Source organism: Geomonas sp. Red32, assembly GCF_023652955.1.
Taxonomy (GTDB): domain Bacteria; phylum Desulfobacterota; class Desulfuromonadia; order Geobacterales; family Geobacteraceae; genus Geomonas.
Genome location: NZ_JAKLOY010000004.1, coordinates 1 through 56,463 on the forward strand (window position 1 = coordinate 1; position 56,463 = coordinate 56,463).

Here is a 56,463-nt window from a genome sequence, read left to right on the forward strand (position 1 = left end):
CTTCATCCTTGAACTGCGGAGAGTAACGGTTGCGAGTCTTCTTTTGTGCTTCTGCTTTCTTCACGGATCACCTCTGTCGCGAACTTTACTCGCTTAACAAGGCGTCCGTCAATGGCGGGCAAGATCAATACTCGTAAAAAGTGTATTCGCCGAATTTGTTAGCGGTAAAGCATTGACAGCTATCGTTAAGAGACTTAATCATGAAAACGTTAAAGGGAGGAATAAACCGGAGAAAGGGTGGTCCTCTTCCATCATTCACCGCATGCTTAAAAATGAGAAATACATAGGGGTGTGGAAATGGGGGAAGACTCAGACAAAACGGAACCCTATGACAGGATCAACGAAGACGATTCCTAGAAGTGAGGGCCCTCTCCACGAGGCATTCCATGAAGAACTTGTGATAGTCCCCAAAGAAGTCTGGGATAAAGCCCAAGAAATCTTCACAGCGAGAGCCGGTCTCTGGCCTGGAGGTAAAGGGAATAAAGGTTTTCAAAATCAGCAAGGGAGCAGTGTAACGTTATATCCTCATGAGCTTCTGTCAGGAGCAATGTTCTGCGACATCTGCGGAGCGACTATCGGAAAGGTCAGTGGCAAGAAGGGTGGGTATTATGGCTGCATGCGCGCAGCAAGAGGAAGCTGCGAAAACAAAATGTTGGTTCAAAAAAAGGTCGTAGAAAACAAGATATTAAGTCAGGTAAAAGAAATGATATCTGACAAAGAAAGCATCATGTCTATATTCAAAAAAATTGAGGATATTTGTTCTAAGGTGTTGGCTACTGTCCCTGGAGAAATTGATATTACCAAAAAAGCTTTACAAGCTAATGAGAGAGAGGCATCAAATTATGTAAAGTTTATAGCAAGTGGTAACGTGAGTAAATTAGTATCCGAAATGCTTGCTGCAACAGAGAAAAAAATCGAAGAATTACGTGCAGAATTAACAGCGTTGGAGGAAAGTGCAAAGGGGATTTTTAAAGCTCCCCCCATCGAGTGGGTTGAATCGTCAGTTGAGCACATGCAAGAAGTTCTGGAGATGCGGGCAGAGCAATCAGCACTCGCTCTTCGGAAACTACTCGGGAAAATCACTCTAGTTCCAGTCATTCCAGACATCGGTAAACCATATTATAAGGCGGTCTCAAACCTTCAACCACTCGTGCTTCTTGAAGAGAAAAGGCCCCAAAAGGGGCCTTCCACATCCGAACCCGACAACGGTTCGAATGCTTTGCAATGGTGGAGGTGGCGGGAATCGAACCCGCGTCCGAAAGTCGTACACAAAAGGCGTCTACATGCTTGTACCTGAATTTAATTTAACCACCCACGACTCCACAGGCCGAGATTCGTGAGCAGCGGTTCCGCTTAGTTTCGCCTCAGGACCGCAGACACTCCCTGAAACTATCCCACTTAAATGACGATCTATCCTCACCCGTGGGAGAGGCTCGGTAGATCGTTAGCAGTTATTAAGCTGCTAAGGCGTATTCGTAGTTGTCGGCGCTTAAAGCGTCCCGGATTGTTTAACGAGCCACCCGGACCTCGGCATGCAACCTTTGCTTCTTACCCCCGTCGAAACCTTTACACCCCCATAAACTGTTATAACTGCGCTTCTAGTACTTGTTGCGATCCTTCAGCGCTACCTGGACGTCGCGCTTCATGTCTTTTTCTTTCATGGTCTCGCGCTTGTCGTAGTTCTTCTTCCCTTTCGCTAAACCTAGCTCGGTCTTCACCTTGCCGTCTTTGAAATACACCCTCAAAGGTATGATGGTGTACCCCTGCTCGCGGATCTTGGCGAAGAGCTTGACGATCTCTTTCTTGTGCAACAACAGCTTCCGCATCCGGTCGGGGTCGTGGTTCTCACGGTTACCGAAATCGTACGGGTTGATGTGGAAGTTGTGCAGAAAGGCTTCGCCGTTCTTCACCATCGCAAAGGAGTCGTTCAGGTTGGCTTTGCCACACCGCAGGGACTTCACTTCGGTCCCCTGCAACACCATCCCTGCTTCGAATCGCTCTTCGATGAAATAGTCGTGGAAGGCTTTCTTGTTGTTGCAGATCAGCTTTTCACCCATAGATTTAAATGATAACAGATCGACGGTTGAAATGACAGGGGAAAGTCGAGGGGGAGGTCGGCGGGACAGCGGATGAAATCGCCGCTAGCCCCTTTTACGCTGACGGATCAAGAGGCAAATCCCCCTAAATCCCCCTTTGACAAGGGGTACTTTTAATTCTCCCCGGTACTTGGCGTTGGCCCTTCGCAAAGGGGGGAACCTAAGGGCCGGACGGGATGCCGGGGGATCAGTTGGTGGGGGGGTAGGTTTCGCCGGCGACGTAGACGTGGTCGAGTTTGCCGTGCTTCAGGAGGACCTCGGCGGGATCGGCCAGGGTGGCGTGGCCGCTGGAGAAAACCAGGAAGTCGCCACGTTTGCCGGATTCCAGGGAGCCGGCGATCTGCTCGATTCCCAACGCTTTGGCTCCTCCCAGCGTGCCCATCGCCAAGAGCTCGTCGGCGGTGAATTGCCCCGGGGCGATCTGCCGCAGGTAACGAAGCTCGTCCAAAATCGACAACGAATCGTTGCTGGCCAGGGAGTCGGTACCGATGGCGAGCGGCACTCCCACCTTCTTGAAAAGGTGATGGGGAGCGGTGCCGACGAAGAGGCGGTCGTTGCTGCGGGGACAGAGCACTACGGTGACGCCACGCTCCTTCAGGATGGCGACGTCGTCGGGGGTCACGTGGACGGCGTGGATCGCCAGGGTGGCCGCATCGAGAAAGCCGAGGGAGTCAAGGTAGCGGGTCGAGGTGGTGCGACGGGGATGGGGAAGATACTCCTCCCAGTGCGCCATCGGATAGAGGGTCTCGGCAAAGGGGCCGGTGGTGTCGTGCATGAAGAGAACTTCTTCCCGCGGCTCGGAGAGGTGGACGGCCTTCCGCATGCCGTGGCGCCCCGACAGCTCCTGGGCGCCCTTGAAGAGGCAAGCGGAGGCGGTATAGGGGGTGTGGGGGGAGACGCCGGGAAGGAGTTCTCCATCCATCTCCAACGCGCTCTTTTCCACCCGCTCGATCACCGCATCGCACTGGTGCAGGTCGTGGCCGAGGACCTCGAAGAAGATACGCCCGGCCAGCGGCGAGATGCTATACAGGGGGGCCAGGGTGAAATCGGTCAGGATCTCCCCCACGGCGGTGGTGCCGGACTCCAGCGACAGCCGCAGCCCCTCCCGCACGGAGAGCTCGACTTCCCCCGGCTGCAGGGCCCGCCTGATCTTCACCACCTGCTGGATCCACTCGACGTAGGTTTTCGGGAGGTAGTCGAGATCCTTGCGTACTTTCCAGGCGGAGAAGTGGGTAAGCTCAAGGTGGGTGTGGGCGTTCACCAGGCCGGGGATGATGGTGCAGCCGGTGAATTCGGTGACCGGGGCATCGAAGGCTGCCCGCAGCTCCTTGAGCGGTCCGACGGCACGGATCAGTCCGTTGTCGACTACAATCGCGCCCCCGGCGATGGGCGGGGAGGAGATCGGCAACAGGTATGAGGCGGCGTAGATCTTCATGCGGATGAGAGGCCTCTGGACTGCGTTTTAATTGGTAATGGGGGAAGACACCGACATTATACCACATCGGGATACTTCCCCCATTATTTGGTATTCGGGGAATGGCAGCGAAAGAGCCGGAACCCTTTCGTATGACAGAGGGGGTCCGGCAACTTTACCGCGGGCCGGCGTCCCCCACCCCCTCGCCCCCTCCCTCGAGGGGAGGGGGAAGTTGGGAAGGGTTTACCAGCTGACGCTTTTCAGGTTGCCTTGGCCGGCGACTTCTTTGCGGGTCTGGAGCATGCGGTTTTTCTCGTCGACGAAGACGAGCTTCGGCTCGTGGGCCAGTGCCTCGGCGTTGGACATGTTCACGAAGCTCGCGATGATGACCAGGTCGCGGGGGGCTACCATGCGGGCGGCGGCGCCGTTGATGCAGATGACGCCGGAGCCGGGCTCGCCTTCGATGGCGTAGGTCTCGAAACGGCTGCCGTTGTTGACGTCCCAGACGCAAACGGCTTCGTACGGGATGATATCGGCGGCTTCCATCAGCTCCTTGTCGATGGTGATGCTCCCCTCGTAGTGAAGGTCCGCGCCGGTTACGGTTGCCCTGTGAATCTTGCTCTTAAGCATCTTCCTGTCCATTGTTTATTCCTCCCCAAGTATGCAGTTATCGATCAATCGTACTGAGCCAATTCTTACCGCTAACGCTAGCAGCGTTCTTTCATCTGCCTGTTCCAGTTCCAATAGGGTATCGGGATCCCTGAATTCGAGGTAATCGATCTCGGCCATGGGCTCGGCTTCAATGACTTCCGCGACCGCTTTTTTCAGTGCCGCGACGCTTTGCTCGCCGCCCCGGAGGGCTTCTTTGGCAACCCGAAGGGAACGGGAGAGCGAAAGGGCGCTGCGGCGCTGGGTGGTGTCCAGCCTCACGTTACGGGAGCTCAGGGCCAGGCCGTCATGCTCGCGCACGATCGGCATCCCCACGATCTCCACGTCCATGTTGAGATCCTTCGCCATCCGCTTGATTACGGCGAGCTGCTGGAAATCCTTCTTGCCGAAGATCGCCACCCGCGGCATCACGATGTTGAAGAGTTTGGAGACCACGGTGGTCACCCCGCGGAAGTGGCCGGGACGGCTCGCGCCGCAGAGGTGGGTGGTGAGCTCTTCGACGTTGACGTAGGTCTGGTAGCCGGAGGGATACATTTCGGCGGCGGTGGGGGCGAAGATGATGTCGACGCCCGCCTCCGAGGCCACGCGCGTGTCGCGCTCGAGGTCGCGAGGATAGCTGTCCAGATCTTCGTTGACGCCGAACTGGGTGGGATTGACGAAGATGCTGGCGACCACAATCCTGGCCCGCTTGCGGGCCTCTACCATCAGCGACGCGTGCCCTTCGTGCAGGTATCCCATGGTGGGAACCAGGGCGATCTCGCCGCGGTGCTCGCGGGCGAACTGCTGCATCTCTGCCACGCTGTTAATCACTTTCATTTGAAGGAGTGCCTTTCTTCCGGGAATGCGCCGCCCTTGACGTCGGCGATGTAGCTGGTCACCGCCTCGCCGATCACGGGGGAGAGCTCGGCGTAGCGCTTGACGAATTTAGGGGAGTACTTGCTGCAAAGCCCCAGGATGTCGTGGATCACCAGCACCTGCCCGTCGCAATGGGGTCCGGCGCCGATGCCGATGGTGGGGATGGAGAGCTCGGCGGTAATCCGCTCGGCGAGCCCCATCGGGATCCCTTCCAGCACGACCGCGAAGGCGCCGGCGCGCTCGACGGCGCGGGCATCTTCCATCAGCCTCTCGGCCTGCTCGGCACCTTTGCCCTGGACCTTGAAGCCGCCCATCCGGTGCAGCGACTGGGGAGTGAGGCCGATGTGCCCCACCACCGGGATGTCCATGGCGGTGATGGCGGCGATGGTCTCTTCGACGTTGACGCCCCCTTCGATCTTGACCGCGGCAGCGCCGCCGTCCTTGACGAGCCGTCCGGCATTGAGCCTCGCGCTGGCGAGATCGACCTGGTAGGAGAGGAACGGGAGATCGGCCACCACCAGGGCGTTGGGGCGGGCCCGCATCACGGCCCGGGTGTGGTAGATCATCTCTTCCATGGTGACCGGGAGAGTGTTGTCGTAGCCAGCCACTACGACGCCGACGGAATCCCCGATGAGGATCATGTCGATTCCGCAGCCGTCCATGATGGCGGCGGTGGGATAGTCGTAGCAGGTGAGGACCGCGATCCGCTCTCCGTCGGCTTTCATCTTCTGGATGTCGAGAACGGTTTTCTTCTTCTGCATGGCTGCTCCGTCGTGATCGAAAATGGTGCAACTTCCTACGGCAAATCCCCCCTACCCCCCCTTTGTCAAAGGGGAGAAAGAGGGAAGGTGAAAACGGTAGAGGCAGTGTTTAAACAAAAAAAGCGCCTCCGGGGAAGGAGACGCTGTTATATGAGCAACCGCACACGGATTCCCGCGCGGATGTTCGTCAGCTATCGCTTCCCGTACCGGTTCTCAAGGAATCCAGGCGGTATGTGCTTTTTGTCGTTATCCAATGGGCTCCACTTAGGTATAGCGGGCCGGAAACGGTTATTACCACAAGGGTGACGGATAGTCCAATGTTTTTTTAACAGAAGGGGGGAGTAAGCCGAGGCCGACGGCGGGGGCGGCGTTATTCTGCATCAAAAATCCCCCCTGTCCCCCCTTCCCAAAGGGGGGGACGCTGGGGCAGCGGAGTGCCTAAAAAAAAATCCCCTCACGGCCTTGAAGGGGACGAGAGGGGATTGGTGTGGCGGTGGGTAGGGAGGTGGTTTCAGCGGCTAGGCTGCGGCGGCTACGCTTCGGCGCTGGCCATCATCTGTTCGAGCTCTTTGACGACCTGGCCGCTCTCTTCCTGGCGCATTTCCATGTCGTTGAAGATATTGTCGGCCATCCGGGTGACCGATTCGACGGCGCCCTTGATTTCTTCCGTGTCGAAGGTCTGACGGTTGGCGCTGGCGGCCACGTCGTGGCTCATCGACTTCACTTCTTCGAGGGCCCGCGCAACACTCTTGGTCGCCTGGGCCTGCTCTTTGGAAGCCTTGAAGATCTGGCTGGTCATGGAGCCGACGTCTTCGATGGACTGGGTCACCATCTGTACGCTGGCCGCCTGCTCTTCGGTTGCGAGCTTGATCTGCTGGGTCATGTCCATCGCGGTCTGGGCGCTCTCGAGGATGCTTTCCAGGGCGGCACCGGTCTGGCTCCCCAGCTGCACGCCGCGCTTGACCAGTTCCTTGGTGACGGTCACGCTGTCGGAGGCGAGCTTCGACTCGTTCATGATCTCTTCGATGATCCCGGTGATCTCGCCGGTGGAGAGGCCGGTCTGCAGGGAGAGATTGCGGATCTCGTCGGCGACCACGCCGAAGCTCTTGCCATACTCGCCCGCCTGGGCGGCGATGATGGAGGCGTTGAGGGCCAGGAGGTTCGTCCGCTTGGTGATGTCGTTGATCACGCTCACGAAGCCTTCGATCCGGCCGCTGTTCTCGCTCAGGCGCTTGATCCCCTCGTAGGAGAGATCGACCGAGCGCTGGATCTCGGCCAGAGCATCGACGGTCTCCCTGACCACTTCGCCGCTTCTCTCGGCCTGCTCCTTGACCTTGCTGGAGAGGTCGTGGGAGTGGACGGTATTCCGCTCCACCTGGCGAAGCGAGGAGGTCACCTCCTCCATGGCGGAGATGGACTTGTAGACTGAGTCGGAGAGGGCGTCCATGTTGCGGGTGATCTGGTCGGTGGCGATGGAGATCTCGGCGGCGGAGACGCTCGCGCCGTCCACCGACTCCATGACGCCGTGGGCGGAGCTGTCGATGTTGAGGGCGTTGGAGGAGAGCGAGTCGGCTGCGTTCTTGAGACGGTAGAGGTTCCTGGAGTAGGTGTCCCGGTTTTTCAGCAGCTCCGAGAAGGTCTTCCCGAGCTCCAGGGTCAGCCGGTCGATGGACTGCAAGAGCCCGATCCGCATCATGGCGGCGGCGGCCTGATCGGCGAAGAGCCGGATGGTGTCGACGTCGGTGTCGTTGAGCGCCCGGTGGCTCTTCTTGTTGTCCAGGCCGAAGACGCCGATGGACTCACCCTTCAAAACGATCGGGCAGAGGATGAAGGTGGTGGAGCGGAGCGCCTCGATGGTGTCGTAGGGGGGCTGCAGGAGGTAGTCCTTCGGGTACTTCGAGATGTTCTCGATGAAGAAGACCTGCTTCTCCTTGAAGCTTTTGTAGATGACGCCGGAGCGGCGGTCGAGCGGGAGGGTGACCTCGGGGCCGATGGGGCTGTCGTTGCCGGCGTGGGCGGCGAAGTAGAGCTCGTTGGTCTCGGGGCGGGCCATCAGCACGTTGACGCGCTCGTACCCCAGCACCTCGTGGAGCCCCTCGACGCACAGGGCCAGCACGTCCTCGCTGCGCACGGCGGTCTGGATCCGGCTGCCGATCTTGTGGAAGTTCTTGATGTTGTTGTCGAGGACCTTGTACCGGTTCTCGAAGAGTTTCTTCTGGGCGTCCACTTCCTGGACCAGGAGGTCGAGCTCTCCCCCCTTGACCTGGAGCTCGTCTACCGCGCGCCCGATGAAGAAGCCGAAGAGGCTCAGACAGATGGCGGTGCCGCCTCCCATGTAGCAGTAGAGAGCGATCCCTTGGGCATGGGTGAGTTCGGAAAAGAGCTGGGTGCCGAGCGGAACCCCGGCTTCACTGAAGAGGGCCACGCGCAGCAGCATCCACCCGATGGGGGCCGAGATGCCGAGAAAGAAGCCGATAATCGCGAAAAGATGACTGCGATTGATCTCGGCGATCCGTTTTTTCATATAAAAGCCACCTCTTAGCATCCCTTATGACCGGCACCATCGCCAGATTAAGAGAATTTTCCGCAGTCTAATTCAGACATTAGCCAAAGTCAACAATATCCTTCATGAATAAGAGTGCCGGTTCCTTTTAACGTCCGAGCATGATGCCGAGCGCTTCAGCCTGCCGGACCATCTCCCCTTGCGGGTCGACCACGTTGAGCCTGCCGACCGCGTCCTCGATCGGGAAGGAGGCAATTTCCCGCCCTCTCAGGCACGCCATCTGCCCGAAGGCCCCCTCGGCGAGCAGTTCGACCGCCTTCACGCCGAAACGGCTCCCGAGGACGCGGTCGAAGGTGGTCGGGGTGCCTCCCCGCTGAAGGTGGCCGAGCACGGTGACCCGGACATCCATCTCCAGGAAGCGCCCGAGCTCCCGCGAGATCAACTCCCCTACCCCGCCCAGCCGCTCCACCACCGACCTGCCGCCGGCGGCCTCCTTGACCACGCGGTCGCCCCCCTTGGGGAAAGCACCCTCGGCGGTCACGATGACGCTGAAGCGCCGGCCGGCCTTGCCCCGTTTGACGATGGCGCCGCAGACCTTCTCGATGTCGTAAGGGATCTCGGGAATGAGGATGACGTCCGCGCCGCCGGCGATCCCGGACTCGAGGGCGATCCACCCGGCGTAGCGTCCCATGACCTCGAGGATCATGACGCGGTGGTGGCTCTCCGCGGTGGAATGAAGGCGGTCGAGGGCGTCGGTGGCGGTCTGGACGGCGGTGTTATAGCCGAAGGTGACGTCGGTGCCGCAGAGGTCGTTGTCGATGGTCTTGGGGACGCCGACGATGGGGACGCCGCGGCGCATCAGGTCGAGGGCGATCTTGAGGGATCCGTCGCCCCCGATGACCACCAGGGCGGAGATGCCGAGCTGGCGGATCCGGGAGACGACTTCGCCGGAGACGTCGACCAGCTCGACTTTCCCGTCCCTCATGAGGGGATAGGAGAAGGGGTTCCCGCGGTTGGTGGTCCCCAGGATGGTGCCGCCGCGGGGAAGGATGCCGCGCACGTCTTCGAGCGTGAGGGGACGGCATTTTTCGGGATGGAGAAGGCCGTCGAAACCGTCTTCGATGCCGCAAACCTCCCAGCCGCGCTGCAGGGATGCCTTGACGACACCCCGGATCACTGCGTTGAGACCGGGGCAGTCGCCGCCACCGGTAAGGACACCTATCTTCATGAATTACCCCCGATAAAAACGGATCATCAAATCATTGGAACACGGATGACGGACACCCAAAATCAAAACCGGAACGCGGATGACGCGGATTGGGCGGATGAACGCGGATCAAACCAAGGCAAAGACAGAAGCTTTTTTTCATTTACTCAAAGGCTTTTTGCTTTGTCCGGCTAGCGCAGAATCCGGGTCACCAGTGTTCTATCATGGTTGTTTTTGGTTATCAATGACGGAACGACGGACCATCCTCACCCCTGCCCTCTCCTTGAAGGAGAGGGGGAGTTGGTTCCTGCGGAGGATTGGTTCCAATCAGGAAGAGCCTGTGTTTACTCAAAGGTCTTTTGCCGTATCCGCGTAAATCCGTTCAATCCGCGTCATCCGCGTTCAATGGTTTATCGCTTTTCCAGCGCGTTTAGAATTTCGGCGGGTTCTAAGAGATTGGTGATGTCGGTATCGGCATGGGAGAGGAGGACGGTTCCGTCCGGCGCAATGACGAAGGTCCCGGGAAGCGGAAGCTCCCACGAGCTGTCGGCATTGAAGGCGGGGAGGTTGCTCCCCCACGAGATGTAGAGGGAGCGGATCCACTCGGGGACCTGGAAGACGAGCCCGTACTGGCGGGCCACCTTGTTGCCGAGGTCGCTCAGCACCTGGTACTCGAGGAAATTCTTCAAAAGGGTCGCCTGCGACTTGTCCGGGGTCTGCGGAGAGACGGCAATCATCGAGGCTCCAAGCTCTTCTATCTGGGGAAGGATCTTCTGGTAAGCCCTCAACTGAAGGCTGCAGTACGGTCACCAAAGCCCCCGGTAGAAGGTCAATACCACCGGTCCCCTGGCCAGCATCACTCCCAGATTGACGGGAGTGCCAACCGGGTTTGGGAGGGTGAATTCGGGGGCGGTCTCGCCCGCCTTGAGCACCCGGCCGGCTATCCCGGACATGGCGAGCTCCCGGGAGGCACGTTCGAAAAGTTCGGCCTGCTCCGGCGGAAGCGGCCGAAGCGATTTCTCCAACTCCATAATCTGCGCACGCAAGTCCTGCATGGTGCCCTCCTCTAAATGCCACGAATGCCTAAAGTTTTACCGTGATTCCACCGTTGGTCAACCCTGCCAGGTCCACGCCGTCCCAAGAAAATCGAGCCAATCGGCAAAAATTTCAATTCTTGACTCAGGTCATGAACAAAAAAGGTTGCAACGGCTATTGTCAGATCATCGAACGACGCGAACGGCACCGGCCAACGGGTTGCCTTACCAGGGAGGACGGGATGAACTTCAAAGACGGATTGGGTGAGATGGCGATTCAGGATGCGATGAAACTTTATCCCGGGATCGGCGAGATACTGAACAACTACGATATCGGCTGCGTGACCTGCAAAGTCGGGATCTGCCTTCTGAAGGACGTGGTATCCATCCACGGGCTTTCTCCGGAACAGGAAGTATCCATCGAAAAAGAGATCAACGAGTACCTGGACGGCCTGGTGGCCGCCTGACATAGAAACCGGCAACGACTCATACAGAAAAATTCAAAGGAGATACGAAAATGGCACATACCGCATGTGGCTGCCCGGGCAGCATGGCACGAGTGATCGAGAAAACCGACAACAACGAGAACACCAGCACCCAGAAGGCTCCCTCCGAGCTCCGTCAGTGGCCGGTCCAGCTGCACCTGGTCCCCCCCACCGCCCCGTGGTTCCAGAACGCCGACATCCTGATCGCCGCCGACTGCGTGGCCTTCGCACTGGGTAGCTTCCACGGCGATCTGCTGAAAGGGAAAGCGCTGGCCATCGCCTGCCCGAAGCTGGACGACACCACCCCCTACGTGGAGAAGCTGGCCGCCATCATCAAGATGAACGAGGTGAAGAGCGTCACGGTGGCGATCATGGAAGTTCCCTGCTGCCGCGGCCTCGACATGATGGTCCGCCAGGCGCTGGCTCAGTCGGGCAAGGAAATCGCACTGGAAACCATCGTGATCGGTATCAACGGCGAAAGGAGAAACTAGCCATGAAACAGGACATCACCCTCGCACTCAAGCACGAGCACCAGCTGATCCTCAGGATGCTTTCGCTTCTGGAGAAAAATGCGAACCTGACGGAAGCGGGCAAGTTCAACGATTACCAGTTCTACCTGGACGGCGTCGACTTCATCCGTAACTACGCCGACCGGTTCCATCACGCGAAGGAGGAGGATGTCCTCTTCGAGGCGCTGATCGAGAACGGCATGCCGCGGGCCAACAGCCCGGTGGCGGCGATGCTGACCGAGCATGACATGGGAAGGGCCTTCGTGAGGGAGATGGAGGAGGCCGCCACCCGCGCCCTTGACGGGGAACGGGGGCTGGAGCAGACCATCGTGGACGCCGCCCGGGGTTACCTCGAGCTGCTCAGGGAGCACATCTACAAGGAGGATAACATCCTCTATCCGCTGGCCGAGCGGCTGATGCCTGATGCACTCCGGGAGAGGATCGTCGCCGGGTACCGCGCCGCCGAGAAGAGGGCGGAAGCGGATCTCGAGGATCACTACCGGGAGGTGGTGGAAGGGTACGAGCAGAAGGCGGCAGCATAATCAGAACGGCAAATCCCCCCCTGTCCCCCCTTTAACAAGGGGGGGACCGCTGCGCCGGCGGACGGTTGAGGGGCGCGACGGGGGCTGAAATCCCCCCTGTCCCCCCTTCGCAAAGGGGGGGACCCGTGGCGGACGGCATCGGTTAGGCACTCGAAATGGGTTGGGGATGGAAAAGAAAAAAGGTAGCCTGACGGGCTACCTTTTCTTGTTTGGGTAACTGGGGGACTGGCTCCGTGAGGTGGCTGTCCCCTTTATCATATTAAGTGCACTGCAGGGTACGAGCAGAAGGCGGCAGCGTAACTAGTACGGCAAATCCCCCCTGTCCCCCCTTTAACAAGGGGGGGACGCACTGCGGCCGGTCCCTTTTCGTTACTCGAGGTTGTCTTCGATCCTGATGAAGTTGCTCTTGGCGCGGATGACGTCGAAGGAGTCGATCTCGGTCAGGGCGTGACGGATGTCTTCTTCGCGCGCCTCGTGGGTCATGATGACGATGGGAACGGTATCGCTGGAACGGGCGCTCTGCACCATGGATGCGATGCTGATGTTCCTCGCGCCGAGGGCGCCGGCGATCCGGGAAAGGACGCCGGGACGGTCAAGAGCCTGGAACCGGATGTAGTACTTGCTGACGATGTCCCCCATCGGTTTGATCGGGAGCTGGGCGACTTTTTCGTCGAGGTAGCCGAGCGGCGCGCAGCGGCGGGTGATCCCGGCGCTCAGGTTCCGGCAGAGATCGACGACGTCACCCACTACGGCACTGGCGGTGGCGTCCATTCCGGCGCCGCGGCCGTAGAACATCACCGGGCCGACGAAATCGCCGGTCAGGCGGATGGCGTTGAAGACTCCGTGGACGTCGGCCAGCGGGTAGTCGCTGGGGACCATGGTCGGATGGACGCGGGCCTCGATCTGGCCGCCGTCCCGCTTGCCGATGGCGAGGAGCTTGATCCGGTAGCCGAAGGTCTTGGCGAAATCGACGTCCTCGGAGGAGATGGAGGTGATCCCTTCGGAGTAGACGTCCTTCAGGTCGATCTTGGTGCCGAAGCAGAGCGACAAAAGGAGGCAAAGCTTATGGGCGGTGTCGACCCCTTCGATGTCGAAGGTGGGATCGGCTTCGGCATAGCCGAGCGCCTGGGCGGATTTCAGCACTTCGGCGAAGTCGGCGCCTTCCTGGGTCATGCGGGTCAGGATGTAGTTGCAGGTACCGTTCACGATGCCGAGCACGGTGGAGAAGCGGTTGGCGGCCATGTTCCCCTTGATGGCGGAGAGGACGGGAATCCCGCCACCGACCGCCGCCTCGAAGAGGACCTCGACGCCGTTGGCCTTGGCGGCCTGGTAAATCTCGTCGCCGTGGACGGCCAAAAGGGCCTTGTTGGCGGTGACCACGTGCTTGCCATGGGCGATGGCCTTGAGGGCGAAGGTACGGGCCGGCTCGTAGCCGCCGATCAGCTCGATGACCACGGAGATCTCGGGATCGGTGAGGATCTCGTCGGCGTTGCGGGTCAGGTGGATCCCCTCGGTGCTCACGCCACGGTTGGTGGTGATATCGAGGTCGGCGATGCTCTTCAGCAAGATGCGAGCCCCGGTCTTATCCTCGATGAGGGGGGCATTTTCCTTGAGAAGCTTGACGACTCCGGCGCCGATGGTGCCGAAGCCCAGCAGTCCTATCTTGATCTCTTTCATATTCCCTCTTCCCTCATAGCTTCATCTTAAGTATTTGAGAGTATCAGCCGTCCACACGGCATCCCCCCTCCCCTCGAGGGAGGGGGTGAGGGGGTGGGGGCGGGAACCTCTGGGCTACTCCTTGCCGGTGACGGTGGAGGCGATCTCGTCGAGGATGCCGTTCACGAAGGAGGCGGAATCCTCGGCGCCGAACTTCTTGGCCACCTCGATGGCCTCGTTCATGGTCACGTTCTTCGGGATGTCCGGGCGGTACAGGAGCTCGAAGACGGCCAGCCGGAGGATGTTGAGATCCACCCGGGCCATGCGCGTCATGCTCCAGTTCTTGGACTTCTCCGAGATGCGGGAGTCGATCTCCGGGAGGTGCGCCATCACGCCGTTGACCAGTTCGGAGGCGAAGGCGTACGCCTTGGAGTTGACCTCCAGGGTCGGCTCGTCACCCTCACTGAAGCTCTCGATGATCCTTTTCAGTGCCGAGGTGGCGTCGTGCAGCACCAGGTCCTTGGAATAGAGGGCCTGCAGCGCCAGCTCCCTTCCTTCTCTGCGGGTAGTCAATTTATTTCATCTCCCTGAACAAGCTGGCGGTCTCGATGACGGTCACCGCGGCGTCGAACCCTTTGTTGCCCGCCTTGGTGCCGGCCCTTTCGATGGCCTGCTCGATGGTGTCGGTGGTCAGCACGCCGAAGGCGACCGGGATGCCGGCGTCGAGCGAGACGTGGGCGATCCCCTTGGAGACCTCGGAGGCGACGTAGTCGAAGTGCGGCGTGGAGCCGCGGATGACGGCGCCCAGGCAGATCACGCCGTCGAACTCGCCCTTGGCGGCGAGCTTCTTGGCGGCCAGCGGGATCTCGAAGGCACCCGGAACGCGGACGACGGTGATGTCGGCATCGTTGGCGCCGTGGCGGATCAAGGCATCCAGGGCCCCTTCCAAAAGGCGCTCGCCGATGAAGCTGTTGAAGCGGCCGACGACGATGCCGAACTTGAGACCTTCGGCGTTAAGTTTTCCCTCGATGTACTTTGGCATGGTTAACCCCTGTCTCAGATGTTTTCCAGCAGATGCCCCATCTTATCGCGCTTGGTCTTCAGGTACTTCTCGTTGGCCTTGGAGGGAGGAATCTCGATGGGAACCCTCTCGACGATGTTGATCCCGTACCCCTGCAGGCCGACCAGCTTCTTCGGATTGTTGGTCATCAGGCGGATCTTCTTGACCCCCAGGTTGACCAGGATCTGGGCCCCGATCCCGTAATCGCGGAGGTCAGGCTTGAAGCCGAGGGCGATGTTGGCCTCGACGGTATCTTTCCCCTGGTCCTGGAGCGCGTAGGCTTTGAGCTTGTTGGTCAGGCCGATGCCGCGCCCTTCCTGCCTCATGTAGAGGATGACGCCGGTCCCCTCGTGCTCGATGGCCTTCATGGCGGCGTGGAGCTGGTCGGCGCAGTCGCAGCGGACGCTTCCGAAGACGTCGCCGGTCAGGCACTCGGAATGGACCCGGACCAGCACCGGCTGGTCTCCCTTGATGTCGCCCTTGACGAGCGCAAGGTGCTCCAGCTTGTCGATATCGTTCTCGAAGGCGACGGCGCGGAAGGATCCGTAGTGGCTCGGGAGGGCGACGTCGACGGAGCGGCGCACGAGCGATTCGTGCTTCATCCGGTAGGCGACCAGGTCCGCGATGGTGCAGACCTTGATGCCGTGCTCCTTGGCGAACTTCTTCAATTCCGGCATGCGGGACATGGTCCCGTCTTCGTTCATGATCTCGCAGATGACGCCGGAGGGCTCGAGGCCGGCCAGGCGGGCGAGATCGACCGATCCCTCGGTCTGGCCGGAGCGCACCAGGACGCCGCCGTTTTTTGCCCGGAGCGGGAAGATATGGCCGGGACGGGCGAGGTCTTCGGCCTTGGCGTCGGGGGCCACGGCGGTCAGGATGGTTTGGGCGCGGTCGGCCGCGGAAATGCCGGTGGTGACGCCGCTCTTGGCCTCGATGGAAACGGTGAAGGCGGTGCCGAAAGACGACGTGTTGGTCTGCACCATGGGCGGGAGGTCGAGGCGGTCGCAACGCTCCGTGGTCATGGTGAGACAGATAAGGCCGCGTCCGAAACGGGCCATGAAGTTGATGGCTTCGGGGGTGACGCACTGGGCCGCCATGGTCAGGTCGCCTTCGTTCTCGCGATCCTCATCGTCGACCAGGATGACCATCCTGCCGGCCCTGATCTCCTCGATGGCCTCCTCAATAGTTGCTACTGACATCTTTTAAACCCCTTTTACGGCTGGATCAAAAGAGAAATTTATCTCATAGGTAGCCGTTTTTTGCAAGCAGTTCGAGTGTGACTCCGCCCGGCTTCTCATCGCGAGCCGAGAGCAATCTCTCAAGATAGCGGCAGATAAGATCGGTCTCTATGTTGACCTGATCCCCCACCCTTTTGCCGAGGAGCGTTGTCTTGGCGGCGGTGTGGGGAATGATGTTGACGCTGAAGCTGTCGGAGGTAACCGTGTTGATCGTAAGGCTGATGCCGTCGATGGCGACCGACCCCTTGGGGGCGAGGTAGCGGCCGAACTCGGCGGGGAAGCGGAAGGTGAAGACGATGTTGCCGGCGACCTCGCGGCGCCCGGCGACGGTGGCCAGGCAGTCGACGTGGCCGGAGACCAGGTGGCCGTCCAGGCGGTCGGAGAGGCGCATGGCCCGCTCCAGGTTGAGCGGTGAGCCAGAGCCGAGGTCCTTGAAGGAAGTGCGGTCGATGGTCTCGGGGGAGACGTCGAAGGTGAGCGTGCCGCCACCCTTGCGGACCACGGTGAGGCAGGCGCCGTTGACGGCCACCGAGTCGCCGAGCTTGATCTCCTCCAGGGGGAGTCCGGTTTTGACGGTCAGGCTGCCGGAGGCGCCTTTACGCTCGATGGATACCAGCTCGCCTACATTTTCTATGAGACCTGTGAACATTTTCTACCTCAAAGCAAGTTAGCCACGGAGACACGGAGAAAATCGGAGAAGGCTTTTTAACTTCTAACTCTTGGGGGAAACCAAAGACAGATCTTACCTCACAATGTTCGGCTCCTCTGCCTTTGTACCTGTCTAACTCTCGTTTATCGAAGTTGCTTTCTCAGAAGCTCTCCGTGTCTCCGTGGCAAACGTTTCTCTTAGATTTACTCCGTATCTCCGCGGCTGACCGGTTTCCCTTCCACGACGAGATCGGCGCCGATCTTCCGGACGGTCATCTCTTCCAGCTTGATGGCGTCGCCCATGTGGGTCACTCCCTCGCCGGCGAAGAGGCCGTAACCGGCGCCGCCGACCAGCTTGGGGGCTACAAAGAGCATGCAGTGGTCGATCAGCCCCGCCCGCAGGGCGGCTCCGGCCAGATGGCTCCCCCCTTCCAGCAGAACCGACTGCACTCCCCGCTCGCCCAGCCTGACGAAGAGGTCGTCCAGATCCACCTGCCCTCCCTTTTCCCGGCAGTGCAGGATCTCGGCGCCCCGATCCTTAAGCGCCTTCAGTTTATCGAGGTCGCGGCTGCAGGTGGCGATAAGGGTCCCGGCTTTTGAGTCCAGCGCGAAAAGGGCGGCGTGCAGCGGTGTCCTCAGCCAGGAATCGACCACCACACGCAGGGGATCTTTCCCCCCGGGCACCCGGCAGGTAAGCTGCGGGTCGTCCTTGATGACGGTCCCCACCCCGACCATGATGGCATCCATCTTCCCGCGCAGCCGGTGCACCTCGCGGCGCGCGGCATCGGAGGTGATCCACTTGGAATCGCCGCTCGCGGTCGCGGTCTTGCCGTCCAGGGTCATGGCGCTTTTCAGCACCACGTACGGGCGCCTGGTCTGGATCCACTTCACGAAAGGGAGATTGATCTTGCGGCAGGCGTCTTCGAGGATCCCGGTCTCCACCTCGATCCCCGCCTCTTTGAGCATGGCGATGCCGCGCCCGGATACGAGCGGGTTGGGATCGACCATCCCCACGAAGACGCGGGCGACGTTGGCCTCGATCAGTGCTTTGGCGCAGGGAGGGGTCTTGCCGAAATGGGAGCAGGGCTCCAGGGTGACGTAGGCGTCGGCCCCGGCCGCCCGTTCGCCCGCTTCGCGGAGGGCGTGGACCTCGGCGTGGGGGGTGCCGGCCTTGCGGTGCCAGCCGGTTCCCACCACCTCGCCGCCGCGCACGATCACGCAGCCGACCGCGGGATTGGGAGAGGTCTTCCCCACCCCCTTCTTGGCCAGGGCCAAGGCGCGCCGCATCATGTTGTGGTGAAAGGTGGACATGGGCCGGATTATTTCTTCAGAAGATCCTGGAGCTCGTTCATGAACTCGTTGATGTCTTTAAAGGAGCGGTAGACGGAGGCGAAGCGGACGTAGGCCACCTGGTCGACCTTGTGCAGCTCGGACATCACCCACTCGCCCAGCTGGGTGCTCGGGATTTCCTTCTCCCCGCTCTCCTGAAGGGTGGTCTCCAGACGGTCCACCAGGCGCTCGATGGTCTCCACCGAGACCGGACGCTTCTCGCACGCCTTCTGGATCCCGGAGACGAGCTTCATCCGGTCGAACGCCTCGCGCCGTCCGTCGCGCTTGGTGACCAGCGGGAGAATCTCCTCCACCCTCTCGTGGGTGGTGAAGCGTTTGCCGCAGGACTCGCACTCGCGCCGGCGCCTGATGGTGGCGCCCCCCTTGTCGGGACGGGAATCGACGACTTTACTGTCGGCGAAGCCGCAGAACGGGCATTTCATTTCTCGGCCTCCTCGTACTTCTCAACCAGCACGCCGGACTGCTGGATCATCTGTTCGGCCAGCTGGTCGGGGTACCCGGTGAGGTAGACCACCCGTTTGATCCCGGCGTTGATGATCATCTTCGAACAGATGATGCAGGGCATGGTATTGCAGTAGAGGGTCGCCCCCTCGATGGAGGTGCCGTGCTTGGCGGCCTGGATGATGGCATTCTGCTCGGCGTGCAGGCCGCGGCAGAGCTCGTGACGCTCACCGGAGGGGATCCCGAGCTGCTCGCGGAGGCAGCCGACATCCAGGCAGTGGGCGGTCCCGGAGGGGGCGCCGTTGTATCCGGTGGCGAGGATATTCTTGTCTTTGACGATTACTGCGCCGACGTGACGCCTGAGGCAGGTGGATCGCTTGGACACCAGGCGAGTGATCTCGATGAAGTACTCATCCCAGGTAGGACGGGTCATAAAAGGCCCCTTTTGGTGTGAAATTTGCTCACTGTAGCCGATTCACGCGGGCCGGTCAAGCAGCGTCAGGCGCCGTTCCAAAAATGCTTGCCCCAGGAGTCGAAAGTAGTGTAGGAAGGATACCCCCCGGAGTCTTTGCCACGGAGAAAATCTGAGTAAAATCTGAGAAAGCTCAACTCCTGGCCACGGAGAAAATCTCTTGAGGGAAAGGCTAAGTCACAATTCCAGAAGCCTTTACACTTAAAAAGAATCTGTTTTCTCCGCTTTACTCCGTGTCTCCGTGGCTGAATTTCAGTTTTCTGTATTTCTCGGATGTTCCCTGTGTCTCCGTGGTTGATGATTTGCCTTTCTCAGATTTTCTCCGTGCCTCCGTGGCAGGAATTTTCCCCCAAGGAGTATAGAAGTTGATAACTGATCACCCGAACATTCTTTCTACCATCGTCGAAGAGAGCGGGCTTCCCCGGCAGGGGGTCCAGCAGACCATCGCGCTTTTGAACGAAGGGGGGACCGTCCCTTTCATCGCCCGCTACCGGAAGGAGCAGACCGGCGAACTGGACGAGGTGCAGATCCGCCTGATCGAGGACCTGCTTGCCTACCACCGCGAGCTCGAGGAGCGCAAGGTCACGGTGCTGAAAAGCATCGAGGAGCAGGGAAAACTGACCGGCGAGCTCAAGGCCCGTATCGTTTCCTGCCGTAAGAAGACGGAGCTCGAAGACCTCTACCTTCCCTACAAGCCGAAGCGCCGCACCAAGGCGACCATCGCGCGCGAGCGCGGGCTCGAGCCTTTGGCCGACCTGATCGCCGCCCAGGAGCCGGGCGCGGGCTCCCCCCGCGACCTCGCCCTCCCCTTCGTCAACGAGGAGCTCGGGGTACCGGACGCCGAGGCGGCCCTCGAGGGGGCGGGCCACATTCTCGCCGAGCGGCTGGCCGAGGACGCCGACCTCCGCGCCATGGTGCGCGAGCTGACCCGCGAACAGGGGATCTTCCACTCCAAGCTCTCCGGCGATACCGAGGACAAAGAGAAGAAGTACGAGATGTACTACGACTACCAGGAGCCGATGAAGTCGATGCCCTCCCACCGGATGCTGGCCATGCGGCGCGGCGAGAAGGAGACGGTGCTGAGGCTCATCCTTTTGGCCCCCGAGGAGGAGATCCTCGACCGGATGAGGCTTCGTGCCATCAAGGGGGCGAGCCCCTTCAGGGATCTCCTCGCCGCGGTCTGCTCGGATGCCTATCATCGCCTCATCGCCCCTTCCATCGAGGTGGAGCTCCGCCTGGAGGCCAAGACCCGGGCGGACGAGGCGGCCATCGCCGTCTTCGCGCAGAACCTCAGGAACCTCCTCTTGCTGCCGCCGGCCGGGAACCGGCGCGTGCTCGGGATCGACCCGGGCATGCGGACCGGCTGCAAGCTTGCCGCCCTGAGCGAGACCGGGCGCTTCCTCGAACACGCCACCATCTATCCCCACACCGGCGGCGCCAAGGCCGACGCGGCAGGAGGCGAGCTGGTGGCGATGGTGGAGCGCCACGACTGCCGGCTGATCGCGATCGGCAACGGCACCGGCGGGCGCGAGACCGAGATCTTCGTGCGCGACGCGCTTAAGAAGGCGGGGGTCAGGGCGGAGACGGTCATGGTCAACGAGGCGGGGGCCAGTATCTACTCCGCGTCGGAAATCGCCCGCGAGGAGTTCCCCGAGCTCGACCTCACCATCAGGGGCGCCATCTCCATCGGCAGAAGGCTCCAGGACCCGCTGGCGGAGCTGGTCAAGATCGATCCCAAGAGCATCGGGGTCGGCCAGTACCAGCACGACGTCAACCAGTCGCTTTTGAAGAAGGCACTGGACGCGGTGGTCGAGTCCTGCGTCAACTACGTCGGCGTCGATCTCAACAGCGCATCGTGGGCGCTCCTCTCCTATGTCGCCGGCCTCTCCGAAAACCAGGGGCGGGCCATCGTCCGCTACCGCGACGACAACGGCCCCTTCGCCAATCGCCAGGCGCTTCTCAAGGTCGCCCGCTTCGGCCCCAAGGCGTTCGAGCAGGCGGCGGGCTTTCTCAGGATCCGCGGCGGCAACCACCCGCTGGACAACAGCGCGGTCCATCCGGAGAAGTACGCCGTGGTGGAGCAGATGGCGGCCGACCTCGGGGTGAGCCTGGAGCAGCTGGTCGCGGACCCGTCGCTCTCGGCGGCCATCAAGCTGGAGCGCTACCTCACGGACGAAGTGGGGCTCCCCACCCTGCGGGACATCCTGGCCGAGCTGAAGAAGCCGGGGCGCGACCCGCGCGAGGAATTCAAGAGCGCCACCTTCCGGGACGACGTTTCCACCATCGAGGACCTGAAGGAGGGGATGATCCTGCAGGGGGTGGTGACCAACGTGGCCGCCTTCGGCGCCTTCGTCGACATCGGCGTCCACCAGGACGGCCTGGTCCACGTAAGCCAGCTCTGCCACAAATTCGTGAAGGATCCCAACGAGGCGGTCAAGGTGGGGGAGATCGTCAAGGTGAAGGTGCTGGCGGCAGACCCGCAGAGAAAGAGGATCTCCCTCTCCATCAAGCAGGCCGAGCCGGAGAAGGTGCAGAAAGGTGCCGAGCGGCCTCGGGATAACCGCGGGGAGCGGTCCGGTGACCAGCGCGGCGAGCGGCCGAAGGATACCCGGGGCGAGCGCCGTCCGGAGCCCTCCCAGAAGAAGCCCGCCGCCCCGGTGGACGAGAAGAGCGCCTGGGAGCGGGCCGGCTTCCGCGTGAAGAAGTAAGATTCGGCCGGCGCCGGAGCCCCCCCTCCCCTGGAGGGAGGGGGTTGGGGGGTGGGGGAAGTTTCCGCGGAGTACCGGAGGCCGGCCTCCCCCTCTCCCTGCCCCTCCCCCTCAAGGGGGGAGGGAACAGAGATGTTCCTTTCGCTGGAGGGGGCGCTTTCGCGGCTGCTAAAACAAGAAGAGGGGGAGCTTTCGGCTCCCCCTCTTCTTTCATTTTGGCTGTTGCGGCGGGACACCCCGCCTTTTTTATGCGGTCCGCAGCAGTTTGCGGCCGCTCTTGAAGACCACCTCGATCTTCCCGGCCTGGGTGGCGGCGACAAGGCCGATGCCGAAGGTCGGGTGGCTCACCAGGGTGTTGGACCGGAAGGTAGCGTTCATGCTGTAGGGAACCGCCTTGTCCGGGTCGTGCGGGGCGATCGCCTCTTCCCAGATCGCCTCGTCGGAGAGCACCGGAGTCTTGGTCCTTCCCGCGGTGGCCCTGGCCGGCTTGGCCGCGGTGGATCTGGTCACCGCCGCCTTCGGCTCCCTGGCCTCCTTCGCCTCCTTGGCCGGGCGATGGTTGTGCTCGCTGCCACAGGTGTTGCACTTCACCCTGACCACCAGGGTCCCCACCATGGCGACGATAGTGTGGTTCAAGAGCGCCTTGCACCGCGTACACTGCGAATCGATGTTATCTCCAGCCGATACTGCTCTTCTCTCCATTGGTCCTCCATGACCTCTTTGGGAAACAAAAAGGGTTTAACCGCATGGGTTAAACCCCCTTTTTCAGTATGGTCAAGGACGGTGGGCCGGTACCCTTCCGCCTCTCGTGTCATCTTTAGCACCGCTTTAATTCTCGACCGGCGCGCCTTTGAAATATAAGGGATTTAGCTCATCGATGCAAGCGAAAAGTGGCCGGGGATTGTCATCGGCAGCCATCCGGCGCCCGGCACCCTCCCCTTCCCGCCAGCTGCGGCGCGCCGCCGAAAAGGATCTGGCAGACGGTGGCCTCGGTGGCCAGCCCGAAGTAGATTCCCGCCAGCACGTCGCTTAAGAAATGATAGCTGGTCAACATGAGCGCCACCGCCAGCAAGGCGCAACCAGCCAGCGCCCAGCCGCGGCTCCACGGAAAGAAGCGGGCCGCCGCCGCCAGCAGCGCCGCCGCCACCAGCATGTGGCCGGAGGGAAACCCCACCCACCCTTCGTTGCCGCGAAACCAGTGGAAGGCGGCCGCCTCATGCCCCTCGAGCCAATCCCTGGTGGTGGTCCGGCCGAAGAACAACTTGAGCAGCTGCTTCATGGCGAAAGAGACCGGCGCCGTCCAGGCGGCCAGGTGGCACAGCCGGGTCAGCGAGTCGTCGATCCCTCTCCTGCGCCGGACGAGGTAGGCGATACCGGCCGCCGCGGTGACCGCCACCACCGAGGCGAGCAGCAAGTCCGGGAGGTCGGTGGTGCGCTTTTGCCACTCCTTGATCGAGAACAGGTTCCTCTTCACCCAGTGGGCCACCGGGAGGTCGAGAAAGGAGACGCAGAGGTACGTGAGCGGCCCGGCCACCAGGGTAATGCGGATCCATCTCTGCAGAAAGCGGCGATTGGTCAACGCTGACACTCCCGAGCGGGTGGTGAGGGAACTGACATACCTACCATACTTTGCCCACGAGTAAAAGCCGAAAGGAAAGGGAGGAAAATCGGACGGGAGGAAAAACGGCGCATCTTGGCGGGTTGGTGCCGGATCGGGAGTGATTGGCCGGGGCGGCACGCGGTGTGACATCCATGGCTGTACCTCCTGTGCGGATGGTATGCCCCCCTCCGGCCACCGGGACCGGAGGGGATCAGCTCAAGCATGAGATACCGGGGGAGGGTTGTCAAGGAAGGGGCCGGGAACTACTTCCCCTTCAGTTTGGACTTCTCCAGGTTGAACTGCAGCATGACGTAGGCGAAGTGAGCGTCCTCCCCCCCTCCTACCTGCCGGAAGTAGGGACCGGAGAAGAAGTGGTCGTAGGCGATGATCGCCGAGTAGTTGCCGGAGAAGGTGTAGGTCAGGGCGAGGTCGGTCTCCAGGCCGAGGTTGGTGCTTAAGCCGTCCTCGACGGCGGCGGCGGTAAAGTAGTGCCCGGTGGCGGAAAGGTTGAGCTCCTTGGTGACATCGATGCCGTAGCCCAGGGTGTACACCTGCAGGCCGCTGGCATGGTGACCGGCCACGTTGGCGCCGGAAAGGTCGGCGAAAAGGTTCATGTCGCCGATAATGCTCGTGTCGTTGGAGGGGTTATGGAACTCGTAGCGGCTAGATCCCCCCTCGGCCGCACCCTTGCTGCCGGTCCCCCCGGCGTACCCGCCCCAGAGCTTGTGGTGCATCCCGCCACCCTCGAATTCGCCGGTCAGGTCGAGATGGCCGCCGAAGGCGCTCACGCCGGTATTCGATCCGGTGGAGGGGTTTAATATCCTCCCGTTCTGGTACACCGGCTCGATCTCTACGGAGAGCGGTCCGAGCTTGGTGGTCCCCCGGATGCCGTAGCTGTTAACGGTCTGGCCGGGCGCTCCCGCCACCTCCTGGTAGTCCCGGAGGAAGTATCCCTCCAGAGCCTTCCCCTCCCCGAGGGTCCAGGTTCCGTAGGCGCCGGCGAGGTTCCCTTTCACCCCGTCGGACCACGGCGTCACGTAGCCGCCGCCCAAAAGGTCGAGGGAGAGGGTATCGGTAGGCTGGATGCGCAGCCGCCCGCCGTCGTAGGTGAGCCCGTTGAAAAAGGCGTCGGCGCCGAGCATGAAGCTGCTCCCGTAGACGAATTCCTGCCGCCCCCCCTTGAGGGAGAGGAGGTCACTCCCCGGAATCCTGGCCTCCAGGTACCCCTGGTAGAGCGCCAGTTGCCAATCGTCGTCCCTTCTCCCGGTGAAGCCGTAAAGCTGCCCCTCGACGTGAAGGTCGAGATAGTCGGTGGGATGCCAGAAGGCGTACGGCTTGGCGCGGTAGACGAAGCGCCCTTCGGAGTGCTCGGGAAGGTAGCTGAAGGCACCGAGGGCCAGGTTCCCCGCCCCCTCCCCCCTCACGAAACCGTTCACCCCGAAGCGGTAGAGAACCTCGGCCTTGGCCTCCGGAGTCTCGGTCGGGGGAGGTCCCGGCACCGAGGTGGGACCGGGAGAGTTCTCTCCGCCTGCCTCCGCCACCGAAACTGCCGGCGCCGGATTCTCAGCCCGCGCACTCCCCGCCGCCATCACCGACAACGCCACCGCTACCAGCACACGCCCAACCATCTACCCCTCCTCGTTCGCTCGCATCGTTCATACTGTTAATCGGCAGCGGCCGGGAAAATATGAGGATTTTCCGGCCGAAACCGCGGCTCGTTTCGCGAAATTGAAAATTGAAATCGTTTATAGGGTGCAGAAGGCGGATTGTCAACCATTTAATGAGGGAGCCTGTGAAAAAAAGATGCCGGATGAGCCCACCACGGGGGTGCCGTCGAATGGGATGAGTAAGGGAGAGATCACGGAAACGCGGGGCAGAGGGAGGGTATGGTCTCAACGGCGGGAGGGAGTGGAGCCGTAAAGAGTGGCTGAGGTGAGGGTCCGATCTGCACGGCGGGAGCGTGCGGAATGGGGAAGAGGGTTTCGGGCGGGGATCAGCGATCTTCCTGCAGCTTGGCGAGGCATCGAGAGATGGCCAGGAAAAGGGTGGCGTAATCGACCGGCTTGAACACGTAATGATCGATAGGTTTCTCTTCGCCCAAGGCTTCGACGAGCGCCCCCTTTCCGGTGTCGGCGGTGACCACGATGAACATGGTCTCGGGACTCATCTCACGTATCGCCCGGATCATCCAGGCTCCCCCCATGCCGGGCATGTTGAGGTCGGTGACCACGATCTGCGGCCGGCGCTCGGCGAAGAGCTCCACCCCTTCCCTGCCGTTGGCGGCGCTCAGGAAATCCACCGCGGGGAATTTCCTGCGCAGGATCGAGCAGAGAATCTCGCGGGTGTCCTGGTCGTCTTCGACAATCATGATTTCCACGCTTACACCTCGATCCTGAACTCGGCGCCGTCACCGTTGTTGCGTGCGGAGAGACGGCCACCCATGTTTTTTTCGATGATGGTCTTGGACATGAAGAGCCCCACCCCGGTCCCCAGTTGCGGCCCCTTGGTGGTGAAGTAGGGGTCGAAGATCTTGGCCATGATCTCGTCCGGAATCCCCCCGGCGTTATCGGCGATGGTGACCACGGTTCGCCCGTCCTGGGCGTCGAGGGTGATGACCACGCGGGGGTCGCGGATCCCCCGTTCCTTCACGGCATCTCTCGCATTGACCAGGATGTTCAAAAGGACCTGGGAGAACTCGTTGGGATAGCCGGACACCAGCGAATCCTGGTGGGCCACCACCTGGATATCGATCTGCTGCCCCTGCAGGGTCCCCTCCATGAGGGATAGGGTCTTGGAGACCTCCTCCCCCACCCTGAAAGTTATCTTATCCTTGTTCGGGTGGAAGAAATTTCTGAAATCGTCGATGGTCCGCGACATGTGCTGGATCACCTCCAGCGACTTGCGGGTGTTCTCCTCCAAAAAGAGCTGGTCGGTCTCGTCGAGAGTCAGAAAGAGAGTGGGCTTTTGCACCAGAAGCGAAAGGGAATTGAGCGGCTGGCGCCATTGGTGGGCGATGTTGCCGATCATCTCCCCCATGGCCGCCTGGCGGCTCTGCTGGATCAGCATCCGCTCCTGCCGGCGCAACTCCTCCAGGGTCCTGAGCTTTTCCGAGGTCTCCCGGTTGAGCTCCTCGATGCTGCGCGAAAGGCGCTGCTCGGCCAGGTCCCGCTCCTGAGCCCGTTTCTGCAACAGGTTGGAGGCCTGCACCAGGGCGTCGGCCACCTCGGCGGTCTCCCTGACGGTCTTGTCGGCGACCGGCCCGGCCACCTCGCCGGCTCCGATAGCGAGGGCAGGGGCGACGAGCGACTGGATATCGCCGGCGATGCGGTGGGCGATGGTAGTGGCAAGCAGGATTCCCACCAGCGAAAGGAGGGTGGCCCCCCCGGCGGCCAGGGCCATCCAGCGGTACATGTCGGCCATCACCTGCGACATCGGGACCCCGAAGGAAAGGGTCCATCCGGTCATGAGCGACCTGCTGAAGGCCACCAGCGCGGTCACCCCGGCCACGTTTTTCACCTCGCCGGTTCCGGTCTCCACCCCGGCTCTGGCCGCCCGGCGGAAATCGGCACCGGCCTTGGTCCCGACGAAGCGTTCCGGCTGCGAAGTCCTGGCCACGATGACGTTGTTGCGGTCGAGCACCGTGCAGTACCTGCCGTCCGGGAGCGACTGGTTTCGCAACAGAGCGGTCATCCTGTCGGACGGAAACGCGAGCGAGAGGTCGTACCGGACGCTTCCGTTGACGAAGACCGGGACGTCGATGGCGATCATCGGGCGCTTGGTGACGGCCCCGAAGAAGAGATTGCTGATGACGGGGCGGCCGGTGGAGAAGATGGCCTTGACCAGTTCGTGGTTGGCGCGCTTGGGAAGGGGAGTGCCGAAGGGGCGAAACGAGTTGACCAGCTGCTGGCCGGAGCTGTCCGCGACGATGATGTCGCAGCCGGGATAGGCCTGGAGCAGTTCGTGGGTCTGGCGGTGGATGTCGGCGAAGTCTCCCTTGGCAAAGGAGGGAGAGGTGGCCAGGGCGAGGAGGGCGGATTGCATGGTGGCGAGCTCGCGGTCCACCACCATCCCCATGATGCGGGCGGTGGAAAGCATCGACCGGTGGAGCCCCTCCACCTTGCTCGTGTACGCGTACCATACCAGCACGCCCGAGATCAACCAGACCGGCAAAACGCAAGCCAGCACCAGGCAGGTCAGTTGAAACCGGATGGTGGTGCGTTTTCTGGCACTCGGCATGGGACCCCTCGCCGCTGCGTCGGCCTTTAAGGGAATAGCGCGGGACGACCGGAAAGGTCACTCCACGGCAACGGGCGGCTCAAAGCTGGTACGTGCATACGAAACCACGAAACGAGATTTCCACAATATAGAACAACTCCCAGGTTGTCAAGAAAGGGGCCGGTCTCAATGATTCTCGTAAGGCGCCTCAAAAGGGGACCCACGGGAGGAAGAAGAGAACGGAGGGGGGAGTTTCTATAAAAGAGGAATTTTCCCACTGGATGTTGTAGTATCGGCTCCCGTCAAATCCAATTACGAGGCTCCCATGACAGGTTCTCCATACATCTCGGTAGTGATGCCGGTGCGAAACGAAGAGCGTTATCTCGAGGCGGCGCTGGACTCCCTTTTCCGGCAGACGGTCGATGACTGGGAGCTGATAGCGGTCGACGACGGCTCGACCGACCGTACCGGCGCCATTCTGGAAGCGGCCGCCCACCGCGATCCGCGGGTGCGTCCCCTGCGGCGCGAAGGGGGCGGGCTGGTCGCGGCCCTCAACGCGGGGATGGCCCTTTGCCGGGGGGAGCTGGTGGCACGGATGGACGGCGACGACATCTCCCATCCCCGCCGGTTCGAGCGGCAGGCCGCCCACTTGGAGGCGCATCCCGAGACAGGCCTGGTGGCGGCCGAGTTCCGGCACTTCCCGCGCCATTCACTCAGAAGGGGAATGGCCGACTACGAGAGGTGGCAAAACGGACTTTCCAGCCACGAGCTCATCCTGCGGGACCTCTTCGTGGAGTCCCCCTTCGTCCACCCGGGGGTCATGCTGCGCCGAAGCCTTCTCGAACGGGCGGGGGGGTACCGCGACCTGGGGTGGGCGGAGGATTACGACCTTTGGCTGCGGCTGGCGGCCCAGGGGGTGAGATTCGCCCGGCTCCCCGGTCCACTCATCTTCTGGCGCGACCACCCGGAGCGGGCCACCCGGACCATGGACGACTACGCCGCCCACGCCATGCGGGCCTGCAAGCTCCACCACCTGAGGCGGGGCTTTCTGGCCGGCGCCGGGGAAGTGGTGCTGGCCGGGGCGGGACGGGAGGCGCGGGCCTGGCAACGGCTCCTCGACGCCGAGGGGATCCGGGTCGGCCATTGGCTGGACATCGATCCCAAAAAGCTCGGGAGGACACTGCACGGAGCGCCGGTGATCCGGCCGCAGGAGCTGGAGCTTGCCGGAAGGAAGATGCTCTGCGCCATCGGCCTGAGAGGGGCACGCGAAGCGTTCCGCGGCACCGCCCAAGGGATCGGCTGGAAGGAAGGGGTGGACTTCGTCTGCGTGGCCTAACTCCGGCCGCCCAAGGTAAACGGGAAGGGATCCGATCGAGGCGGCGCCGAACATGTAGGCGTTGGTGTTCCCGGAGGTCCCGACGAAGAACATCATGCTCTTGTCGGGGGTGAGGAACCCGTGGAAGTTCGGGGAGCCCGGCACGCTCACCGCCCCGTTGGAGGCCACGTCGAAGTAGACACCGGTGGAGGGGGGACCGTAGAGTTTCTGTGTCAATTACAATAGTGGGCACATCATGGGATTCTTTGTAGACAATTAACGGCAGGAGCGATTCAGATGGAAGGGAAATTGAGTCGTTGCCTGGCGGCTGTAGTTCTCATGCGAAATTTTTAAATATTTCTCTAGCAATGATCAATCGCTGAATCTCGCTGGTACCTTCATAGATGGTGGTGACTCGAACATCGCGCGCGTAGCGATCGACAGGAAAATCTCCCACTACACCGTAGCCGCCGAGGATCTGGACGGCCTGGTAACAGGCGCGGTTGGCCGCCTCGGAGGCGAAGAGCTTGGCCATCGAGGCCTCCTTGGCGTAGGGAAGCCCCTTCTCCTTCCGGAAGGCGGCGCTCATCAGGAGCAGGCGGGCCGCCTCCAGTTCGGTGTAGGCGTCGGCGATCTTGAAGCGGGTGGCCTGGAAGTCGGAGATGGGGCGGCCGAACTGGACCCGCTCGGTGCTGTAGCGGGTGGCGAAATCCATGGCGGCGAGCCCCACCCCGAGGGCGAGCGATCCGATCCCGATCCTTCCGCCGGTGAGCTCACCGGTTGCTAGCCGGTAGCCGTCGTTGAGCCCTCCCAACAGGGCCTCCTTGGGGACCCGGCACCGGTCCAGGATCACTTCGCAGGTCGCCGATCCTCGCTGCCCGGACTTCTCTTCCTTCTTCCCGACGGAGAGGCCGGGAGTCCCCGCCTCGACGAGGAAGCAGCTGATCCCCTTCCCTCTGGGCGCCTCGCGGCCGGTCACCGCGAAGACCAGGAAGAGTCCGGCGTAGGGAGCGCTGGTGATGAAGAGCTTGGAACCGTCGAGGAGCCACGAGTCCCCCTCGTCCACCGCTAAGGTGGTCATCCCCGCCGGGTCCGATCCCGCCCCCGCCTCGGTGAGCGCGAAACTCGCCGCCGCGTACTCCCCGGAGCAGATGCGGGGGAGATAGGTCTCCTTCTGTTGCTGCGAGCCGGCCGCCTGGATCGCCTCGGCCACCATGTTGTTGACCGAGACCGTCACCGCCGTCGACGCGCAGGCGCGGGCGAGCTCGGTGACGGCCACGCTGAAGGCAACCGCCCCCGCCTCGGCACCGCCGTACCCGGCACTGACGCCGAGCCCCATGAACCCCAGGCGCGCCAGCTTCCCGAGGTTTTCCAGGAAGGCGGGGAGCTCCTCCTCGCGGTCCAGCCGGGCGGCCAGCGGCTCCAGCTCGTTACGGGCGAAGTCGCGGGCGAGGTCACGGATCAGCTTCTGCTCCTCGGTCAGTTCCAGCTGCATGGTTCAACCTCCGGGATTGACCTCATCGCTCGGTCAGTTCCAGCTGCATGGTTCAACCTTTGGGATTAACCTCATCCGACGGGGGGCTGGCGATCTCCCCCTCCTGGGGCGCGGCTCCTTCCGGCACGGTGTAGCCGACCGGGCCACCCGGGGCGAAAAGGAGACGGGTGTCGAGCCTCTCCGCCACCACCTCGGCCAGGTCCCGGGCGGCGAGCTTCCCTTCGCACCCCCCGGTCTTGATCCCGTCCTCGAACATGGTGAGGCAGAAGGGGCAGCTCGATACCAGAAGCGGCGCCCCGGTCTCCTCGGCCATCTTCACCCGCTTCACGTTGATCCGGCTCCCGAGCTTCTCCTCGGCGAGGATGCGCCCTCCCCCCGCGCCGCAGCAGAAACTCTCCATCCCGCTGGCTGACATCTCGTTGATGCGCCCCCCTACCGCATGCAGGACGTTCCTCGGCTGGTCGATTATCCCGCGGTAGCGCCCGAGGTAGCAGGAGTCGTGGTAGGTGTAATCGAACTGCTGCGGATTGAGGAGTACCTTCTGCTCCGCGATCAGCCGTTCGATAAAGACGCTGTGATGTTCGACCTCCGCCTGGAGCCCCAGGTCGCGGTAGTCCCTGGCGAGGGTATTGAGGCAGTGGGGGCAGGTGGTGACGATCCTGGTAATGCCGTATCCCTTGATCAGCTCGATGTTCTCCCGCGCCGTTTCCTGGTAGAGGTACTCGTTGCCGAGCTTTCGAAGCGGCTCCCCGCAGCACTTCTCCTCCTTGCCGAGGATCCCGACCCGGATCCCGGCCTCCTGGCATATCTTGAGGAAGCTTCGGGCGACCTGGCGGTTACGCTGGTCGAACGAGGCGTAGCAGCCGACGAAGTAGAGGACGTCCACCGGCTCCCCATCGGCCCGCTCGCTCAAAACGGTGGCCCCGAGCCCCTCCGCCCAATCGCCGCGGGAGGCGAAGGCCATGCCGAAGGGATTGCCATTCACCTCCAGGTGGTTCACGGCGGTCATCACCTCGTCCCCGGGGAATTCTCCCTGCATGAGGACCAGGTTGCGCCGCATCTCGATGATCTTATTGACGTGCTCGATCTCGGCCGGGCAGATCTCCTGGCAGGCGCGGCAGGTCGTGCAGGACCAGAGAACGTCGCGGCTGACCGTGTCGATCAGGCTCGCCTCCGGGGAATGGAAGGAGGTGTCGCCGATCTGGTGAATGAGCTTCATGGGAGAGAGCGGCTTCTCCGTGTTCCAGGCCGGACAGCGGTCCTGGCAGCGCTTGCAGCTCGTGCAGGCGTCGGCGTCGAAGATGTCCTTCCAGGTGAGGTCCGCGACCTTCTCTACCCCGAACTGCTCCACCCCTTCCGCCTCCAGGTCGATGGTATCGATGCTCCCCTTCTCCCTGAGGTCGGTGAAGAGGTAGTTGGCGGGAGTGGTGAAGAGGTGGCGGAACTTGGTCCAGGGGATGGAGACGATGAAGCCCGAAACCAGCAGGAGGTGGATCCACCAGTTGATCCGGTGCAGCTCCCGTAAGGATGCCTCGTCCAGCCCCGAGAGGAGGTGGGCCACCCCCAGGCCGACCGGGGAGAAACGGGCGAGCGCGGGGTTGGCAACCACCTCGGTCACCGCCATCCGCGCTCCTTCCTCGACAAACCCGGTCAGGATGATGACGGCAAGGAGGCCGTGCATGAGGAAGTCGTCGCGGGTGGTTTCGAGGCCGGGGGGGCGCTTAACGAAGCGGCGGGAGGCGAGCACCGCCAGGCAGGCGAAGGCGGCCACGCCGGCGATGTCCAGGATGAGCGAGTAGAGCTTGTAGAAGACCCCCTTCAGGAAGGCGACGCCGAAGAGGGGGACCGAGAAGTCCACCTGCAGCATGATGAGCAGGGTCCCGATGAAGAGGAGGAGAAATCCCCAGAAGAAGATGGCGTGGGCGGTCCCGGGGGCGCTATGGGCCAGCACCTTTCCCTGGCCGAAGAGCTTGGCCAGCGTAAGCTCGATGCGGGTCGCGAGGCGGTCGAGGCGGTCGAGCGCCTTTCCCTGCCGGTAGGTCTTGATGCGGACCCAGAATCCGTAGCAAAAAAGGGCCGCGGCGATGGTGGTGACGATGTACATCGGGAGCACCACGAGGTGCCCCACGTTCCAGTAGATCTCTCTGGTGGCTTCCATAAAGCGGGCTCCGGGAGGTTATCGGGAAAGAAGCATCCGGGATATCACTACCCGCTGCACTTCGTTGGTCCCTTCGTAGATTTCGGTGATCTTGGCGTCGCGGTACATCCGCTCCACCTCGTAGTCGGCGATGTATCCGTAACCGCCGTGGATCTGGATGGCTTCCTTGGTGACGTAGGTGGCCGCCTCGGAGGCGAGCATCTTCGAGAGTGCAGACTCCATCGTGTAGTTGCGGTGGTTGTCCTTGAGCCAGGCCGCCTTGTAGGTCATCATCTTGGCGGTCTCGATGCGGGCGTACATGTCGGCCAGCTTGAACTGGATGGCCTGCAACTCGGAGATGGGGTGGCCGAACTGCTTGCGGACCTTGGAATAGGAGAGCGCCCGCTCGAAGGCCCCCTCGGCGATCCCCAGGGCCTGGGCGGCGATCCCGATCCGGCCGCCGTTGAGGGTGTCCATGGCGATATTGAAGCCGTGCCCCTCCTCGCCCAGGAGGTTCTCGGCCGGGACCCGCAGCTCGTCGAAGGCGAAGGCGGTCGTGTAGCTCCCCCGGATGCCGAGTTTCTTCTCGTTACGGAGGATCTCCACCCCGGGCGAGCCGAGGTCGACGATGAAGGCGGATACCCCCTTGTGCTTAAGGGATCTGTCGTGGGTGGCGAAGAGGACGCCGGTCCCGCGGTACCCGCCGTTGGTGATGAATATCTTGGATCCATTGATGACGAAATGATCGCCGTCGCGCCGGTAGGACGTCGAGATGGCACCGGCGTCGGAACCGGCATCCGGCTCGGTCAGCAGGAAGCAGCCGATCACCTTCCCGCTGCAGAGATCCGGAAGCCACTTCCTTTGCTGCTCCTCGCTGCCGAAGGTGGCAATGGGGCCGCAGGCGAGCGAGGTATGGGCCGAGATGAGGACGCCGCTCGATCCGCAAGCCTTGGAGACCTCCTCCACCACGATGACGTAGGAGAGCATGTCGAGCCCCGCCCCGCCGTACTCGTCCGGAAGGTAGCTCCCGAGCAGCCCCAGGTCCCCCATCTTGGCGACCAGCTCGTCCGGGATCATGTGCTCCTCGTCGATGCGGACCGCGACCGGCTTGATCTCCCGATTGACGAAGTCACGGACGGAATCCTGCAACACCCGGTGATCCTGCCCCAGTTCGAAATCCATCCGCACCTCCTTCCCTGTGGACGTTCCCGCGTCTCTTGAAAACGAAATACCCAAAGGTTCTTCGAAAAATTCCGAGGCAAATCCCCCTAAATCCCCCTTTGACAAGGGGGACTTTTACATCTCCCCCGAAATTTTCCGATGGCCTTTTTCAAAGGGGGGAACGTGATCTCTATTTGCCCAGGAATGCCGCCTTGCGCTTCTCGACGAAGGCCGTCATCCCTTCCTTCTGGTCCTCGGTCGCGAAGAGGACGCCGAAGAGCGACGCTTCATAGCGGAAGCCGTCCTCCTTGCCCATGTTGAGCCCGTTGACGATGGCGTTCTTGGCGTAGCCGACCCCGAGCGGGCTCCTCTTTGCCACCTCCCGGGCCAGCTCCAGGACCCTCGCCCCCAACTCCGCCTGAGAGCATACCTCGTTCACCACCCCCCAGGCCAGCGCCTTCTCGGCGGAGATCATCCGCCCGGAGTAGACGAGCTCCTTGGCCCGCGCCGGCCCGATCAGCCGGGCGAGGTTCTGCGTCCCCCCGAAACCGGGCATGATCCCCAGCGTTACCTCAGGGAATCCCACCTTCGCGTTTTCCGATGCGTAGATGAAGTCGCAGGCGAGCGCGAGCTCGAGCCCGCCCCCCAGCGCATACCCGTTGACCGCGGCGATGACCGGCTTGCTCATCCGCTCGATGAACAGCATCAGCCGCTGCCCCTTGAGCCCGAACTGGTGGGCCTGGTAGGCGGTCATCTCGGCCATCTCCTTGATGTCGGCTCCCGCCACGAACGCCTTTTCCCCCGCACCGGTCACGATCACCACCTGCACCGACTGATCCTGCTCCAGCTCGTAGAAGACACATTCGAGCTCCGCGAGCACCTCGGCGTTGAGCGCGTTGAGACTGGTTGGGCGGTTGACGGTGACCTGGGCGATCCCGTCGGCGATCTCGGCCAGCACGTATTTCTCTTCCATGGAACCTCCTGTTGCCACCTACGGGTGGTCGTAGTCGTAAAAACCTTTGCCGCATTTCCTCCCCAGGTAACCGGCATGCACCATGTTCACCAGCAGGGGACAGGGGCGGTACTTGGGATCTTTGAATCCGTCATAGAGGACGTTGCAGATGGCGAGCACGGTGTCGAGTCCGATGAAGTCGGCAAGGGTCAGCGGCCCCATCGGCTGGTTGGTCCCGAGCTTCATCCCCTTGTCGATATCCTCCGCCGAAGCGATCCCCTCGTAGAGGGCGAAGACCGCCTCGTTGATCATGGGGATCAGCACGCGGTTGACGATGAAGCCGGGATAGTCCCTGGCGACCGCCACCTCCTTGCCGAGCTTGGCGGCCAGCGCGCTCACCGCGGAGAAGGTCTCCTCGCTGGTCGCCAGGCCGCGGATGACCTCCACCAGCTGCATGACCGGCACCGGATTCATGAAGTGCATCCCGATCACGCGGTCCGGCCGGGTGGTGACCGCGGCGATGCTGGTGATGGAGATCGAGGAGGTGTTGGAGGCGAGGATGGCGTCCTTGCGGGTCACCTGGTCCAAACGGCGGAAGAGCTCGAACTTGAGCGCCTCGTTCTCGGTGGCGGCCTCCACGACCAGGCCGCAGGCGGAAAAAGCCGCCATATCCTCCGCGATGGCGATCCGCCCGATGATCTCGTCGATCCCGGCGCCTAAATCGATCCCCTTCTTCGCCTGCCGCTCCAGATTTTGGGCGATGGACTTGAGCGCCTTGTGGAGCTGCGCATGGGAGATGTCGTGCAGCAGCACCTGGTGGCCGGTCTGGGCCATGACGTGCGCGATCCCGCTCCCCATCTGCCCTGCACCCAAAATACCGACGGTGGTGACCATGATCCCTCCTAAAAACCTCGAACGCGGATTATCATCCCTCCCCTTCAGAAGGGCCAGGGTGAGGACGGGTGAAATCAGACCCTCTCGAAGATGACCGCGACGGCCTCGCCCCCGCCGATGCAGAGGGTGGCCAGCCCGTAGCGGGCCTTCCTGCGCTGGAGTTCCCGGACCACGGTGGCCGCGAGCCTTGCGCCGCTGGCGCCGAGGGGATGGCCGATGGCGCAGGCCCCGCCGTTGACGTTCACCTTCTCCGGATCGAGATCGAGCGCCTTGATCGCCATCAGGGTGACGGCGGCGAAGGCCTCGTTGATCTCGAAGAGATCGATATCGGCCACCTTGATGCCGGCCCGGCTGACGGCACGTTCGATGGCCCCGGCGGGAGCATCGGTGTACTGCGCGGGGGGAAGGCTGTAGGTCGCATAGGCCACCAGCCGCGCCATGGGGGTGAGGTTGTTCTCCTTTATCGCCTCCTCCCCCGCCAAAAGCGTGAAGGCGGCGCCGTCGTTGATGGTCGAGGCGTTGGCGGCGGTGATGGTGCCAGCCGTGCTGAAGACCGGCCGAAGGGACGCGATCCGGTCGAAGTCGACCTTGAACGGCTCCTCGTCGGTGCCGACCGTCACCTCGCCCCCCTTCCCCTTCTTGACCACCGGGACCAGTTCGCCGGCGAAGATCCCCTCCCGGTTGGCCTCCTGGGCACGGCGGTAGGAGCGGAGGGCCCAGGCATCCTGCTCTTCGCGTGAAATCCCGTGGCGCGTTACCGCGTCCTCCGCGAGCTCGCCCATGTGGCGGCCGGAAAAGGGATCCTGCAGGCCGTCGTAGATCATCAGGTCGAGGAGATCCCCGTGTCCCATCCGGTAGCCGTAGCGCGCCTTCTTGAGCGCAAAGGGTGCCATCGACATGCTTTCCATGCCACCGGCCACGGCCAGGGAGGAATCTCCCAGCATGATGGATCCGGCCCCCAGCATGATCGCCTTCAGGCCGCTCCCGCAGACCTTGTTGATGGTCATGGCGTGGGTGGCATCGGGGATTCCCGCCCCCCGCATCGCCTGCCGGGCCGGTGCCTGACCGGTCCCCCCTGAGAGCACCTGTCCGGCAATCACCTCGTCGATGCGGGCGGGGTCGACGCCGCTTTTCTCCAGCAGCGATTTCATCACGGTGGCGGCCAGTTGGGGTGCCTCGATATCCGAGAGAGCGCCGCCAAAAGAACCGAACGGGGTTCTGAGCGCTTCAATGACGAAAACGTCGTTCATGGCTGACTCCTTGAATGTCCCCCCTCCCCTGGAGGGAGGGGGCGAGGGGGTGGGGAAGGTCTCTACGGAGTACCGAAGCCGGCCTCCCCCCCACCCTAACCCTCCCCCTCAAGCGGGGAGGGAACGTGCACCTCTCCCGGTCGGGACGGACGGTGAGCCGTGGGCGTACCCAACGGGGAGGCGGACCGGCTAAATAATCGAGTGATGCTCCACGATGGATTGGTAGCTCCGGTGGGCGGCCAGGTAGCGGGCATCCTCGGCATAGGTAGACGGATAGATGGCCGGGACCGGACGATGCACGAGCTCCGGGTCGACGTTCACGAAAGTGAAGAGGCACTGGTTGGAAAGGGCCTTGGTGCTCCGGTCGCGGCTGATACGTTCGATCCCCGCCTCGACACAGATGAAGCTCCCGTTGCTGTAGACCACGCGGGAGGTGTAGTGGAGCTTGTCCCCCAGACGAACCGGGTGGAAGAAATTGATCCGGTTGACCGCCGCGATGATGGCCCGGTCGGGCGCCACCAGTTCCGAACAGATGGAGGAGAGCTCGTAGGCGCGCCGGACCAGGTAGCCGCCGAAGATCTTCTGCGGAACGTTCTCCTGCTCCGGATACATCCGCTCCCACGCGTCGGTCTCAAGCTTCCCGGCCAAAAGCCCGTCGAAGCCCGGCACCTCCTGGGCACGGTGCAGGGCAGCCAGCATGGTGTATTCGTCGCGCGACGGCGGCTCGGCCAAAAGCGCCTGCTGGTGCCGGTAATCTTCGCGGGCGGCCAGCGCCTTGTCGGCACGGGCCTTTTCGATCTCGTCGCAGTATTCGAGGGGGGGAAGCACGAGGCTCACCGCTTCGTCGCCGACGCCTGAGCGGGCGACCATGGTGAAATAGCAGGAGGCGATGTGATTGGTGGGATCGCCGGGCTGTTCGACACGGATGCCGATCTCCAGCGAACTTTTCCCGACGTGGTTGATGCGTGCGTGGAAGGCGATGTCCCGGGTGACGTCCGCCGCGTGGCGGATGAAGATGTTGTCGATGGCGGCGGTGACCACCCGGGCGTCGGGATAGCTCCGGCGCACGTAGTCGAGGGCGGTCTTCTCGGCCACCAGGTCGAGGATCTCGAGCAACAGCCCGAAACGGATGTTCCCTTTCAGCTGGTCGGCCAGCACCATGTACCGCCGGCGCAAATCCGGGTCGCTTAAGGAAAGTGTCTCGTAATACGAAGTTTCATTGGGTCGCATGCCGCAGGCTCCTGGAGTATAGGGTGAGGTGGTGCCTGTCTATTGTAACCGCTTAGCGTCAGTTCGCTACCAAATTCATAAGTGATAACCGCCATCTCCCCCAATGAGGAGCTAGCGGAGGGTGGGCGACGGCACGTAGCCGAACTTCATCGACAGGATCTCGGCACTCTTACGCAAGGACGGGATGATCTCCTCCTCCAGCCGCTCTCCCAGCAGGCGGAACGAGGGCCCGAGCATCATCACCGCGCCTACCACCTTGCCGGCGTAATCCTTTACCGCCACCGCCACCGTGATGAGCCCCTCCCCCATCCCGGAGATATCGACCGCGACCCCCTTCTCCCTGATCTCCTGGAGCTCCCGGTGAAGGGTCTCCAGGTCGGGATACCGCCCGCGCCCCCCTCGCCACTTCTTGGCGATCTTCTCCAGGAGATCCCAGGAATCGATGGCCCTCATGACCTTCCCGGCTGCGTTGGAGAAAAAGGGGAAGCGCTTGCCGACGAAGGCCTCCGCCCTCACCGTCTGCCCCGAGTCGACCATGTCGATCAAGACGACGTCCTCCCCCTTGAGGATGGCCATGTAGACCGCCTCGTTATGCCGGTGGGCCAGGGCCTCCAGCACCGGGTGGGCGTCCTCGATGATGGTGACGTAGAGATCGTCCTCGGGAGAGGGCAGGACCGTTTCCACCAGCGCCCCGGCATACCGCAGATTCCGCGCCCCGTCGAGGAATTTCTGGCCGAAACGCCTCGCCTGCCCGGGCCCGTAGCGCCCGTCCGGGAGTGCGCACTCGACCAGCCCCTGCTCCTCGAGCACCGCCAGAAAGCGCGACGTCTTGTATCGGCTGAGTCCCGCCTTGCGGGCCAGCGCCGAGATCGAGCAGGAATCCCCTTCCGCCGCCAGGATCTCCAGGAGCTCGAACCCCTTTTGAAGGCCATCCACCAGTACCGGTTTCTTGCCCCGTTTCCTCTTTTCCGCCTGCGCATGCTGTTCCGTCTGCCGATCCATCTGACCCTCATATCCAGCATCCCGGCTGGAGCGACGTGTACCATGAGCCAAAAGCGTCGAGCGTCCGACCTCACCAAACCATCAGCGGCTAAAACAGTTGTTTAGTATTTAGCAATGCGGTCACATACTCCCTCCGGCATGCCCCTGGCCCGCCCGCCGAGAGGAAACATCGCGTGGCATCGCGAAAATTTTTCCGGCGTCAGAGAGAACAGGTAACCGTTCTTCCCCGCGAAGAGGAGCAAAATGATTACACGGATGGCGTATGGTGAGAAAAATACTGGTTGCCCTGCAACATGTCAAGGTAAAATAAAACATTATTTTACGATTTTATAATCGTTGAACGGTACAGGCGGCAATTTCGGAAGGCGGAGAGGATGAGGCGGCAGCAGGTCAGGATTGTGCAGGGCTAACTGGTCCAGGAAAACCCGTCGAAAAGTCGATCTGGTGGATGAAAAAGCAGATCTGGTCGAGGGGAAGGCGGAGCTGGCCGAGGGAAGGATGGCCGGTGTGAAGGAAGCGGGGTCCGGCCGGACAAGATTTCGGCGAGCCAGGCGGGAAGGTTATGACGTGGCAGGGGGATCGGGAAAACTGAAGAGGAAGGTGGCGCCGACCCCGACCTCCCCTTGCGCGCGGATGACGCCGGCATGGCGGTCGACGATCCTTTGGGCCGTGCCGAGGCCGATACCGATCCCGGGGAAGTGGGTGGCTGAGGAGGAGCGCTGGAACGGCTTAAAGATGATCTCCGCCTCCTGCTGGTCGAACCCGATCCCGTTGTCGCCCACGAAGAACCAGCGCTTCCCCTCCTCCTCGCGGCAGCCGAAACGGACCTCGGGATGCTCCTTCTGGGATGCGTACTTCCAGGCGTTACCGAGCAGGTTCTCAAGGAGAATCCTGGTGAGGGAGGGATCGCACCACGCGGTGAGCCCCTCCTCGCAGGAAAAGGCCACCGGGGTCTCCAGGTTTCGCTGGGCCAGCTCCAGGGCAATCGTCTGGGCCAGCTCGCTGAGATCGACCTCCTGGTACTTGAGGTCCGACTTGGTGATCCTGGACAACACCAGCATCGACTCGATCAGCGCCTCCATCTTCTCGCAGCTGTTGAGGATGGTCTCCACCAGGGTGTTCCCAATTTCGTCGAACTGGGGCCGGTAAAGGTCGTCGAGGGTCTGGGCGGCGGAATACATGGCGGTCAGCGGCGATCTCAGGTCGTGGGAGAGAGAGTAGCTGAAGGATTCGAGGTCCCGGTTGGCGGCCTGCAGGATCTGCGACTTGTGGACCAGCCGTGCGTTAAGCCGCATGATGTCGGCCTCGGCCCGCTTCCGCTCGCTGGTATCCCGCACGACGCAGATGATGCCGCCGTCGTCGAGCATGGTGAGCGAGACTTCCTGGGGGAAGGAGCTGCCGTCCCTGTGTTTCCCGGTCGCCTCGCCGCGCCATCCGCGGGAGCGGGAAAACCCTTCGTAGATCAGCGGCTCCAACCGCTGGCGCTCCTCGACGGAGTAGAGGTCTTGCCAGCCTTTGCCGACCAGCTCGTCCGCGGAGTCGTACCCGTAGATGTTGGCGTGGGCGCGGTTGAGATAGGTATAAAGGCCGGACGAGTCGAGGATGGCGATACCGTCGAGTGAGCTTTCGATCGCCGCCAATCGCTTGGCGAGCAGTTCTTCCGCACGCCGGTGCTCGGTGATGTCCCGCACCGACTCGACGCCGCCGACGATGGCACCTGAGGAGTCCCGGAGGGGAGCGGTAAGGAACTCGAAGCACCGGTCCTGGCCATGCACGGTATTCTGCCGCACGAGCTTGTGCAACTGGCCGTCCTTGAAGGACTGCACCAGCGCGCAGTCGGGACAGGGCGAGGTCCGGTCATGGTAGGCCGCATAGCAGTACTCCCCGCTATGCTCTCCCATGGCGGCCACGGAGGAGGGGTTCTGGTAGATGATCTTCAGGTCGACGGTCTGCAGGGTCACCGCGTCGGGGATGCCTGCCAGCAGTCCCGCGAAGCGGTTTCTCTCCTTTACCAGCTCTTCGAGGGCGGCATCGAGCGAGCGGGCGATGCTGTCCCGTTGGGCGGATTTTCTCCAGACGTAGATGATGAGCACGACGATGAAGATGATCGACTGCACCCGGTGGAGGACATCGGAGACGGCGGGATGGAAGATATATTGCCGGAGGGACCCGGTGCCGGAGAGGGAGTCGAGATAACTGTCGGCCAGCCAGAGGGCAACCATGAGGAAGCCCCCGGTAACTAACAGGTGCAAGTCGGACTGACGATATTTCGGCAGTGGCGTCAAAGCGAAGGCCCTTGCAAGGTACGAACTCGGCATTGAGAGTAACGTACCAGCCGTTTAAGTTGAATGACGGGCGGCCGGCCTAGGATCGGGGACCGTGCGAATAAGCAGTAACGGCTATGGCTTTCGACTCTTTGATACCACAAATTATAAAAAATTAAATCAGAAATTTTTCTATTCTGAAGTGAGAGCAAAAAACAAAAAAGGCCAAGCTATAAGCTTGGCCTTTGATTATTGTTTGGAGCGGGAAACGGGGTTCGAACCCGCGACTTCAACCTTGGCAAGGTTGCACTCTACCACTGAGTTATTCCCGCTCAATGGAGATCCTGTTTATAGCAAATGAGTCTGTGAGAGTCAAGAAAAAGAGTGTGAGTGAGGCGAGATTTTGTTGAGAGTGCGGGGACCGCAGGGACCTGCAGTCCAAGGGGATAAGGGGGAGGCTATTTGCCGGTGAGCGCCTTGCGGACCGCCTCGTAGACCTCGCGGGGGACGAAGGGTTTCTTGAGGATCAGCTTGGCCCCGGCATCGAGGGCCGCCTGGGCGTCATAATCGGCATCGGAAGCGCTGCAGATAACCACCTTGGCGTTGGGATCCAGCGCGAGCATCTTCTTGGTCGCCTCGATCCCGCTCATGTTGATCATGTAGATGTCCATCAAAACGACGTGGGGGCGCAGGGTGCGGAACTGCTCCACGGCATCGTCTCCGTCGGAGGCATCGCCGGCGACGGTGAAACCGATCTTCCCCAGCATGTCGCGCAGCACATGGCGGAAAAATATCTCGTCATCGACAATGAGAACCTTGATGTCCTGTAAGGCCATTACTCCCCCTGCCCTTGGGGCTTGCCCAGCGTTTTTTCCGATACATTCTATTGATGGGAACGGCAAATGTCAAAGGAATCCAATGGGGTGCGAAGAAACTATCCTGTGGTGCTCCCGCTGCCAGCAAAAAGGCGGCACCCATCGATGAGGTGCCGCCTTTTTTTCCGGGCTGGCCAATCTAGAGGAGCTTTTTCGCCTCCGCGATCACCGCCGCGTAATCCGGCTCCTGGGTAACTTCCGGCACGTGCTGGATGTAGCGGATGCTGTTGTTGCGGTCCAGCACGAAGATCGAGCGGGAGAGGAGCTTGAGCTCGTCGATCAGCACCCCGTACTTGGTCCCGAAGCTGCGGTCACGGTAGTCGGAGAGGGTGACGACCTTGTCGATGCCGGCCGCGCCGCACCACCTCTTCTGGGCGAAGGGAAGGTCGAGGCTCACGGTGAGCACCACCACCTCTCCCGGCAGCGATGCCGCCTCCTGGTTGAAACGACGGGTCTCGGTGTCGCAGACCGGGGTATCCAGGGAGGGGACGGCACTGATTATCTTGACCTTCCCGGCGTAGGTCGCCAGGGTGACCGGTGCGAGGGCGTTGTCGACCACGGAGAAGTCGGGGGCGGCGTCGCCCACCTTGAGTTCCGGCCCCACCAGGGTCACCGGGTTACCCTTGAACGTAACTTTGGGCATGGTTCCTCCTAACAATGAAATTTCGGGAAATGATACGTCATTTCGGGGCGATTGCAAGGGGCGGGGAGATGAAAAGGTGAAGGGGAGGAGCAGAGTGGTGGGAATGGAGAGGGGGTGGCACCTGGCGGAGCCGCGCCCCGGGGAAGACGGAAAAGCGAGCGGAATGGAAAAGGGGACTGGCGCTTATGCAGGCAGTCCCCGGGGGCGAAACGGGAAAATTAGAGGTGGAACTGTCCGACCAGGCGCTGCAGCTGACCGGAATGGTCGGAGAGGGTGGCCGAGGCACGGACCGATTCGGCGGTCTCGCGGGCGTTTCGCTTGATCACCTCCGTCACCTGGTGAATGTTGCTGGAGATCTCCCCGGTGGTGGCGGTCTGCTGCTCGGCGGCGGTCACGATCTGGTTGATCTGCATGGTGACCTCGGTGACCTTCTGGATGATCTCCTCGAGAGCCTCTCCCGACTTCACCGATGCGGCGGTCCCCTTTTCGACCTCCTTGACGCTCCCCTCGATGGCAGCCACCGCGCCGCGGGTCTCCTGCTGGATGGCCTTGATCATGTCGCCTATCTCGCGGGTCGCGCGCGTCGTCCGTTCGGCCAGCGCCCGCACCTCGTCGGCAACCACCGCGAATCCCCTCCCCTGCTCGCCGGCCCGGGCCGCCTCGATGGCGGCGTTCAACGCAAGGAGGTTGGTCTGGTCGGCGATGTCTTCGATGGTCCCGATGATCTCCCCGATCTGGTCGGAGCGGGCTCCCAGCCCTTCGACCGTCTTGGCGGCATCCTTCACGCGCGAGGCGATGATGGCCATGCCGTCGATGGTCTCGCGCACGACACCGGCCCCGGCCTGGGCCGTTCCGGACGCCTGGTCGGAGCTCTCGGCCGCGCTCAGGCAGTTGCTGGCGATCTCGCTGGAGGTGGCGGCCATCTCCTCGGAGGCCACCGCCACCGCGTTGGTCTGGGAGGCGACGTTCTCGGTACCGGATGCTATATGGTCGGCGTTGGAATGGACCTGGCGGGCGGCCACGGCTACCTGCTCGGCGGTGGAAGATATCTGGGAGACGATGTCGCGGACGGTGTTCTGCAGAGTCCCGATCGAGCGGATGATCCGGCTGATCTCGTTGTTGCGCTTGGGTGCTATCTGCTGGGTGAGGTCGCCCTCGGTCATCCTGCCAAGATAGCCCAGGATCCGGTTGAGGGCGTCGTTCACTGTCCAGTAAAGTAGCGAACTGAAGATCACACCCAGGATAACGAAGACGGCGGTGGAAACGACGGCGAAGGAAGCCGAGTACGAGCGCCCCACTATGACAGCCGCGACGATGCAAATGCTGTAACAGATGGAGAGCAGGATGATGCGTGTCTTGATCTTCAATCCAAGGTACAGATTAAACAAAATACCCATAGCGTGGCCTCTCTATCACGTGCTGCGATTTGAGAGGCTTATCGTCGGAAAAGCTTTTTTACTTTAGTGAATACTTTACCGAATCACTCTATTAATTTTCCATAATCAATCGTAAACTACTAATCTAGTGCCTCTTTTTGGCGAGCCCCCGCCGCAAAGGGGCGGGGACCATGTCCAAGCGGGCGAAATCTCACTCCTTTTAGACGGACCAGCCGGGTACTACCACCGTTTGGTGACTTCGATGAGGTGATAACCGAAATCGGTCTTGACCGGTCCGAGGACGGTGTTCAGCTCACCCGTGAAGACTGCTTCGTCGAACTCCTTGACCATCTGTCCCTGAACGAAGGTCCCGAGGTCGCCGCCGCGAAGACGCGACGGGCAGGAAGAGTTCTCCCTTGCGACGGTGGCGAAATCGGCCCCCTCCTCGATCTCCTTCTTGAGCTTCAGGCACTCGTCTTCTTTGTGGACCAGAATATGGCGTGCATTGGCGGGCATAAGATTCTCCTGTAATTTCTTTAGCTGCCGCGGCTTGGCCGTGTTGGGGCCATAGAGCGGACGGCGTGATCTATACCATGGGGGGCCGTTCGGGGTCAAAGGGAAACCTTCATCCATCTCCCCGGGGGGGGCGAGGGGAGGTGAAAAGAAGATATAGGCGTAGTGCGCGGGCGGATGAGGGAGAAGAGGGAAGATTGGGCGGGATCACCGTCGGGGAGGGGCCGCAATGAGGGAGAGGCGGCTCCGCTCCCGCCAGAGCGTCATGTCGCGGACGGCGCCGCGGACAGCCGGATCGCCGCCGTCGCGGTAGGCCGGATGCTGCTCGCCGGGGTCGGTGGCGAGGTCGTAGGCCTCGACCGGGGTGCGGTCGAAGTGGTAGATCCACTTGCGGCTTCCCCGGGTCAGCGCCAGGAAGGAATCGTCGATCGACCCCATGAAGTACAACGGCCGCTCCTCCGCCTGCTCGCGCAGAAGCGATACGCCGGGAAGCCTCCCCCCCTCCAGCCGGAGCCCCATGAGGTCAGCCAGGGTGGGGAGAAGATCGATCTGCTGCCGGGGCCCCCGCACCACCACCGGGTGCTCCTTGAAGCGGGGAGCGTAGATGACGGTGGGAATATGGAGGCACTCCTCGTGGAGGGTCCGCATGCCGTAGCTTTGATGCTCCCCGAACCCCTGCCCGTGGTCCCCCAGGACGACGAAGATGGTGGAATCGGCGAGTCCCCCGCCGGCAACGATCGGAAAGAGCCTGCGCAGAAAGTCATCCGAGTAGCTCACACAGTTGAGGCTGTCGTTCAACAGCTGGTTACCTCCGCTGGCCAGGATCCGTCTCCGCCACGAAGGGGGAGGCTGGTAGGGTGCGTGCCCCACGTTGGTCATCACCGTGAGCAGGAAGGGGCGCTTTGCCGCCCGCTGGCCCGCCACCCACTCCCCTATCGGCTTCAGCATGACGTCGTCGGCCACCCCCATCGTGTTCACCCGGACCGCCCCTTCCCGGCGGAAATCCTCCTCGGAGCGGACCGTGTCGAACCTCAGGTTGGCGACGATGTCGCGCTCGTTGTCGATCTCCAGATGGGTGGCGAGAAAAAAGGCGCTGGCATAGCCGTACGGCTTCAGCAGCTCGGGGAGGCTTTTGGGGCGCGGGTCGGCGTACTGCCGGGTCACCCACGCCTGCGCCGCGATATCGGAGATGGGGTACATCCCGTAGAGTATGCCGATCCAGGCGCTGGAGGTCCGGGGGATAACGGCGTGCATCCTCTCCACGACCGCGGCGTGCCGGGAGAGTTCGACGAGGAACGGCGTGGTCCCCAGCGCCGGATTGTGCAGCGACGTCGAGCGGGCCCGCAGCGATTCCACCATAACGATCACCACGTTGGGGAGGTCCTTCCCCGCCCCTGCCAGCCTCAGGCTGGACGACTCCCAGGACGGTCTCCCGGTGGAGGCGAGTTCCTCGCGGGCACTCTTATCCGCCTCGAAGCAGGGGTCGGCCACCACGTCCCGCACCATGCCGTCGAAGACATCCCGGCTGAACCTTCCGTACTTGGGATTTTCCAGCGTGGGGGCGAAGGGGCTCAGGAGGAATAGGCCGGCCGCCATCGGCACCAGGATGACCAGCCTTCTCCACCGTTCCGCCAACCGGGGGGGATGGAGCTTGAGGTAGCGCCAGGAGACGAAGAAGAGGAGCGGCCCGGAGCAAAGCGCCGCCACCGACGAGGTGCTGAATTCTCCCGCCACCAGGGGGGCGAGGCTCCGCACGTTTTTCAGCAGGAAAAACATGGCCTGGGAGGTCCCGTTTTGCCCGGTGCGGATAAAGTAGCCGAGGTCGGCTCCGGCCAGCAGCAAAAGCGAAACGGTGAACCCCATGAAAAGGGCGCGGGCATGCCCCTGGAAGGCGCGGCCGGCGGCGAGGAGGGCGAGGTGGATCAGGCAAAAGTAGAGGCAGACGAACCCGGCATCGCGGGCGAAGGTGGCAGCCAGGAAATGGATTTCGCCGGTCCAGGTGGCGATGAGGTGAGAAAGGCCGGGGGGGGTACCGCGAACCAGGGCGCTCCCGATTTTCACGGCCAGAAGAAGCAGCGCGGCCGGCAGGGGAAAGAGCCAGCGCCAGCGGGGAGGAGCGATCCTTTTCCATGGCCAGTAGACGCCCAGGGCGAGCAGGAAAAACCGGAAGGTGACCGAGCCGGTGACGACTCGCAGGATCCATTCGCCGCCGTACCCGGGCCAGCGCTGGAACACCACGAGGGACATCCAGACCTTGAGAAGCTTGACCACCAGGAGCATGAGGGCGACCGGCAGCGCCATTCTCAAGGCGGCGCAATGCACCCTCTCCCCGGCGATTTCGGAGCTTTCAGGTTCCCGCATCGGCGTCCTCACGGATATGACCCGTTACGCAGGCCCCTCCCCCGCCGCCCGGCAAGGAAAGAACGAGCATTACAAGCTTCTAATTATATCCGCAAGGATGGTTTTGTCTGCCGTGGGATCAGCATCTCAGGCAGCGGACGTTCCCCTTCTCCCCCCAGCGGGCGAGGGCGCGGTTGAATTCCTTCATTCCGCGCTCCACCGAGCTTGCCAGGGCGAAGCCGAAGAGGGGGCCGAGGAGGCCGCCGAAACGGGAGCTCTGCACGACGGTTACCCCCTGGGGGCCGGGCTCCTCCAGCGAGATGCCGTAGGTCCAGGACATGAGGAGGGAGGTGGTCATGGCGTGGCGCCACTGGAAGCCGCTTTGGGAATCGGCGGAAAGGACGCGGGGCTTGATGACGAAGGGAGGAATGGAAGGAAGCTGCACGGTAAGGCCGAGCTCCCCGCCCTTTTGCAGCGCCCCTTCGGCGCGGACGAAAAGCGGATTCCACTCGGCATAGAGGTTGAGGTCGGAAAGGAGCTCCCAGATGCGCTCCGGTGGAGCCTGCAAGGTCGTTTCGCAGCGGGTCTCTGGCATAGCATACCTCCAGGGATGGGGGATTCCGGCCAGGCTACCGGACCGGGTCGGCGTAGTACTGCTCCATCCGGGCGATCAGGCGGGCCGGGTCGGGGTTGAACGACTTACGCTCATCGGAGGCGAAGTAGGCCTGGTCGGCCTCCTCCCAGCTCTGGTTTCCTTCGTAGCGCTGGATCCAAACGAACTGATTGGTCGCCTCGACCTTCCACGCCGCCGGGATCACGAAACCGAGCTTCTCGCGCAGGGGGCGGATCCTTTCGTTCCATTCCGTCACGAACTGGTCGAGGCCCCCCTTGTTGATGGTGTAGATCCTGATCTGCTCCCTCATGAGCTCACTCCTCGCAATCTTTCCCGCCATGCGGGCGGGGAAAATTCGGTCACTGGCAATCGCCGCAGCGCTCCTGGGTGGTGCCGCTTATCTCCTTGCCGCAGACCCGGCAGGCGTTTTCCCACTCGGGATGCCCCGCCTGGGTCGCGCGGGCCTTGGCCTCCAGCCTCCTGACCTCGGCCTCCATCTCCTCGTTGTACTGATTCTCGAACATGACACTCCTCGTTACGGGCAAATATCCCCTTTTATGCCACGAATGAGATGAGATTACCACACTTCAGCCGCCCTCACCCCCTTCCGGCGCCCTGTGGGAGGATAGAGTTGAGATTGACACGGGCACATTTTCCGCGTAACCGTTTCTGCAGTTGTGAGAGCCGAAAAGGAGGAAGTCTCATGGTAATGCGATGGATGATGGCCGCAGTGTTGCTGCTCGTCGCGAGCAGCAGCGCCTTTGCAATGGAAGGAGAGCGCTCGGTGGAAGCGGCACTGAGCTTGGGGACCGCCCCCGGCACCTCCCGTAGCGAGACCAGGTTCGGCGGGATCATCGGCGCCGGTCTCCAATATGCACTCCCGCAAAACTACTTCACCTTCCTCAGGCTCGACTACCACGTGATCGAGGACAGCTACCTCACCGCGGGCATCGGCCTCGGCTACAGTTTCTGACCCACCGGACATGAACCTGTACGATCGCTACTGCCTCCCCTGCCTGATCAACCTCGTCTGCGGCAGCGCACTTTTCCACGATCTGCGCGCCAAGGCCGTCGGCCGCGCGGAGGGGCGGGTGCTGGAGATAGGGATGGGGGGCGGCCAGAATCTCCCCTTCTACGCGGCGGACAAGGTCGGCTGTGTCTGCGGCATCGAACCGTCCGCGCTCCTTCGCGGCAAGGCGGCCGAGGTGGCCAGATCGTGCGCGGTGCCGGTGGAGATCGTCGATGCCGTCGCCGAGAAGCTCCCGCTGGAGAGCGGGAGTTTCGATACCGTCCTCTTCACCTTCACCCTCTGCACCGTCACGGAGTGGGAGGCAACCCTCCAGGAAGCGAGGAGAGTCCTCAAGCCGGAGGGAAGGATCATCTTCTGCGAGCACGGCATCGCCCCCGACCCTTCCTGCCGGAAATGGCAGAACAGGCTCAACCCGCTCTGGAAAAGGGTATCCGGCGGCTGCAACCTCAACCGCCCGATTCCGCAGCTCCTCGAAGAGGGAGGCTTCCGGATCGAAGGGATGACCACCGGGTACTTCGAAGGGGCGCCCAAGCTCCTCGGCTACCTCTACGAAGGCACCGGCACCAAGCGCTGACGCCCCGAAACCGGAAAGCCCCGGCCACGCCGCAATTTCCATCCGTCATATAAAAAAACAGCAGGGCGCCTGCTCCGGCCGCCCTGCTGTTTCCCTTCATACTCTTCCTTAAATTCTGGACTAGATATCCCAGTTGTCGATCTTCATGGTCCCCTTCTTGGCGAGGTTGACCTGCATCTTGAAGACCCGGTCGAGGAGCTGCGGCTCGTGGCCGGCCTTTCTTTCCAGGCAGTCCTTGGTCGCGATGTCCAGGTACTCCTGCAGAAGCGGCTTGTAGTCCGGGTGCGCACAGTTGTCGATGATGACCTGGGCGCGGGTCTTCGGATCGAGGCCGCGCAGGTCGGCCAGCCCCTGCTCGGTGACCAGCACGTCGAGGTCGTGCTCGGTGTGGTCGACGTGCGGGACGTGCGGGACCACGCAGGTGATGCCGGTCGGGTCGGTCTTGGTCGGGCGGGCCGACGGGGTGTGCATGATGGAGAGGTAGGCGTTCCTCAAGAAGTCGCCGGAGCCGCCAATGCCGTTGATCATGCGGGTGCCGCCTACCAGGGTGGAGTTGGCGTGGCCGTAGATGTCGAACTCGACCGGGGTGTTCATCGCTATGCAGCCCAGCCGCCGGATCGGCTCCGGGTGGTTGGCGATGGAGAGCGGACGCATCATCACCTTGTTGCTGTACTTGTCCCAGTTGTCGTAGAAGCGCTTGAAGCCGTCCACCGAGAAGGAGAGCGAGACGGTGGAGGCGAAGTCGAGCTTACCGGAGTCGAAGAAGTCGAGCATGGTGTCCTGCAGCACCTCGGTCCAGACCTTGAGGCCGGTGAAGGGGCCGTTGGCCAGGCCGCCGATGACCGCGTTGGCGATGGAGCCGACGCCCGACTGCAGCGGGAGCAGGTTGGCCGGGAGCCTTCCCGCCTTCACTTCGGTCGAGAAGAAGTCGATGATGTTGGCGGCGATGGCCGAGGAGGTGTCGTCCTGCTCGCTGAAGGCGCGGCCGTTATCCGGGCGGTCGGACTCGATGATGGCGACGATGCGGTCGTTGTCGATGCGGACGTAGGGGGAACCGGCGCGGTCGTCGACGCGGCTGATCAGGTACGGGAGACGGTTGGGGGGAGCGACCGGTTCGACGATGTCGTGGAGGCCTTCGAAGTTCGGGATCGCAGTGTTGATCTCGATGATGACCTTGTCGGCGATCTGGGCGATCTCCGGCACGGCGCCGCAGGAGGCGGTGAGGACCAGGTCGCCGTTCTCGGTGATGGCGGAGCACTCGATGATGGCGATGTCGAGGCGGCCGCCGTTGTCCTTGGTGTAGAAGCCGTAGCCCAGGTCCTGGGCGAACATGGAGAGGTGCTTGTCACCCATGCGGATGCGGCCGGAGTTGATGCCGGCCTGGATGTTCTTGCCGGTCTGGTACGGCCAGCGGCGGTCGATCATGTCCAGCGATGCCCAGCGGTCCTCGGTCTCGACGCCGACCGAGGCGCCGATGAACAGGTTGAACCTGAGTTTTCCCTGGAGCTGGTTCTTCTCGACGTGGTCGGCCAGCGCGATGGGGACCATCTTCGGGTAGCCTGCGGGAGTGAAGCCGGACCAGCCGACGTTCATCCCGTTTTTGAACATCGGGATGACATCCTCGACTTTCTTGATCCTGGCGTGAAGGCTCGATTTCCTGATCCTGCGGTGAAATTCCTCCGACATGTACCTCTTCCTCCTGACTTGTGGTATGGTGTCCGGTAGTTTATAGATCGAACGTTCGTTCGGCGTCTACAACATATCAGCACGTCGTTCTGTTTGCAATATGAATTGGCATTTCGAGCGTGTTTTTGTTAAGGTCTAGCTCATTTCGAAGGGTTGGGGTGACTATGGAGAAGATCGACGGCAGGACGAAGCTGTTGGAGGTGGGAACCCGCCTCTTTGCCGAGCGGGGGCTGAACGGGGTGAGCATCCGGGAGCTTGCCCAGGAGGCCCAGACCAGCATCTCGATGATCTCCTACTATTTCGGGAGCAAGGAAGGGCTCTACGCGGAGGTGCTCCGGCAGCAGTTCGCAAGCTTCAAGGAGATCCACCAGATCAGGGAGCAGGTCGAAGACCCCGTCGCCATGATCGAAGAGTATCTCCGATGGACCTTCCGGCGGCACCGCAACAACCCGCACCTGCTCCGCTTTTACACGAGCGAACTGACCAACCCGACCCCGTTCTTCGAGCCGATCGTGATGCCGGTGATCGACGAGGTCATCGTGGCGATGGCCGAGGTGATCGAGGAAGGGAAAAAGCGGAAGCAGTTCCGCGAGGACATCCAGCCGACCAACGCCGCACTGGCCCTGGCCGGGATGGTCAACTATTTCTTCCTGAGTCTCCTCGCCACCGAAAACCTGATCAACCACTCGCCCGAACAGGACGACCAGCTCGTCCACCAGTACCTCTCGATCTTCACCAAAGGCGTTGCCGCCTAAGGAGTGATCCGTCAAACGAGTGCCCGCCACCTGCATAAGGGGCGGGCCAGCTCCCCCCTCCCCGGTCGGCCACCTACCCGTCACGCCAGCGAAGCGTTCCTCAACGTATTGACCAACAGAGTGTGGAGACGGTCAACGGCCTCGACCTCCTGCGAGGCTTGGCTGCGATAGACCGACACCTCGACCGGCTGCAGCGGGCCAAAACCATGGTCGCTGCCGAGGATCTCCAGATGCGGCGGAGCGCTGCACTGGGTCAAGACGGCAACGGCCAGGCCGCTTTCCACCGCGGCAATCTGCCCTGCCAGGCTGGAGCTGTTATAAACGACACGATACCGTCTCCCCTGGAGCGCCAGGGAGTTGATGGCGCTTCGCCTCGCGAGACTGGCGCTCTCATAAACGGCAATCGGCAACGGATCGCGTCTCCATACCTGGAACTGGGGGGAGCCTACCCACACCATCGGCTCGTAAAACAGCAGGGTTCCCTGACGGGGATGGTCACGTGAAACCAGTGCCAGATCCAATTCCCCGGCCTCGACCAAGGGGATCAGGGAGGTGGATTGCTCGCAGTTGAGGAGTATCTCCACCGAGCCGTGGTTGGCGGCAAAGCGCTTGAGTACCGGGGTAAGGTACTTCGCCGCATAGTCGTCGGGAACGCCAAGGCGGATGCGGCCACTCAGCTCTTCCCCGTGAAAGGCAGCCTGCGTCTCTGCGTGCAGGTCGAGCATGCGGCGGGCATACCCCTGCATGCGTTGCCCTTCGGCGGTCAGTTGGTGCTGCCGCGGCCCCCGCACCAGCAGTTGGCACCCCAGGGCCGCTTCCAGCTTTTTCAGCTGCATGCTTACCGCCGACTGGGACCGGTAGAGCTCCGGGGCGGCGGCGGATAACGACCCCGAGTCCACCACGGCCACAAAGCATTTCAGCCAGTCGATCTGAAGATCCTGCAATCTCATTCCGCCCTCCTTCCTATTATGATATCGAATAGTTAATAGCAGATTTATTCGCTTTTCTCAAACATCTTCCTGGTATAAGGTTCCTGCAAAGGGTTGGAAAGGAAGCACTTTGCCCTATTTCCCGGGCCGAGTGCATGAATTTCCCGGCCCTCTTTTTTCGATCGCAAAGGATGGAGATGCATGAAACGAGCAACCTTTAAGTATGTAGCGGCCTTGGCCCTTTTCGGCTCCAACGGGATCGTAGCCAGCCATATCTCGTTAAGTAGCTACCAGATTGTCTTCACCCGGACCCTCCTCGGTGCCCTCTTGCTGGCTCTCGTCTTCGCCTTTTCCCGAGAGAAGAGGCAGTTTGGCCATAACGCATCGCATTCCTTGTGCCTTACGGTCTCAGGCGCCGCCATGGGAGCCAGCTGGCTGTTTCTGTTCGAAGCGTATAAGCAGGTCGGGGTCAGTATCGCTACCCTTGCCTACTACTGCGGGCCGATGATCGTCATGGCAGTGTCGCCCCTGGTATTCAAGGAGAAAATAACCGGCATCAAACTGGTCGGTTTGCTATCGGTGGTATCCGGAATGTTTCTGGCGAGCCAGCGGGAGTTGTCGGCAGGTCATGTGTCATGGGGATTGGTATTCGGAATTCTGGCGGCATTTGCCTATGCCGTGATGGTCGTCTTCAACAGGAAGGCAACCAGCATCGCCGGCATCGAAAACCCAATGTGGCAGCTCATAGTCAGCTTTCTTACCGTGGCACTAGTTACCGGGGTCAAGGAAGGTTTCACCTTTCCGGTTGCCACTGCCAATATCGTTCCGGTACTGATCCTGGGCGTTATCAATACCGGTGTCGGCTGCTATCTTTACTTCTCGGCAATTAACGACATTCCCGTGCAAACAGTTGCCATCCTCGGCTATTTGGAACCCCTATCCGCGTTGCTCTTTTCGGCCCTGTTCCTGGGGGAGATACTCGATGGCGGGCAACTTCTTGGGGTAGCCCTGGTGCTAGGCGGCGCAGCGTGCGGAGGTCTTCGGCCCCCTTCGCTCCTGAAGGGACGTGCATGCTGGCGGCTGGGTGTCCGCTACGACAATGAGGAGGGGGGGAGTTGCTTTCCCATTAGCAAGGGAGCACCATAGTCGTATCGTACAAACAGACGAGGTGCGCAATGAAGGATTCAGTTGAGAAGACTATAGAACTGAAGGCGCCGGTTTCGCGGGTTTGGCACGCGCTGACCGACTATCGGGAATTCGGAGAATGGTTCCAGGCCAAGCTGGAATCGCCTTTCACACCCGGGCAGGTGACCACTGGGCACATGACGTACCCGGGATACGAGCACATCAAGTGGGAAGCCGAGATCAAACAGATGGAGCCGGAAAAGCTCTTCTCCTACACCTGGCATCCCTACGCGATAGATCCCTCCGTGGACTACTCCCACGAGACCCCGACGCTCGTCGAGTTCCGTTTGGAAAAGATCGAAACGGGGACCCTCTTCCGCGTGAAAGAGACCGGATTCGACAAGCTCCCGCCCCACCGCCGCGAAGAAGCGCTCCAGATGCATGAGGAGGGATGGGCGGAGCAATTGGAAAACATCCAAAGGTTCGTAACCACCGAGCACAGAGAGTAGCATCCATCCAAAGCCGATGTCCCCGCCAGCACGGCGGGGCATCGGCGTCCCCACGGCAACCGCTTCCCCGCCGCGGTCAGGCCGCGGACCGGACAGGCGACGACGCCTTGCCGGTTTCCGCCTCCAACCGTTCCAAAAGCGCCATCAGCTGCTCCGACTGAGCCATCATCTCCCGGCACTGCTCCGCCGCGGCCCGGTGGTCGCCGGCATTGTAAGAAGTCACGGCGAGCCTGCCGAGCTCGTGTACGCGGGCGTGGGGAGCCTCGATCTCCCGGAAGGCCGCCAGCTGCCCGCAGACTTCCCCCCCCTGCTCCCGCCACCATCTGCCGAATGCGCAGGTCTGGTGCGTCGGCAACGCCTCGGGATCCACCTGCCGGACGCCTGCCAGGTGCGACTTTATCTTGCCGGTAAAGATCATGTGGGCCGTTCTCGCCTTTCTCAGCCGCAGCGCCACCGGCTCGTCGATCCTCAGGGTCGCGATGGTCTCTCCCAGCGACTCGGCCAGTTCGTTCAGCGTGTTGGCCTGGGCCGCCGACTGGTGGGCAGCCCCCGAGGTCTGGCTGGAGACGACAGTTATCTCGTGGATGCTGCCGCTGATCTCGCTGGTGGTCGCCGTCTGCTCCTCGGCGGCCGCCGCTATCTGGTTCAGCTGCATCGAGAGCTGGTTGATCTCCTCCAGGATGGTCCCCATCGCCTCCCCGGAGCGTCCCACCTGCGCCGTCCCGTGCCGGACCTCGCCGACCCCTTCTTCCATGGCAGCCACCGCCCCTCTCGTCTCGCCCTGGATCGCCTTGATCATCTCCCCGATTTCCCGGGTGGCCCTGGTGGTCCGCTCCGCGAGCGCCCGCACCTCGTCCGCCACCACCGCGAACCCGCGCCCCTGTTCACCGGCGCGCGCCGCCTCGATGGCCGCATTGAGGGCGAGGAGATTGGTCTGATCGGCGATATCCTCGATGGTCCCCACGATGGCCCCGATCTGCTCGGACCGTCCGCCGAGCGAGCCGATGGTTGCCGCGGTGGCGGTTACCCGCTCGGCGATGCACCCCATGGCGTCGATGCTCTGGGAGATGATGGCCGCCCCCCGGTTGGCCTCGTCGGTCACCTGCCGGGCACCGTCGGCCGCCAGCTGGCAGTTCCTGGCGATGTCCCCCGAGGTCGCGGCCATCTCCTCCCCGGCGGTCGCCACGGTGGTGGCCTGGGAGGCGACCTGGTCGGCCCCCTCGGTCATCTCGGAGGCCTGCCGGTGGACCTGGGCGGCAGACGAGGTGAGGTCGGCCACCGTGAACCCGATCCTCTCGACCAGGGTGGAGAGGCCATCGGCCATGCGGTCGAAGGAGTTCCCGATGGTGGCGAATTCATCCCCCCCCACCAGCCTCAGGCGCCGGGTGAGATCCCCCTTCTCCATGGCGGCGCTGAAATCGACCAGCGCGCTGGCCCCCCGGGAGACCGAGCGGATGACGAGCACCCCGATGACCCCGGAGCCGAGAATGGCGCCGAGGATCAGGCAAACCGCCACCAGGGTCGTCCGGCGGTACTCGGCCTGCGCCCGCTCGTAGAGGAGCTTGGCATCTTTGGACTGGTAGTCGTAGAAGAGGGTACCGGTGTCGTCGGCCTTCCTGAAGAGGGGATTGATCTTGGTCAGGGTGAGCCTGGTCGCCTCCGTGAACTGGCCGGCCAGGATCGCTTCGCGCACCGGCCCCGCGGCGTCCCTGACGAAGGTCTCCCGCTCCGATGCGAAGCGGTCGAAGAGCTGGCGCTCCTGCGAGTCGTGGATCAGTCCGTCGATCTCCTTGGAGAGCGCGGCAATGTCCTCGATCTGCTGGGCCACCAGGTCGGTGTGGACCTGGACCTCGTGGTCGTGGAGACTCAGGACCTCCGGATGGCCAGGGTCGTGCTGCAAGGCAAGCAGGAGCTGGATCCGGATCCCCCGCATGAGGTCGGTCACCTTGGCGGATTTGTTGAGGATGGTCAGGTTTTCCCGGTAGATGGTCTGGATGTCGCCGTTGCTGTCATGCATGCCGAGAAGGCCGACCACACCGGTCAGGGTAATGAACAGCCATCCGCCGGCCAGTATCAGTTGGATCTTCCTCTTGATGGTCATGTGAGCCTCCATGATGACGATGTCTCTACGGCTGAAAACGTCTGAACCTGCGAGGATGAGGTTCAGAATCTGGCTGCCGGGTGTTTGTCAGAGGGACCGCAGAAAGGTACACTTCACCCAGACAATACTATCGGCGTAATTCACCGAGACTTTACCGGGGAACCCTCTGACAGGAAAGTCACGCACTGTGACCGGGAAAAAACCTTAGAGACAGTCCATGCAAAACCGATT

The 56,463-nt window shown here is 62.1% G+C and carries 51 protein-coding genes, 1 tRNA gene, 1 other RNA gene and 1 pseudogene; 11 read left to right on the plus strand and 43 right to left on the minus strand.

Features of this window, described 5'->3' with window-relative positions:
* Window positions 1–127: 127 nt before the first annotated feature.
* A pseudogene (locus tag L4X63_RS23885) lies at window positions 128–685 on the plus strand (recombinase family protein); the annotation flags it as partial.
* 540 nt (window positions 686–1,225) lie between these two features.
* On the opposite strand, the gene ssrA reads toward L4X63_RS23885, so the two are convergent.
* The 9 genes from ssrA to L4X63_RS11605 all read right to left on the minus strand — a co-directional run bounded on the left by ssrA (window position 1,226) and on the right by L4X63_RS11605 (window position 10,560).
* Window positions 1,226–1,576: a transfer-messenger RNA gene (ssrA, locus tag L4X63_RS11565) on the minus strand.
* 22 nt (window positions 1,577–1,598) lie between these two features.
* Window positions 1,599–2,057 carry an SsrA-binding protein SmpB gene (gene smpB, locus L4X63_RS11570; RefSeq protein ID WP_250678793.1) on the minus strand — a complete coding sequence of 153 codons (459 nt, stop codon included), beginning with the start codon at window positions 2,055–2,057 and terminating at the stop codon, window positions 1,599–1,601.
* A gap of 226 nt (window positions 2,058–2,283) precedes the next feature.
* Window positions 2,284–3,531 (minus strand): amidohydrolase family protein, encoded by a 1,248-nt coding sequence (locus tag L4X63_RS11575; RefSeq protein WP_250678794.1) that lies wholly within the window; start codon window positions 3,529–3,531, stop codon window positions 2,284–2,286.
* 222 nt (window positions 3,532–3,753) lie between these two features.
* Entirely contained in the window at window positions 3,754–4,152 is a 399-nt protein-coding gene (gene panD / locus L4X63_RS11580) for an aspartate 1-decarboxylase (RefSeq protein ID WP_250678795.1), read from the minus strand.
* Between the two features lie 3 nt (window positions 4,153–4,155).
* Entirely contained in the window at window positions 4,156–4,995 is an 840-nt protein-coding gene (panC, locus tag L4X63_RS11585) for a pantoate--beta-alanine ligase (protein ID WP_250678796.1), read from the minus strand.
* Entirely contained in the window at window positions 4,992–5,795 is an 804-nt protein-coding gene (panB, locus tag L4X63_RS11590) for a 3-methyl-2-oxobutanoate hydroxymethyltransferase (RefSeq protein ID WP_250678797.1), read from the minus strand. Before panB ends, panC begins: the two co-directional genes overlap by 4 nt.
* A 532-nt stretch (window positions 5,796–6,327) precedes the next feature.
* Window positions 6,328–8,319: a methyl-accepting chemotaxis protein gene (locus L4X63_RS11595; RefSeq protein ID WP_250678798.1), complete on the minus strand. Its 1,992-nt coding sequence runs from the start codon at window positions 8,317–8,319 to the stop codon at window positions 6,328–6,330.
* 127 nt (window positions 8,320–8,446) lie between these two features.
* Window positions 8,447–9,526, minus strand: a complete 1,080-nt coding sequence (locus tag L4X63_RS11600) for a 6-phosphofructokinase (RefSeq protein ID WP_250678799.1) — start codon at window positions 9,524–9,526, stop codon at window positions 8,447–8,449.
* Between the two features lie 389 nt (window positions 9,527–9,915).
* A complete protein-coding gene (locus L4X63_RS11605) occupies window positions 9,916–10,560 on the minus strand; it encodes a peroxiredoxin-like family protein (protein ID WP_250678800.1) in 645 nt (214 codons plus the stop codon).
* A 221-nt stretch (window positions 10,561–10,781) separates the two neighbouring features.
* On the opposite strand from L4X63_RS11605, the gene L4X63_RS11610 reads away from it, so the two are divergent.
* The 3 genes from L4X63_RS11610 to L4X63_RS11620 are packed head-to-tail and all read left to right on the plus strand — an operon-like array spanning window position 10,782 to window position 12,075.
* Window positions 10,782–11,006: a hypothetical protein gene (locus L4X63_RS11610; protein WP_250678801.1), complete on the plus strand. Its 225-nt coding sequence runs from the start codon at window positions 10,782–10,784 to the stop codon at window positions 11,004–11,006.
* Window positions 11,007–11,056: 50 nt separating this feature from the next.
* A complete protein-coding gene (locus L4X63_RS11615) occupies window positions 11,057–11,515 on the plus strand; it encodes an iron-sulfur cluster-binding oxidoreductase (RefSeq protein WP_250678802.1) in 459 nt (152 codons plus the stop codon).
* 2 nt (window positions 11,516–11,517) lie between these two features.
* Window positions 11,518–12,075, plus strand: a complete 558-nt coding sequence (locus L4X63_RS11620; RefSeq protein ID WP_250678803.1) for a hemerythrin domain-containing protein — start codon at window positions 11,518–11,520, stop codon at window positions 12,073–12,075.
* A 369-nt stretch (window positions 12,076–12,444) separates the two neighbouring features.
* Here the strand turns inward: L4X63_RS11620 and L4X63_RS11625 are convergent, their stop codons facing one another.
* The 8 genes from L4X63_RS11625 to L4X63_RS11660 all read right to left on the minus strand — a co-directional run bounded on the left by L4X63_RS11625 (window position 12,445) and on the right by L4X63_RS11660 (window position 18,901).
* Window positions 12,445–13,752, minus strand: a complete 1,308-nt coding sequence (locus L4X63_RS11625; protein ID WP_250678804.1) for a homoserine dehydrogenase — start codon at window positions 13,750–13,752, stop codon at window positions 12,445–12,447.
* Between the two features lie 114 nt (window positions 13,753–13,866).
* Window positions 13,867–14,304: a transcription antitermination factor NusB gene (gene nusB, locus L4X63_RS11630; RefSeq protein ID WP_250678805.1), complete on the minus strand. Its 438-nt coding sequence runs from the start codon at window positions 14,302–14,304 to the stop codon at window positions 13,867–13,869.
* 1 nt (window position 14,305) lies between these two features.
* Complete coding sequence (ribH, locus tag L4X63_RS11635; protein WP_250678806.1) at window positions 14,306–14,773, minus strand: 6,7-dimethyl-8-ribityllumazine synthase; 468 nt, start codon at window positions 14,771–14,773, stop codon at window positions 14,306–14,308.
* A gap of 14 nt (window positions 14,774–14,787) precedes the next feature.
* Window positions 14,788–15,990, minus strand: a complete 1,203-nt coding sequence (locus L4X63_RS11640) for a bifunctional 3,4-dihydroxy-2-butanone-4-phosphate synthase/GTP cyclohydrolase II (RefSeq protein ID WP_250678807.1) — start codon at window positions 15,988–15,990, stop codon at window positions 14,788–14,790.
* 43 nt (window positions 15,991–16,033) lie between these two features.
* Window positions 16,034–16,678, minus strand: coding sequence for a riboflavin synthase (locus tag L4X63_RS11645; protein WP_250678808.1), 645 nt, complete (start codon window positions 16,676–16,678; stop codon window positions 16,034–16,036).
* Window positions 16,679–16,881: 203 nt separating this feature from the next.
* The gene (ribD, locus tag L4X63_RS11650; protein ID WP_250678809.1) at window positions 16,882–17,988 is read right to left on the minus strand and encodes a bifunctional diaminohydroxyphosphoribosylaminopyrimidine deaminase/5-amino-6-(5-phosphoribosylamino)uracil reductase RibD; all 1,107 of its coding nucleotides are present in this window, start codon (window positions 17,986–17,988) and stop codon (window positions 16,882–16,884) included.
* Window positions 17,989–17,996: 8 nt separating this feature from the next.
* The gene (nrdR, locus tag L4X63_RS11655; RefSeq protein WP_250678810.1) at window positions 17,997–18,449 is read right to left on the minus strand and encodes a transcriptional regulator NrdR; all 453 of its coding nucleotides are present in this window, start codon (window positions 18,447–18,449) and stop codon (window positions 17,997–17,999) included.
* Complete coding sequence (locus tag L4X63_RS11660; RefSeq protein ID WP_250678811.1) at window positions 18,446–18,901, minus strand: deoxycytidylate deaminase; 456 nt, start codon at window positions 18,899–18,901, stop codon at window positions 18,446–18,448. Before L4X63_RS11660 ends, nrdR begins: the two co-directional genes overlap by 4 nt.
* Before the next feature lie 404 nt (window positions 18,902–19,305).
* Here L4X63_RS11660 and L4X63_RS11665 point away from each other — a divergent pair, with 404 nt between their 5' ends.
* Window positions 19,306–21,648 carry a Tex family protein gene (locus tag L4X63_RS11665; protein ID WP_250678812.1) on the plus strand — a complete coding sequence of 781 codons (2,343 nt, stop codon included), beginning with the start codon at window positions 19,306–19,308 and terminating at the stop codon, window positions 21,646–21,648.
* A 246-nt stretch (window positions 21,649–21,894) separates the two neighbouring features.
* On the opposite strand, the gene L4X63_RS11670 is transcribed toward L4X63_RS11665, so the two are convergent.
* From L4X63_RS11670 to L4X63_RS11690, 5 genes are all read right to left on the minus strand, one after another.
* Entirely contained in the window at window positions 21,895–22,350 is a 456-nt protein-coding gene (locus L4X63_RS11670) for a hypothetical protein (protein WP_250678813.1), read from the minus strand.
* A gap of 202 nt (window positions 22,351–22,552) precedes the next feature.
* On the minus strand, window positions 22,553–23,227 hold the full coding sequence (locus L4X63_RS11675) for a phosphatase PAP2 family protein (protein WP_250678814.1): 675 nt from the start codon (window positions 23,225–23,227) through the stop codon (window positions 22,553–22,555).
* Window positions 23,228–23,511: 284 nt separating this feature from the next.
* The gene (locus L4X63_RS11680; RefSeq protein ID WP_284694612.1) at window positions 23,512–24,876 is read right to left on the minus strand and encodes an alginate export family protein; all 1,365 of its coding nucleotides are present in this window, start codon (window positions 24,874–24,876) and stop codon (window positions 23,512–23,514) included.
* 365 nt (window positions 24,877–25,241) lie between these two features.
* A complete protein-coding gene (locus L4X63_RS11685; RefSeq protein ID WP_250679226.1) occupies window positions 25,242–25,616 on the minus strand; it encodes a response regulator transcription factor in 375 nt (124 codons plus the stop codon).
* Between the two features lie 11 nt (window positions 25,617–25,627).
* A complete protein-coding gene (locus tag L4X63_RS11690; RefSeq protein WP_250678815.1) occupies window positions 25,628–27,484 on the minus strand; it encodes a sensor histidine kinase in 1,857 nt (618 codons plus the stop codon).
* A gap of 304 nt (window positions 27,485–27,788) precedes the next feature.
* Here L4X63_RS11690 and L4X63_RS11695 point away from each other — a divergent pair, with 304 nt between their 5' ends.
* Window positions 27,789–28,799, plus strand: a complete 1,011-nt coding sequence (locus tag L4X63_RS11695) for a glycosyltransferase family 2 protein (RefSeq protein WP_250678816.1) — start codon at window positions 27,789–27,791, stop codon at window positions 28,797–28,799.
* A 316-nt stretch (window positions 28,800–29,115) separates the two neighbouring features.
* Here the strand turns inward: L4X63_RS11695 and L4X63_RS11700 are convergent, their stop codons facing one another.
* From L4X63_RS11700 to L4X63_RS11785, 18 genes are all read right to left on the minus strand, one after another.
* Complete coding sequence (locus tag L4X63_RS11700) at window positions 29,116–30,273, minus strand: acyl-CoA dehydrogenase family protein (RefSeq protein ID WP_250678817.1); 1,158 nt, start codon at window positions 30,271–30,273, stop codon at window positions 29,116–29,118.
* Window positions 30,274–30,325: 52 nt separating this feature from the next.
* A complete protein-coding gene (locus tag L4X63_RS11705) occupies window positions 30,326–32,431 on the minus strand; it encodes a heterodisulfide reductase-related iron-sulfur binding cluster (RefSeq protein WP_250678818.1) in 2,106 nt (701 codons plus the stop codon).
* Between the two features lie 18 nt (window positions 32,432–32,449).
* Window positions 32,450–33,592 (minus strand): acyl-CoA dehydrogenase, encoded by a 1,143-nt coding sequence (locus L4X63_RS11710; protein ID WP_250678819.1) that lies wholly within the window; start codon window positions 33,590–33,592, stop codon window positions 32,450–32,452.
* 169 nt (window positions 33,593–33,761) lie between these two features.
* Window positions 33,762–34,544 carry an enoyl-CoA hydratase/isomerase family protein gene (locus L4X63_RS11715; protein ID WP_250678820.1) on the minus strand — a complete coding sequence of 261 codons (783 nt, stop codon included), beginning with the start codon at window positions 34,542–34,544 and terminating at the stop codon, window positions 33,762–33,764.
* Between the two features lie 18 nt (window positions 34,545–34,562).
* A complete protein-coding gene (locus L4X63_RS11720; protein ID WP_250678821.1) occupies window positions 34,563–35,417 on the minus strand; it encodes a 3-hydroxybutyryl-CoA dehydrogenase in 855 nt (284 codons plus the stop codon).
* A gap of 74 nt (window positions 35,418–35,491) precedes the next feature.
* Complete coding sequence (locus L4X63_RS11725; protein ID WP_250678822.1) at window positions 35,492–36,667, minus strand: thiolase family protein; 1,176 nt, start codon at window positions 36,665–36,667, stop codon at window positions 35,492–35,494.
* 189 nt (window positions 36,668–36,856) lie between these two features.
* Window positions 36,857–37,897, minus strand: a complete 1,041-nt coding sequence (locus tag L4X63_RS11730; RefSeq protein ID WP_250678823.1) for an acyl-CoA thioesterase — start codon at window positions 37,895–37,897, stop codon at window positions 36,857–36,859.
* Between the two features lie 111 nt (window positions 37,898–38,008).
* A complete protein-coding gene (locus tag L4X63_RS11735; protein ID WP_250678824.1) occupies window positions 38,009–38,899 on the minus strand; it encodes an IclR family transcriptional regulator in 891 nt (296 codons plus the stop codon).
* 560 nt (window positions 38,900–39,459) lie between these two features.
* Window positions 39,460–41,151 carry a PAS domain-containing sensor histidine kinase gene (locus L4X63_RS11740; protein ID WP_250678825.1) on the minus strand — a complete coding sequence of 564 codons (1,692 nt, stop codon included), beginning with the start codon at window positions 41,149–41,151 and terminating at the stop codon, window positions 39,460–39,462.
* A gap of 269 nt (window positions 41,152–41,420) precedes the next feature.
* Window positions 41,421–41,495 (minus strand) — tRNA-Gly (locus L4X63_RS11745).
* 126 nt (window positions 41,496–41,621) lie between these two features.
* A complete protein-coding gene (locus tag L4X63_RS11750; RefSeq protein WP_250678826.1) occupies window positions 41,622–41,999 on the minus strand; it encodes a response regulator in 378 nt (125 codons plus the stop codon).
* Between the two features lie 178 nt (window positions 42,000–42,177).
* A complete protein-coding gene (gene tpx, locus L4X63_RS11755; protein ID WP_250678827.1) occupies window positions 42,178–42,681 on the minus strand; it encodes a thiol peroxidase in 504 nt (167 codons plus the stop codon).
* A gap of 218 nt (window positions 42,682–42,899) precedes the next feature.
* Complete coding sequence (locus L4X63_RS11760) at window positions 42,900–44,078, minus strand: methyl-accepting chemotaxis protein (RefSeq protein ID WP_250678828.1); 1,179 nt, start codon at window positions 44,076–44,078, stop codon at window positions 42,900–42,902.
* A gap of 219 nt (window positions 44,079–44,297) precedes the next feature.
* Window positions 44,298–44,573 carry a peptidylprolyl isomerase gene (locus L4X63_RS11765; RefSeq protein WP_350339188.1) on the minus strand — a complete coding sequence of 92 codons (276 nt, stop codon included), beginning with the start codon at window positions 44,571–44,573 and terminating at the stop codon, window positions 44,298–44,300.
* 204 nt (window positions 44,574–44,777) lie between these two features.
* Entirely contained in the window at window positions 44,778–46,931 is a 2,154-nt protein-coding gene (locus L4X63_RS11770; protein WP_250678830.1) for an LTA synthase family protein, read from the minus strand.
* A gap of 118 nt (window positions 46,932–47,049) precedes the next feature.
* Window positions 47,050–47,505, minus strand: coding sequence for an SRPBCC domain-containing protein (locus L4X63_RS11775; RefSeq protein ID WP_250678831.1), 456 nt, complete (start codon window positions 47,503–47,505; stop codon window positions 47,050–47,052).
* Window positions 47,506–47,539: 34 nt separating this feature from the next.
* On the minus strand, window positions 47,540–47,863 hold the full coding sequence (locus L4X63_RS11780) for an NIPSNAP family protein (protein ID WP_250678832.1): 324 nt from the start codon (window positions 47,861–47,863) through the stop codon (window positions 47,540–47,542).
* A 19-nt stretch (window positions 47,864–47,882) separates the two neighbouring features.
* The gene (locus L4X63_RS11785) at window positions 47,883–48,047 is read right to left on the minus strand and encodes a hypothetical protein (protein WP_250678833.1); all 165 of its coding nucleotides are present in this window, start codon (window positions 48,045–48,047) and stop codon (window positions 47,883–47,885) included.
* 179 nt (window positions 48,048–48,226) lie between these two features.
* Between L4X63_RS11785 and L4X63_RS11790 the strand changes: the two genes are divergently transcribed.
* The gene (locus L4X63_RS11790) at window positions 48,227–48,496 is read left to right on the plus strand and encodes a hypothetical protein (protein ID WP_250678834.1); all 270 of its coding nucleotides are present in this window, start codon (window positions 48,227–48,229) and stop codon (window positions 48,494–48,496) included.
* A gap of 10 nt (window positions 48,497–48,506) precedes the next feature.
* Complete coding sequence (locus L4X63_RS11795) at window positions 48,507–49,127, plus strand: class I SAM-dependent methyltransferase (RefSeq protein ID WP_250678835.1); 621 nt, start codon at window positions 48,507–48,509, stop codon at window positions 49,125–49,127.
* 120 nt (window positions 49,128–49,247) lie between these two features.
* Here L4X63_RS11795 and scpC read toward each other — a convergent pair whose 3' ends face one another.
* The gene (gene scpC / locus L4X63_RS11800; protein WP_250678836.1) at window positions 49,248–50,813 is read right to left on the minus strand and encodes a succinyl-CoA:acetate CoA-transferase ScpC; all 1,566 of its coding nucleotides are present in this window, start codon (window positions 50,811–50,813) and stop codon (window positions 49,248–49,250) included.
* A gap of 164 nt (window positions 50,814–50,977) precedes the next feature.
* Here scpC and L4X63_RS11805 point away from each other — a divergent pair, with 164 nt between their 5' ends.
* The gene (locus L4X63_RS11805) at window positions 50,978–51,568 is read left to right on the plus strand and encodes a TetR/AcrR family transcriptional regulator (protein ID WP_250678837.1); all 591 of its coding nucleotides are present in this window, start codon (window positions 50,978–50,980) and stop codon (window positions 51,566–51,568) included.
* Between the two features lie 80 nt (window positions 51,569–51,648).
* Here L4X63_RS11805 and L4X63_RS11810 read toward each other — a convergent pair whose 3' ends face one another.
* Window positions 51,649–52,518, minus strand: a complete 870-nt coding sequence (locus L4X63_RS11810; protein WP_250678838.1) for a LysR family transcriptional regulator — start codon at window positions 52,516–52,518, stop codon at window positions 51,649–51,651.
* Between the two features lie 180 nt (window positions 52,519–52,698).
* On the opposite strand from L4X63_RS11810, the gene L4X63_RS11815 reads away from it, so the two are divergent.
* Entirely contained in the window at window positions 52,699–53,643 is a 945-nt protein-coding gene (locus tag L4X63_RS11815) for a DMT family transporter (RefSeq protein WP_250678839.1), read from the plus strand.
* A 29-nt stretch (window positions 53,644–53,672) separates the two neighbouring features.
* Complete coding sequence (locus tag L4X63_RS11820) at window positions 53,673–54,131, plus strand: SRPBCC family protein (protein ID WP_250678840.1); 459 nt, start codon at window positions 53,673–53,675, stop codon at window positions 54,129–54,131.
* 76 nt (window positions 54,132–54,207) lie between these two features.
* Here L4X63_RS11820 and L4X63_RS11825 read toward each other — a convergent pair whose 3' ends face one another.
* Entirely contained in the window at window positions 54,208–56,232 is a 2,025-nt protein-coding gene (locus L4X63_RS11825; protein ID WP_250678841.1) for a methyl-accepting chemotaxis protein, read from the minus strand.
* Window positions 56,233–56,463: the final 231 nt, after the last annotated feature.

Excerpts from the sequence above, each read along its gene's own strand:
- smpB (WP_250678793.1), bottom strand. The coding sequence starts at position 2,057 with ATGGGTGAAAAGCTGATCTGCAACAACAAGAAAGCCTTCCACGACTAT.
- L4X63_RS11575 (WP_250678794.1), bottom strand. The coding sequence starts at position 3,531 with ATGAAGATCTACGCCGCCTCATACCTGTTGCCGATCTCCTCCCCGCCC.
- panD (WP_250678795.1), bottom strand. The coding sequence starts at position 4,152 with ATGGACAGGAAGATGCTTAAGAGCAAGATTCACAGGGCAACCGTAACC.
- panC (WP_250678796.1), bottom strand. The coding sequence starts at position 4,995 with ATGAAAGTGATTAACAGCGTGGCAGAGATGCAGCAGTTCGCCCGCGAG.
- panB (WP_250678797.1), bottom strand. The coding sequence starts at position 5,795 with ATGCAGAAGAAGAAAACCGTTCTCGACATCCAGAAGATGAAAGCCGAC.
- L4X63_RS11595 (WP_250678798.1), bottom strand. The coding sequence starts at position 8,319 with ATGAAAAAACGGATCGCCGAGATCAATCGCAGTCATCTTTTCGCGATT.
- L4X63_RS11600 (WP_250678799.1), bottom strand. The coding sequence starts at position 9,526 with ATGAAGATAGGTGTCCTTACCGGTGGCGGCGACTGCCCCGGTCTCAAC.
- L4X63_RS11610 (WP_250678801.1), top strand. The coding sequence starts at position 10,782 with ATGAACTTCAAAGACGGATTGGGTGAGATGGCGATTCAGGATGCGATG.
- L4X63_RS11615 (WP_250678802.1), top strand. The coding sequence starts at position 11,057 with ATGGCACATACCGCATGTGGCTGCCCGGGCAGCATGGCACGAGTGATC.
- L4X63_RS11620 (WP_250678803.1), top strand. The coding sequence starts at position 11,518 with ATGAAACAGGACATCACCCTCGCACTCAAGCACGAGCACCAGCTGATC.
- L4X63_RS11625 (WP_250678804.1), bottom strand. The coding sequence starts at position 13,752 with ATGAAAGAGATCAAGATAGGACTGCTGGGCTTCGGCACCATCGGCGCC.
- ribH (WP_250678806.1), bottom strand. The coding sequence starts at position 14,773 with ATGCCAAAGTACATCGAGGGAAAACTTAACGCCGAAGGTCTCAAGTTC.
- L4X63_RS11640 (WP_250678807.1), bottom strand. The coding sequence starts at position 15,990 with ATGTCAGTAGCAACTATTGAGGAGGCCATCGAGGAGATCAGGGCCGGC.
- L4X63_RS11645 (WP_250678808.1), bottom strand. The coding sequence starts at position 16,678 with ATGTTCACAGGTCTCATAGAAAATGTAGGCGAGCTGGTATCCATCGAG.
- ribD (WP_250678809.1), bottom strand. The coding sequence starts at position 17,988 with ATGTCCACCTTTCACCACAACATGATGCGGCGCGCCTTGGCCCTGGCC.
- nrdR (WP_250678810.1), bottom strand. The coding sequence starts at position 18,449 with ATGAAATGCCCGTTCTGCGGCTTCGCCGACAGTAAAGTCGTCGATTCC.
- L4X63_RS11660 (WP_250678811.1), bottom strand. The coding sequence starts at position 18,901 with ATGACCCGTCCTACCTGGGATGAGTACTTCATCGAGATCACTCGCCTG.
- L4X63_RS11670 (WP_250678813.1), bottom strand. The coding sequence starts at position 22,350 with ATGGAGAGAAGAGCAGTATCGGCTGGAGATAACATCGATTCGCAGTGT.
- L4X63_RS11680 (WP_284694612.1), bottom strand. The coding sequence starts at position 24,876 with ATGGTTGGGCGTGTGCTGGTAGCGGTGGCGTTGTCGGTGATGGCGGCG.
- L4X63_RS11685 (WP_250679226.1), bottom strand. The coding sequence starts at position 25,616 with ATGATTGTCGAAGACGACCAGGACACCCGCGAGATTCTCTGCTCGATC.
- L4X63_RS11690 (WP_250678815.1), bottom strand. The coding sequence starts at position 27,484 with ATGCCGAGTGCCAGAAAACGCACCACCATCCGGTTTCAACTGACCTGC.
- L4X63_RS11695 (WP_250678816.1), top strand. The coding sequence starts at position 27,789 with ATGACAGGTTCTCCATACATCTCGGTAGTGATGCCGGTGCGAAACGAA.
- L4X63_RS11700 (WP_250678817.1), bottom strand. The coding sequence starts at position 30,273 with ATGCAGCTGGAACTGACCGAGGAGCAGAAGCTGATCCGTGACCTCGCC.
- L4X63_RS11705 (WP_250678818.1), bottom strand. The coding sequence starts at position 32,431 with ATGGAAGCCACCAGAGAGATCTACTGGAACGTGGGGCACCTCGTGGTG.
- L4X63_RS11710 (WP_250678819.1), bottom strand. The coding sequence starts at position 33,592 with ATGGATTTCGAACTGGGGCAGGATCACCGGGTGTTGCAGGATTCCGTC.
- L4X63_RS11715 (WP_250678820.1), bottom strand. The coding sequence starts at position 34,544 with ATGGAAGAGAAATACGTGCTGGCCGAGATCGCCGACGGGATCGCCCAG.
- L4X63_RS11720 (WP_250678821.1), bottom strand. The coding sequence starts at position 35,417 with ATGGTCACCACCGTCGGTATTTTGGGTGCAGGGCAGATGGGGAGCGGG.
- L4X63_RS11725 (WP_250678822.1), bottom strand. The coding sequence starts at position 36,667 with ATGAACGACGTTTTCGTCATTGAAGCGCTCAGAACCCCGTTCGGTTCT.
- L4X63_RS11730 (WP_250678823.1), bottom strand. The coding sequence starts at position 37,897 with ATGCGACCCAATGAAACTTCGTATTACGAGACACTTTCCTTAAGCGAC.
- L4X63_RS11735 (WP_250678824.1), bottom strand. The coding sequence starts at position 38,899 with ATGGATCGGCAGACGGAACAGCATGCGCAGGCGGAAAAGAGGAAACGG.
- L4X63_RS11750 (WP_250678826.1), bottom strand. The coding sequence starts at position 41,999 with ATGGCCTTACAGGACATCAAGGTTCTCATTGTCGATGACGAGATATTT.
- tpx (WP_250678827.1), bottom strand. The coding sequence starts at position 42,681 with ATGCCCAAAGTTACGTTCAAGGGTAACCCGGTGACCCTGGTGGGGCCG.
- L4X63_RS11760 (WP_250678828.1), bottom strand. The coding sequence starts at position 44,078 with ATGGGTATTTTGTTTAATCTGTACCTTGGATTGAAGATCAAGACACGC.
- L4X63_RS11765 (WP_350339188.1), bottom strand. The coding sequence starts at position 44,573 with ATGCCCGCCAATGCACGCCATATTCTGGTCCACAAAGAAGACGAGTGC.
- L4X63_RS11770 (WP_250678830.1), bottom strand. The coding sequence starts at position 46,931 with ATGCGGGAACCTGAAAGCTCCGAAATCGCCGGGGAGAGGGTGCATTGC.
- L4X63_RS11775 (WP_250678831.1), bottom strand. The coding sequence starts at position 47,505 with ATGCCAGAGACCCGCTGCGAAACGACCTTGCAGGCTCCACCGGAGCGC.
- L4X63_RS11780 (WP_250678832.1), bottom strand. The coding sequence starts at position 47,863 with ATGGCGGGAAAGATTGCGAGGAGTGAGCTCATGAGGGAGCAGATCAGG.
- L4X63_RS11785 (WP_250678833.1), bottom strand. The coding sequence starts at position 48,047 with ATGTTCGAGAATCAGTACAACGAGGAGATGGAGGCCGAGGTCAGGAGG.
- L4X63_RS11790 (WP_250678834.1), top strand. The coding sequence starts at position 48,227 with ATGGTAATGCGATGGATGATGGCCGCAGTGTTGCTGCTCGTCGCGAGC.
- L4X63_RS11795 (WP_250678835.1), top strand. The coding sequence starts at position 48,507 with ATGAACCTGTACGATCGCTACTGCCTCCCCTGCCTGATCAACCTCGTC.
- scpC (WP_250678836.1), bottom strand. The coding sequence starts at position 50,813 with ATGTCGGAGGAATTTCACCGCAGGATCAGGAAATCGAGCCTTCACGCC.
- L4X63_RS11805 (WP_250678837.1), top strand. The coding sequence starts at position 50,978 with ATGGAGAAGATCGACGGCAGGACGAAGCTGTTGGAGGTGGGAACCCGC.
- L4X63_RS11810 (WP_250678838.1), bottom strand. The coding sequence starts at position 52,518 with ATGAGATTGCAGGATCTTCAGATCGACTGGCTGAAATGCTTTGTGGCC.
- L4X63_RS11815 (WP_250678839.1), top strand. The coding sequence starts at position 52,699 with ATGAAACGAGCAACCTTTAAGTATGTAGCGGCCTTGGCCCTTTTCGGC.
- L4X63_RS11820 (WP_250678840.1), top strand. The coding sequence starts at position 53,673 with ATGAAGGATTCAGTTGAGAAGACTATAGAACTGAAGGCGCCGGTTTCG.
- L4X63_RS11825 (WP_250678841.1), bottom strand. The coding sequence starts at position 56,232 with ATGACCATCAAGAGGAAGATCCAACTGATACTGGCCGGCGGATGGCTG.